At 67.4% G+C, this 57,671-nt stretch carries 35 protein-coding genes (2 of these 35 cut by a window edge); 22 read left to right on the top strand and 13 right to left on the bottom strand.

Going from position 1 to position 57,671, the window contains the following annotated elements; all coding sequences use genetic code 11:
- The 4 genes from LZC94_29615 to LZC94_29630 form a co-directional block, all read left to right on the top strand.
- Window positions 1–3,691, top strand: the 3' end of a protein-coding gene (locus tag LZC94_29615; GenBank protein ID WXB11999.1) for an SDR family NAD(P)-dependent oxidoreductase. It extends 9,833 nt beyond the left edge of the window; 3,691 of the gene's 13,524 nt are visible here — the last part of the coding sequence; its start codon lies off the left edge, out of view; its stop codon occupies window positions 3,689–3,691.
- Between the two features lie 3 nt (window positions 3,692–3,694).
- The gene (locus LZC94_29620) at window positions 3,695–22,066 is read left to right on the top strand and encodes an SDR family NAD(P)-dependent oxidoreductase (GenBank protein WXB12000.1); all 18,372 of its coding nucleotides are present in this window, start codon (window positions 3,695–3,697) and stop codon (window positions 22,064–22,066) included.
- Between the two features lie 245 nt (window positions 22,067–22,311).
- On the top strand, window positions 22,312–23,127 hold the full coding sequence (locus LZC94_29625; GenBank protein WXB12001.1) for a 1-acyl-sn-glycerol-3-phosphate acyltransferase: 816 nt from the start codon (window positions 22,312–22,314) through the stop codon (window positions 23,125–23,127).
- A gap of 70 nt (window positions 23,128–23,197) precedes the next feature.
- Window positions 23,198–24,193, top strand: coding sequence for an alpha/beta fold hydrolase (locus LZC94_29630; protein WXB12002.1), 996 nt, complete (start codon window positions 23,198–23,200; stop codon window positions 24,191–24,193).
- A 36-nt stretch (window positions 24,194–24,229) separates the two neighbouring features.
- On the opposite strand, the gene LZC94_29635 is transcribed toward LZC94_29630, so the two are convergent.
- The 3 genes from LZC94_29635 to LZC94_29645 are packed head-to-tail and all read right to left on the bottom strand — an operon-like array spanning window position 24,230 to window position 27,762.
- Window positions 24,230–25,408: an FHA domain-containing protein gene (locus tag LZC94_29635; GenBank protein WXB12003.1), complete on the bottom strand. Its 1,179-nt coding sequence runs from the start codon at window positions 25,406–25,408 to the stop codon at window positions 24,230–24,232.
- Between the two features lie 49 nt (window positions 25,409–25,457).
- Window positions 25,458–26,477, bottom strand: coding sequence for a sigma-70 family RNA polymerase sigma factor (locus LZC94_29640; protein ID WXB12004.1), 1,020 nt, complete (start codon window positions 26,475–26,477; stop codon window positions 25,458–25,460).
- Between the two features lie 10 nt (window positions 26,478–26,487).
- A complete protein-coding gene (locus tag LZC94_29645; protein ID WXB12005.1) occupies window positions 26,488–27,762 on the bottom strand; it encodes an FAD-dependent oxidoreductase in 1,275 nt (424 codons plus the stop codon).
- Between the two features lie 260 nt (window positions 27,763–28,022).
- Between LZC94_29645 and LZC94_29650 the strand changes: the two genes are divergently transcribed.
- The gene (locus LZC94_29650; protein ID WXB12006.1) at window positions 28,023–28,889 is read left to right on the top strand and encodes a transporter; all 867 of its coding nucleotides are present in this window, start codon (window positions 28,023–28,025) and stop codon (window positions 28,887–28,889) included.
- 78 nt (window positions 28,890–28,967) lie between these two features.
- Here LZC94_29650 and LZC94_29655 read toward each other — a convergent pair whose 3' ends face one another.
- On the bottom strand, window positions 28,968–29,471 hold the full coding sequence (locus LZC94_29655; GenBank protein WXB12007.1) for a DUF6194 family protein: 504 nt from the start codon (window positions 29,469–29,471) through the stop codon (window positions 28,968–28,970).
- 762 nt (window positions 29,472–30,233) lie between these two features.
- Window positions 30,234–31,466 carry a YbjQ family protein gene (locus LZC94_29660; protein ID WXB12008.1) on the bottom strand — a complete coding sequence of 411 codons (1,233 nt, stop codon included), beginning with the start codon at window positions 31,464–31,466 and terminating at the stop codon, window positions 30,234–30,236.
- A gap of 132 nt (window positions 31,467–31,598) precedes the next feature.
- Between LZC94_29660 and LZC94_29665 the strand changes: the two genes are divergently transcribed.
- The 3 genes from LZC94_29665 to LZC94_29675 are packed head-to-tail and all read left to right on the top strand — an operon-like array spanning window position 31,599 to window position 36,615.
- Window positions 31,599–32,195 (top strand): hypothetical protein, encoded by a 597-nt coding sequence (locus LZC94_29665; protein ID WXB12009.1) that lies wholly within the window; start codon window positions 31,599–31,601, stop codon window positions 32,193–32,195.
- Window positions 32,192–34,342, top strand: a complete 2,151-nt coding sequence (locus LZC94_29670) for a hypothetical protein (GenBank protein WXB12010.1) — start codon at window positions 32,192–32,194, stop codon at window positions 34,340–34,342. Before LZC94_29665 ends, LZC94_29670 begins: the two co-directional genes overlap by 4 nt.
- A complete protein-coding gene (locus LZC94_29675; protein ID WXB12011.1) occupies window positions 34,339–36,615 on the top strand; it encodes a DUF853 family protein in 2,277 nt (758 codons plus the stop codon). Before LZC94_29670 ends, LZC94_29675 begins: the two co-directional genes overlap by 4 nt.
- Here LZC94_29675 and LZC94_29680 read toward each other — a convergent pair.
- Window positions 36,606–37,523: a LysR family transcriptional regulator gene (locus LZC94_29680; GenBank protein WXB12012.1), complete on the bottom strand. Its 918-nt coding sequence runs from the start codon at window positions 37,521–37,523 to the stop codon at window positions 36,606–36,608. The genes LZC94_29675 and LZC94_29680 overlap by 10 nt on opposite strands.
- Window positions 37,524–37,598: 75 nt before the next feature.
- On the opposite strand from LZC94_29680, the gene LZC94_29685 reads away from it, so the two are divergent.
- Window positions 37,599–38,624, top strand: a complete 1,026-nt coding sequence (locus LZC94_29685) for an alcohol dehydrogenase catalytic domain-containing protein (protein ID WXB12013.1) — start codon at window positions 37,599–37,601, stop codon at window positions 38,622–38,624.
- 30 nt (window positions 38,625–38,654) lie between these two features.
- On the opposite strand, the gene LZC94_29690 is transcribed toward LZC94_29685, so the two are convergent.
- A complete protein-coding gene (locus LZC94_29690) occupies window positions 38,655–39,578 on the bottom strand; it encodes a hypothetical protein (GenBank protein ID WXB12014.1) in 924 nt (307 codons plus the stop codon).
- A gap of 164 nt (window positions 39,579–39,742) precedes the next feature.
- On the opposite strand from LZC94_29690, the gene LZC94_29695 reads away from it, so the two are divergent.
- Both LZC94_29695 and LZC94_29700 read left to right on the top strand, forming a co-directional pair.
- The gene (locus LZC94_29695) at window positions 39,743–40,390 is read left to right on the top strand and encodes an SRPBCC family protein (protein ID WXB12015.1); all 648 of its coding nucleotides are present in this window, start codon (window positions 39,743–39,745) and stop codon (window positions 40,388–40,390) included.
- On the top strand, window positions 40,390–40,722 hold the full coding sequence (locus tag LZC94_29700) for a metalloregulator ArsR/SmtB family transcription factor (GenBank protein WXB12016.1): 333 nt from the start codon (window positions 40,390–40,392) through the stop codon (window positions 40,720–40,722). Before LZC94_29695 ends, LZC94_29700 begins: the two co-directional genes overlap by 1 nt.
- Here the strand turns inward: LZC94_29700 and LZC94_29705 are convergent.
- Window positions 40,713–41,654 carry a LysR family transcriptional regulator gene (locus LZC94_29705; GenBank protein WXB12017.1) on the bottom strand — a complete coding sequence of 314 codons (942 nt, stop codon included), beginning with the start codon at window positions 41,652–41,654 and terminating at the stop codon, window positions 40,713–40,715. The two genes, LZC94_29700 and LZC94_29705, sit on opposite strands and share 10 nt — an antisense overlap.
- Before the next feature lie 114 nt (window positions 41,655–41,768).
- On the opposite strand from LZC94_29705, the gene LZC94_29710 reads away from it, so the two are divergent.
- The 5 genes from LZC94_29710 (at window position 41,769) to LZC94_29730 (ending at window position 44,705) form a co-directional block, all read left to right on the top strand.
- Complete coding sequence (locus tag LZC94_29710; GenBank protein WXB12018.1) at window positions 41,769–42,482, top strand: SDR family oxidoreductase; 714 nt, start codon at window positions 41,769–41,771, stop codon at window positions 42,480–42,482.
- A 99-nt stretch (window positions 42,483–42,581) separates the two neighbouring features.
- The gene (locus tag LZC94_29715) at window positions 42,582–43,106 is read left to right on the top strand and encodes a HutD family protein (protein WXB12019.1); all 525 of its coding nucleotides are present in this window, start codon (window positions 42,582–42,584) and stop codon (window positions 43,104–43,106) included.
- A 219-nt stretch (window positions 43,107–43,325) separates the two neighbouring features.
- Entirely contained in the window at window positions 43,326–44,144 is an 819-nt protein-coding gene (locus LZC94_29720) for a hypothetical protein (GenBank protein ID WXB12020.1), read from the top strand.
- A 23-nt stretch (window positions 44,145–44,167) separates the two neighbouring features.
- Window positions 44,168–44,425, top strand: a complete 258-nt coding sequence (locus tag LZC94_29725; GenBank protein ID WXB12021.1) for a hypothetical protein — start codon at window positions 44,168–44,170, stop codon at window positions 44,423–44,425.
- Between the two features lie 22 nt (window positions 44,426–44,447).
- On the top strand, window positions 44,448–44,705 hold the full coding sequence (locus tag LZC94_29730) for a hypothetical protein (GenBank protein WXB12022.1): 258 nt from the start codon (window positions 44,448–44,450) through the stop codon (window positions 44,703–44,705).
- Window positions 44,706–44,755: 50 nt separating this feature from the next.
- Here LZC94_29730 and LZC94_29735 read toward each other — a convergent pair whose 3' ends face one another.
- Both LZC94_29735 and LZC94_29740 read right to left on the bottom strand, forming a co-directional pair.
- Complete coding sequence (locus LZC94_29735; GenBank protein ID WXB12023.1) at window positions 44,756–46,600, bottom strand: alkaline phosphatase family protein; 1,845 nt, start codon at window positions 46,598–46,600, stop codon at window positions 44,756–44,758.
- Between the two features lie 132 nt (window positions 46,601–46,732).
- The gene (locus LZC94_29740; protein WXB12024.1) at window positions 46,733–47,242 is read right to left on the bottom strand and encodes a cupin domain-containing protein; all 510 of its coding nucleotides are present in this window, start codon (window positions 47,240–47,242) and stop codon (window positions 46,733–46,735) included.
- Window positions 47,243–47,303: 61 nt separating this feature from the next.
- On the opposite strand from LZC94_29740, the gene LZC94_29745 reads away from it, so the two are divergent.
- Window positions 47,304–48,203: a LysR family transcriptional regulator gene (locus LZC94_29745; protein WXB12025.1), complete on the top strand. Its 900-nt coding sequence runs from the start codon at window positions 47,304–47,306 to the stop codon at window positions 48,201–48,203.
- Here the strand turns inward: LZC94_29745 and LZC94_29750 are convergent.
- Complete coding sequence (locus LZC94_29750; GenBank protein ID WXB12026.1) at window positions 48,175–49,560, bottom strand: hypothetical protein; 1,386 nt, start codon at window positions 49,558–49,560, stop codon at window positions 48,175–48,177. The two genes, LZC94_29745 and LZC94_29750, sit on opposite strands and share 29 nt — an antisense overlap.
- 22 nt (window positions 49,561–49,582) lie before the next feature.
- On the opposite strand from LZC94_29750, the gene LZC94_29755 reads away from it, so the two are divergent.
- The 3 genes from LZC94_29755 to LZC94_29765 all read left to right on the top strand — a co-directional run bounded on the left by LZC94_29755 (window position 49,583) and on the right by LZC94_29765 (window position 52,564).
- Window positions 49,583–50,353, top strand: coding sequence for a glycosyltransferase family 2 protein (locus LZC94_29755; protein ID WXB12027.1), 771 nt, complete (start codon window positions 49,583–49,585; stop codon window positions 50,351–50,353).
- The gene (locus LZC94_29760; GenBank protein ID WXB12028.1) at window positions 50,350–50,742 is read left to right on the top strand and encodes a DUF2304 domain-containing protein; all 393 of its coding nucleotides are present in this window, start codon (window positions 50,350–50,352) and stop codon (window positions 50,740–50,742) included. The genes LZC94_29755 and LZC94_29760 overlap by 4 nt, the downstream gene beginning before the upstream one ends.
- 184 nt (window positions 50,743–50,926) lie before the next feature.
- Window positions 50,927–52,564: an adenosine deaminase gene (locus tag LZC94_29765; GenBank protein ID WXB12029.1), complete on the top strand. Its 1,638-nt coding sequence runs from the start codon at window positions 50,927–50,929 to the stop codon at window positions 52,562–52,564.
- On the opposite strand, the gene LZC94_29770 is transcribed toward LZC94_29765, so the two are convergent.
- A complete protein-coding gene (locus LZC94_29770; protein WXB12030.1) occupies window positions 52,565–53,512 on the bottom strand; it encodes a DMT family transporter in 948 nt (315 codons plus the stop codon). It abuts the gene before it with no gap.
- A 381-nt stretch (window positions 53,513–53,893) separates the two neighbouring features.
- Here LZC94_29770 and LZC94_29775 point away from each other — a divergent pair, with 381 nt between their 5' ends.
- Both LZC94_29775 and LZC94_29780 read left to right on the top strand, forming a co-directional pair.
- The gene (locus tag LZC94_29775; GenBank protein WXB12031.1) at window positions 53,894–54,970 is read left to right on the top strand and encodes a hypothetical protein; all 1,077 of its coding nucleotides are present in this window, start codon (window positions 53,894–53,896) and stop codon (window positions 54,968–54,970) included.
- Window positions 54,971–55,245: 275 nt separating this feature from the next.
- A complete protein-coding gene (locus LZC94_29780; GenBank protein WXB12032.1) occupies window positions 55,246–56,400 on the top strand; it encodes a hypothetical protein in 1,155 nt (384 codons plus the stop codon).
- 39 nt (window positions 56,401–56,439) lie between these two features.
- Here the strand turns inward: LZC94_29780 and LZC94_29785 are convergent, their stop codons facing one another.
- On the bottom strand, window positions 56,440–57,671 hold the 3' portion of the coding sequence (locus LZC94_29785; GenBank protein ID WXB12033.1) for a hypothetical protein. It continues 88 nt past the right edge of the window; the window shows 1,232 of its 1,320 coding nt (coding positions 89–1,320); its start codon lies beyond the right edge, outside the window — the gene reads right to left on this strand; it ends in the stop codon at window positions 56,440–56,442.

A 57,671-nucleotide genomic window follows, 5' to 3' on the forward strand; every position in this document is an offset into this window, starting at 1 on the left:
GACGGTCATCGTACCCGCCGCCGCCTTCGTCGAGCTCGCGCTGGTGGCCGCCCATCGCGTGGGCCTCGACCGGATCGAGGAGCTCACCTTGGAGGCGCCCCTGGCCTTGCCCGCCCACGGCGCCGTCCTGATCCAGCTCACGCTCGCGGCCCCCGATGAATCCGGACGCCGCGCCCTCACGCTCCACGGGCGCCCGAGCGAGGCTCCGCCCGGCGCACCATGGACCCGACACGCCACCGCCACCCTCGGGCGGCTCCCGGAGAGCGACGAGCCTGCGCGCTTCGAGCTGCGCGTTTGGCCGCCCGAAGGCGCCGTCCCGCTCTCGCTCGATGGGCTTTACGCGCGGCTCGCCCGCGCGGGGCTCGCCTATGGGCCCCACTTTCGAGGTCTGCGTGCGGCGTGGCGGCGCGAGGGCGAGCTCTTTGCCGAGGTGCGGCTCCCCGAGCCCGAAGAGGCGTCTCGATTTACGCTGCACCCGGCGCTGCTCGACGCGGCGCTGCACGCGCTGGCGCTCGATGACAACCCCGATGCAAATGCGATTCAGCTGCCATTCGCCTGGAGCGACGTCGCCGTGCGCGCGGTCGGGGCTTCGTCGCTGCGGGTCCGCTTTGGACGCGGTCCGGGGGCGAACACGGTCTCGCTCTTCATCGCCGATGCAGCCGGTGAGCCGCTGGCGACGGTGCAAGGGCTCTCCACCCGTCCCGCCTCGCCCGAGCAGCTTCGCGGTGCGCTGGCCGCGCGCCACGACGATCTCCTGCGCGTCGATTGGACGGAGCTCCCCGCGCCGGCGCCGGCGGCTTCCTCGCGTCGCTGGTCGCTGCTGGGGCTCGATCCGCAGGGTCTGACGTCCGAGCTCCCCGCCACGCCGCAGCGCTACCCCGATCTGGCGGCGCTCTGCCGTGCCCTCGAGCAAGGCGCGCCGTTGCCGGACGTCGTCGTCGCTCCCTTCGGTGCGCCAGCGAACCAAGGTGCCGCGGGGCTCGCGGAGGTCCACGAGGCCACGCTTCGTGCGCTCTCGTTGCTGCAAACGTGGATGGCCGATCCGCGCCTGGCGTCGTGCTCCCTGGTGCTCCTCACGCAGCGCGCCGTTGCCGCGCAACCCAACGAGGGCGTCTCGGATCTCGTCCATGCCCCGCTCTGGGGACTCCTTCGCTCCGCGCAGTCCGAGAACCCGCACCTCCGCATTCTTTTGGTCGACACCGACCATGCCGACGCCTCGCGGCTCGCCCTTCGCCCCATCGTCGACTCCGGCGATTCCTCCGATGGGCTCGGCCCTCAACGGGCGCTGCGCGAGGGGCGATGGCTCGTCCCCAGGCTCGCGCACCTTCGCTCGCGCGACGCGCTCCTCCCGCCCGCGGCGCCCTCGTGGCACCTCGATACCCCCGCCAAAGGGTCGCTCGACCGACTCACCTTGGTCCCATACCCCGATGCGCTCGCGCCCCTTGCCCAAGGCCAGCTGCGCATCGCCGTTCGGGCCGCGGGGCTCAACTTTCGCGATGTCCTCGATGCGCTCGGCATGTACCCCGGCGATCCGGGGCCCCTCGGCGCGGAAGGCGCCGGCATCGTCCTCGAGGTTGGACCCGGCGTTTCCTCCTTTGCGCCCGGCGACCGTGTCTTTGGTCTGTTCCCGGCCGCCTTTGGGCCCATCGCCATCGCCGACCAGCGCCTGGTGGCGCCCATGCCCTCCGCTTGGTCCTTCCTCCAGGCGGCCTCCGTTCCCACCGTTTTCCTCACCGCCTACTTTGCGCTCGTCGACCTCGCCCATCTCCAGCCGCGCCAGCGCCTTCTCATCCATGCCGCCGCGGGGGGCGTCGGCATCGCCGCCGTGCAGCTCGCCCGTCACCTCGGCGCCGAGATCTTTGCCACCGCCAGCCCTCCCAAGTGGCCAACCCTTCGCGCGCTCGGCATCGACGACGACCACATCGCCTCCTCTCGCTCCCTCGACTTCGAGCCCCAGTTCCTCGCCTCCACCCACAACCAGGGCTTCGACGCCGTCCTCGACTCCCTGGCCCGCGAGTTCGTCGACGCCTCCCTTCGCCTCCTCCCCCGCGGCGGGCGCTTCCTCGAAATGGGCAAAACCGATATTCGCGATCCCAACACCGTGGCCCAGCAGCACCCCGGTGTCGCCTACCGCGCCTTCGATCTCATCGACGCCGGACATGACCGCATTCAGCAGATGCTCGCCGAGCTGCTCGTGCTCTTCGAGCAAGGGGTGCTCCACCCTCCGCCCATCACGCCTTGGGATATCCGCGAGGCGCCCCTCGCCTTCCGCGCCCTCGCCCAAGCGCGGCACGTCGGCAAGCTCGTTCTTTCGCTCCCGCGCGCCCTCGCGCCGCATGGCTCCGTCCTCGTCACCGGCGGCACCGGAACGCTCGGTGCCCTGGTGGCGCGCCATCTCGTCCACGTCCACGGGGTTCGACGCCTCGTGCTCGCCTCCAGGCAAGGTCCCGCGGCGCCCGGCGCCGATGCGCTCCAGCGCGAGCTCGAAGCCTCCGGCGCGCACGTGACCATTGCGGCGTGCGATGCCGCCGATCGCTCCGCCCTCGAAGCGCTGCTGGCGGCCGTTCCGACCGAGCACCCGCTGACCGCCGTCGTTCATACGGCCGGGGTCCTCGACGACGGCGTCGTCTCGTCCCTTACGCCGGAACGGCTCCGCGCCGTCTTGCGCGCCAAGGTCGATGCGGCGCTCCACCTCCACGAGCTCACCCAAGCCCGCGCGCCCGATCTCGCCGCGTTCGTGCTTTTCTCGTCTGTCTCCGGCGTCGTGGGGAGCCCCGGCCAGGCCAACTACGCGGCCGCCAATGCCTTCCTCGACGCCCTCGCCCACCATCGCAGGGCGCGCGGCCTCCCCGCGCTCTCCCTCGACTGGGGTCTCTGGGCGCAGAAGTCCGGCATGACCGCCCACCTCGGGGACGCCGACCTCCGCCGAATGGCCCGCGCCGGTTTCCTGCCCCTGCCCTCGCGCGAAGGGCTGGCGCTGTTCGACGCGGCGCTCGCGCGACCCGAGGCGGCGCTCGTCCCGGCGCGCTTCGATGCGATCGGGCTCGCGAACCAAGGGGACGCTTTGCCGGCCGTACTTCGAGGGCTCGTCCGGGTGAACGCGCCGCGCCCCACGGCCGCCAACGATGGGGCGGCGTCTTCTCTTCATCAGCGGTTGCTCGAGATGCCGCCCTCGGATCGGGAGCGCGCCTTGCTCGACATCGTTCGCACGGACATCGCGTCCATCCTCGGGCTCGCGTCGGCCGGCGGGCTCGATGTTCATCGTCCCTTGCAGGAGCTCGGGCTGGACTCCCTCATGGCCGTCGAGCTTCGAAACCGGCTGGGCCGGAGGGTGGACGCGACCCTGCCCACGACATTGGCCTTCGATTATCCGACCCTCACGGATCTCACGCGATATCTTCTCACCGAAAAGCTGAAATTGCAGACGAACGGATCGCGCAACCCCGATCAAAGGGCCAATCGCGACGAAGACACGATTCGACATATCCTCACCTCGATTCCTATCGAGCGACTCCGGAGCAACGGGCTACTCGATGTCCTCTTGCGCCTCGCCCAACCGCAGGAGGACGCCGCCAAAGGCCCGCGAGAGAACGACGTGGAAGCCATATCGTCGATGGATAGCGACGAGCTGGTGAGGCTCGCGCTGGAGACGGCCATCGATGCCTACAAACTCGAAGACACGGCGGAGTAATTCATGAATAGCTCACACAAAGAGATCACCGAAGCGCTCCGCACGTCCCTGACGACCATCGAACGACTTCGTCAAGCCAATCGCGAGCTCGTCAAAGCATCGCGCGAGCCCATCGCCATCGTGGCCATGGCCTGCCGCTTCCCGGGCGGCGTTCGCACCCCCGACGATCTCTGGCAGCTGGTGCGCGACGGGCGCGATGCCATCTCCGAATTTCCCGACAACCGCGGCTGGAAGCTCGACTCCCTCTTCGATCCCGATCCCGACGCCCCAGGCAAGAGCTACGCGCGCGAGGGCGGCTTCCTCTACGACGCCGATCGGTTCGATCCCGCGTTCTTCGGCATCAGCCCGCGCGAGTCGCTCGCCATCGATCCGCAGCAAAGGCTCCTGCTCGAGACGTCGTGGGAGGCCTTCGAGCGCGCCGGCATCGACCCCGCCTCCCTGCGCGGCTCCCAGACCGGCGTTTTCGTCGGCATCGCCTACAACGATTACAACTTTCTGCACGTCCCCGACGATCTCGAAGGGTACGCCGGCATCGGCAGCGCGCCCAGCGTCGCCTCCGGGCGCATTGCGTACACCTTTGGCTTTCACGGCCCCACCCTCACCGTCGATACCGCGTGCAGCTCGTCCCTCGTCGCGCTGCACCTGGCCTCGCACGCCTTGCGGCAAGGCGAGTGCTCCCTTGCGCTCGCCGGCGGGGTCACCATCATGGCCACGCCGGGGACCTTCATCGCCTTCAGCCGGCAGCGCGGGCTCGCCGCCGATGGACGGTGCAGGGCCTTCTCCGCCGAGGCGCATGGCACGGGCTGGGGCGAGGGCGCGGGGATGCTCCTCTTGGAGCGCCTCTCGGATGCCAAGCGCCATGGGCACCCCATCCTGGCCGTCCTGCGTGGCTCGGCCGTCAATCAAGACGGCAAGAGCCAGGGCCTCACCGCCCCCAATGGGCCCGCGCAAGAACGGGTCATCCGCCAGGCGCTCGACTTCGCGCGACTCTCGCCCCAAGACATCGACGCCGTGGAGGCCCATGGCACCGGCACCTCTCTGGGCGATCCCATCGAGGCGCAGGCCCTTTTGGCCACCTACGGCCAGGCGCACGCCCCCGATCGTCCGCTGTGGCTCGGTAGTCTCAAATCCAATCTGGGACATACGCAAGCGGCTGCGGGGGTGGCCGGCGTCATCAAGATGGTCCTCGCCATGCAGCATGGGGTGCTGCCCAAGACCCTGCACGCGCAGAATCCTTCGCCGCACGTCGATTGGTCGCAGGGCGCCGTCCGGCTCTTGAACGATGCGGTTCCTTGGGTGGCCTCCGGGCGCCCGCGACGTGCGGGGGTTTCGTCGTTTGGCATGTCGGGGACCAATGCGCACGCCATCTTGGAAGAGGCGGCTGCGCCATCGGCCGACGCTCCGACCGAGACCGAGACCGAAGCGCCTTTGCCTCGGCCGCCCGTGGTGCCCGTGCTCCTCTCCGCCAAGTCGGAGGGTGCCCTCCGCGCCCAGGCGGAGCAGCTGCACCAGCACCTCCAAGACCACCCCGAGCTCGATCTGCTCGACGTCGCCTTTTCTCTCGCCACCACCCGCGCGCACTTCGAGCATCGCGCCGCCCTCGTGGTCCGCGATCGCCACGAGCTCTTGGGCTCCCTCGAGGCGCTCGCGCAAGGACGCACGATCCCCAACGCCCGGCTCGGCCGGCGAGCGTCCGCCGAGGGCAAGGTGGTCTTCGTCTTTCCAGGTCACGGTTGCCAGTGGGCGGCCATGGCGCAGGCCCTGCTCGCGACGTCACCGGTGTTTCGTGAGCAGATCGAGGCGTGCGACCGGGCGCTTGCACCCCACGTTCCTTGGTCGCTCCTCGCGGTGCTTCGCGGTGAGGCGTCGCCGCGGGATCCGGGTGCGCACCTGGATCGGCTCGATGTGGTGCAGCCGGTGATCTTTGCCGTGACCGTGGCGCTGGCCGCGCTCTGGCAGTCGGTGGGCGTTCGGCCCGACGCCGTGGTGGGGCATAGCCAAGGTGAGATCGCGGCGGCATATCTTGCGGGCGCGCTCTCGCTCGACGATGCGGCCAAGGTGGTGGCGCTGCGCGGGCGTGTGCTCACCAAGCTCGAAGGGCACGGCGCCATGGCCGCCATCGAGCTTGGCGTCGCGGAGCTCGCGGCGCACCTCCGGCCTTTTGGCGACCGGATTTCCATCGCCGGCATCAACAGCCCCCACGCGACCGTCGTCTCCGGTGAGACCGACGCCATCGAGGCGCTCCTCACCCGGCTCGAGGCCGCGCAGATCTTCGCCCGCAAGGTGCGCATCGCGTACGCGTCGCACGGCGCGCACATGGAAATCGTGCAGCAGGAGCTGGCAAAGCAATGGGGCGCCATCGCGTCCACGGCGCCGGCCATTCCGCTGTACTCCACGGTGACCGGCAAGAAGCTCGAGGGCATCGCGCTCGACGCGGCGTACTGGTACCAAAATCTTCGCCAGACGGTCCGCTTCCACGATGCCACCCAGGGCCTGGTGACCGATGGGCACCACTTCTTCGTGGAGGTGAGCCCGCATCCGGTGCTGACCGTGTCGCTCACCGAGAGCCTGGAGTCGGGCGCGTCGAACGGCGAGCGCGGCCCCGCGCGCGCACCGGGCGTCGTGGCGGGCACCCTGCGGCGGGAGGAAGGTGACTACGGGCGGTTTCTGCTCTCCTTGGTCGAGCTCTCCACGCAAGGTTTGGCGCTCGACTGGGCGGCGTTCTTCCAGCCTTGGCGGCCTCGCCGCGTGGACCTCCCCACGTACGCCTTTCAGCGCGATCGTTTCTGGCTCGAGGAGCCCAAATCCGGCCGCGCCGCCGACGTCGCCTCCGCGGGCTTGGCCTCCGCCGATCACCCGCTCCTCGGCGCCGCCGTGCCCCTGGCCGGCTCCGATGGGTTCCTCTTCACCGCGCGCATCGCCCTCTCCGAGCACCCCTGGCTGGCCGATCATCGCGTCTTCGGCGCCGTGGTGTTGCCGGGGACCGCCTTCATCGAGCTCGCGCTGGTGGCCGCCCACCGCGTGGGCCTCGACCGGGTCGAAGAGCTCACCTTGGAGGCGCCCCTGGCGCTGCCTGCGCGCGACGCCGTGCTGGTGCAGCTCTCCCTCGCGCCCCCGGATGAATTCGGACGCCGCGCCCTGGCGCTGCATGCTCGGCCGAGCGAGGCGCCCCACGATGCTCCATGGACGCGCCATGCGACGGCCACCCTTGGCCGGCAATCGGAGGGGCCGTCGGCTGGACGTGCGGAGGCCGAGGAGCACGCGCGCTTCGAGCTTCGCGTTTGGCCGCCGCCCGAGGCCGAGCCGCTCGCGATCGAGGGCCTGTACCCGCGGCTCGCCGGCGCGGGGCTCGCCTACGGGGCGGATTTTCAGGGGCTGAGGGCGGCTTGGAGGCGCGGCGACGAGCTGTTTGCCGAGGTCCGGCTCTCCGAGGCGGCGGCCCAGGATGCGGGGCATTTCTCCTTGCATCCCGCGCTGCTCGACGCAGCCTTGCACGCGCTCGCCCTCGATGGCGCGTACGGCTCGAACGACGTTCGGCTCCCCTTTGCGTGCAGCGAGATCGCGCTTCGCGCGGTGGGGGCTTCGTCGGCGCGCGTCCGCCTCGTCCGCGATGCGAGCGCGAACACCGTATCGATCTTTCTCGCCGACGCGGCGGGCGAGCCGATGGCCGTCCTTCGGGCGCTCTCCATGCGTCCGGTGGCGCAGGAGCAGCTCCGAAGCATCTTCGCGCCCCACCGCGATGCGATGCTGCGCGTCGATTGGACGGGCGCGGAGCTCGCGCGGCCGGATCCTTCGGCGCCGGCGCGCCAGTGGGCGCAGGTGGGCGCCGATCCCCTCGAGGTCGGGTCCGGGCTCCCCGGCACCGCGCGGGCGTACCCCGACATGGCCGCGCTCCAGCGCGCGATCGAGAACGGCGCGCCGCTGCCCGATGCCGTCCTCGTGCCCTGCTACGCCACGGCGACCTTGGAGCGGGCGGCGGATTGGGTCTCGGCGGTTCACCAAGCCACCCTTCGCACGCTCTCGTTGCTCCAAGCGTGGATGGCCGATCCGCGCCTTGCCTCGGCGGCGCTCGTGGTCCTTACGCGGGGTGCCATCGCGACCCGCCCCGATGGCGATGTTCCCGATCTGGTCCATGCGGCCGTTTGGGGGCTTCTTCGCTCGGCGCAGTCGGAGAACCCGCATTTGCGCATCGTGCTGGTCGATGCCGATGGCAGCGAGGCCTCCCGGCGCGCGCTCCCCGAGGTGGTCTCCTTGCGCGAGCCGCAGCTGGCGCTGCGTGAAGGGCTCGCGTTCGTGCCGCGCCTCGCGCGATGGACGTCCGCGGCGCAGGCGGACGCTCGGCCCCTCGATCCCGAGGGCACGGTGCTGATCACCGGTGGTGTGGGGGCGCTGGGCTCCTTGCTCGCGCGCCATTTGGTGGCATCGCACGGCGTAAAGCACCTGGTGCTCTCCTCCAGGCAGGGGCTGCACGCGGCGGGGGCCGAGGAGCTCGCGCGGGAGCTCGAACGCGCCGGGGCTCGGGTTTCGATCGTCGCGTGCGATGCGGCCGACCGCGGGGCGCTGGAGCGGCTTTTGGCGGCCATTCCGGCGGAGCATCCGCTCACGGCGGTGGTTCATGCGGCCGGGGTCCTCGACGATGGCATCGTCTCGTCGCTCACCCCCGAGCGCCTCCGCACCGTCTTGCGCGCCAAGGTCGACGCGGCGCTCCATCTCCATGAGCTCACGCGATCGCGCGCGGAGCTCTCCGCCTTCGTCCTTTTTTCGTCGCTCTCGGGGGTCCTCGGTGGCCCCGGCCAGGCGAACTACGCCGCCGCCAATGCCTTCCTCGACGCGCTCGCGCACCACCGCAAAGCGCGCGGTCTCCCTGCGCTCTCCCTCGACTGGGGCTATTGGTCGCTAAAATCCGGCTTGACCGCGCACCTCGGCGACCTCGATCTGCAGCGCATGGCGCGCACGGGCTATCTGCCCCTCGCCGCAGGCGAAGGGCTCGCGCTCTTCGACGCGGCGCTCGGCCGCTCCGAAGCGAGCCTGATCCCCGCGCGCTTCGATCCGATCGCGCTCGGCAAGCTCGCGGCGCAGACCAATACGCTTCACCCCTTGCTCCGCAACCTCGTTCGCGCGGGCGCCCCGCGCCCGACGGCCGCCAACACGGCCGCGGCCTCGTCCCTCCACGAGCGGCTGCTCGCGTTGTCGCCCTCCGAGCGCGAGCTGGTGCTGCTCGACGTCGTTCGTGCCGATATCGCCGCCGTGCTCGGGCTCGGGTCGCCCGCAGCCCTCGAGCCGCTGCGCCCCTTGCAGGAGCTCGGGCTCGATTCGCTCATGGCCGTCGAGCTTCGCAATCGGCTCGCCGTGACCTCGGGGTTGCGGCTCCATGCCACCCTTCTCTTCGATCACCCCACGCCCGCGGCCCTCGCGCAGTTTCTGTCGAACCAGCTGCTCGGCCCCGACGCGGATCACCCGGTGAGCGCGGGGCGCGCGGCGGCGGTGGCCGTTGCCCACGATGAGCCGATTGCCATCGTCGCCATGGCCTGCCGCTTCCCGGGCGGCGTGCACGATCCCGAGCAGCTCTGGCACCTCCTCGCCGATGGCCGCGACGCCATCTCTTCCTTCCCCGACAACCGCGGTTGGAAGCTCGACTCCCTCTTCGACCCCGATCCCGACGCCCCAGGCAAGAGCTACGCGCGCGAGGGCGGCTTCCTCTACGACGCCGATCGCTTCGACCCCGCCTTCTTTGGCATCAGTCCGCGCGAGTCCCTCGCCGTCGATCCGCAGCAAAGGCTCCTGCTCGAGATTTCCTGGGAAGCGTTCGAGCGCGCGGGCATCCACCCGGCGGCGCTGCATGGCTCGCAGACCGGTGTCTTCGTCGGCGTCATGTACAGCGATTACGGCCTTCGTCAGGCCCCCGTCGATCTCGAGGGCTATGTCGGCATTGGCAGCGCTCCCAGCGTTGCCTCCGGACGCATCGCCTACACCTTTGGCTTCCACGGCCCCACCCTCACCGTCGATACCGCCTGCAGCTCCTCCCTCGTCGCACTCCACCTTGCGGCACACGCGTTGCGGCAGGGGGAGTGCTCTCTAGCGCTCGCCGGTGGCGTCACCGTCATGGCCACACCGGCGACCTTCGTCGCCTTCAGCAGGCAGCGCGGGCTCGCACCCGATGGCCGCTGCAAGTCCTTCTCCGCCGACGCCAATGGCGTCGGCTGGGCCGAAGGCGCCGGCATGCTCCTCTTGGAGCGCCTCTCCGATGCCAAGCGTCTCGGGCACCCCATTTTGGCCGTTCTGCGCGGCTCCGCCGTCAACCAAGACGGCAAAAGCCAAGGCCTCACCGCACCCAATGGGCCCGCGCAAGAGCGCGTCATTCGTCAGGCTCTCGATGCTGCGCGCCTTTCACCTCACGACATCGACGCCGTCGAGGCCCATGGCACCGGCACCTCCCTCGGCGATCCCATCGAGGCGCAGGCCCTCTTGGCCACCTATGGTCCCGCGCACTCCAAGGAGCAGCCCCTTTGGCTCGGCAGCCTCAAGTCCAACCTCGGTCATACCCAGGCGGCGGCGGGGGTCGCCGGCATCATCAAGATGGTGCTCGCCATGCAGCACGGGGTGCTGCCCAAGACCCTGCACGCTCGGAATCCTTCGCCCCACATCGATTGGTCGCCCGGGTCCGTCCAGCTTTTGAACGAGCCCGTACCTTGGCTCCCCAATGGTCACCCCCGGCGCGCTGGGATTTCTTCGTTCGGCATCTCCGGAACCAACGCCCACGTCATCCTGGAGGAAGCTCCCGCCGCGCCGTCGGTCGTGTCGGTCGACGCTGCGACCGCGCGCGAAGCCTCGGCACCTCGGCCCGCTGGCTTGCCCGTGTTGCCCGTGCTGCTCTCGGCCAAGTCCGAGCCCGCGCTGCGCGCCCAAGCCGAGAACCTGCTCCAGCACCTCGTCGACCACCCCGAGCTCGAGGTCCTCGACGTCGCGCATTCGCTCGCCACCGGCCGCTCGCATTTCGATCAACGGGCCGCGCTCGTCGTCCGCGACCGCCGGGAGCTTTTGCGCTCCCTGGGGGAGGTGTCCGAGGGGAGCCTCCCAACATCGCGGGTGGAGCCCGGCGCACAGGGCAAGCTCGCCGTGCTCTTCACGGGCCAGGGGAGCCAGCGGCCCGCCATGGGTCGCGCGCTCTACCAGGTATTTCCGGTCTTTCGGGAGGCCATCGACGCCGTTTGCGCCCACCTCGATCGGGAGCTCGCCGGTCAGGGTCCGGCGTCGTCGCGCGATGGGCTCGCACCGGCGTCGCTGCGCGATGGGCTCGCGCCGGCGTCGCTGCGCGACGGGCTCGCACCGGCGTCGCTGCGCGATGTGCTCTTTGCAAACGAGGACTCGGAGACGTCGACGTTGCTCGATCAGACGGGCTTTACGCAGACGGCGCTTTTTGCGCTCGAGGTCGCGCTCTTCCGGCTCTTCGAGTCCTGGGGGCTCAAGCCGGATCTGCTCCTCGGGCACTCCATCGGCGAGCTATCGGCCGCGCACGTCGCGGGCGCGCTGTCCCTGCGCGATGCTTGCACCTTGGTCGGCGAACGTGCGCGGCTCATGCAAGCGCTGCCCGAGGGCGGGGTCATGCTCACCTTGCAGGCCTCGGAGGACGAGATCCTCCCGCTGCTGTCGGTGTGCGACAAGCGCGCGGCCATCGCGGCGCTCAATGGGCCGTTCTCCACGGTCCTCTCCGGCGATCAAGACGTGGTGATGCACATCGCGTCGCACTTCGAGGCCCTGGGGCGCAAAACATCGCGGCTGCGCGTGAGCCACGCCTTTCATTCGCACCATATGGACGGCATGCTCGACGCCTTCCGCCGGGTGGCGCAGAGCCTGACGTTCCACCCGCCGCGCATCCCCATCGTCTCGAACCTCACGGGCAAGCTCGCCTCCCACGCCGAGCTCTCCTCGCCGGATTACTGGGTCCACCATGTGCGGCACACCGTGCGCTTCCTCGACGGCGTGCGCGTCCTGCACGCCCAAGGTGCCTCCACCTTCCTCGAGCTCGGGCCGCACCCCGTGCTCTCCGCGCTCGCCCAAGAAGCGGTGGGCGGGGGCGCCCAGGAACGCGGTGTCTTCTTGCCCGCCTTGCGCAAAGGGCGCTCGGATCTCGAGACCCTCTTCGGCTCGCTCACCGCCCTGCACGCGCGCGGGCTCGCGCTCGATTGGGGCGCCTTCTTCCAACCCTTCCGCCCGCGGAGGGTCGACCTTCCCACCTATGCGTTCCAACGCGAACGTTTCTGGCTCGATGCCCCAAAGGGCCTGACCATGGTGTCGGATGCCCCCGCGGGCCGCTATGCGCTGTCCGGTGCGCGCCTCGATCTTCCGGATGGCTCCATCCTTCACTCCGTGGAGGTGGGCCCCACCGCGCAGCCTTATCTGGCGCACCACGCGGTCTATGGGCGCATCGTGGTTCCGGGCGCCTTTTACATTTCGGTTCTCCTGGCGGTGGCCGAATCGCATTGGCCGGATCGAGCCCTCGAGCTCGAGGACGTGGAGTTCGTGCGGGCGCTCGCGTTCGAGCAAGCTTCGGACGATGTGATCGCGCACATTCACCTGACGCCATCCGACGATGGCGGCAGCAGCTTCGTGGCAACGTTGGCGACGCAGCGCGAGGGCGGTTGGGTCGTCCATGCGCGGGCGCGGCTTCGTCCGCGCGCCGCGAACGAGCTCGCGTCGCCCGAGCCGCTCCCGCCGTATCCGGGCGACGCGCGGTCGCTCTCGCTCGATGCGTTGCTCGCGTACTTCCGGGCGCACCAGCTGCATTGGGGGCCGCAATGGGGTTGGCTTCGCAAGGCCGCGCGCGCGGGGGAGCGAGGGGCGGCGCTCGGTCGTCTGGAGGCGCCGGACGGTGTCGTGACGCGGGATGCACCCGTTCCGGCGGGGTTGATTGACAATGCGTTCGCCATGGGGGCCGTCTTCGCGTGGCCGTTCGGCGAGGTGGCGGAGGGGTCCGTTCCACGGCTTCCCTTCGCGGTGGATCGCGTGATCTGGCATGGCGGGAGGGCCCTGGCGTCGTGGGGGAAGTTCGTCGTTCGCGAGGACTCCGAGCCGAGCACCACGGGCGATATCGTGCTTTGGGACGAGGGCGGAGCCCCGGTGGTGACCATCGAAGGGCTCTCGCTGCGCCGCGCGCCGGCGGAGCGATTTTTGCCCGATGCGAGCACCAATCTTTATGCGGTCCGCTGGCTCGAGGACGCGGTTTCGGACGCGCGCACGAACGGCGTGTCGCGCGGATCGCGTGGTTCGTGGGCTCTGCTCGGCGAGGGTCTTCCGAATGCGGCGGCTGCGTCCGAGGCCGGCGGGATCTCCGTCGCGCGCTACGCCGATCTGGCCGCCCTCCGAGCCGCCCTCGATCGAGGCGCCGCCATGCCGGCCGCGGTGCTGGTTCCATCGATGGGCGTGCCAAAGGCGCAGGGCGTGGACGCCGTCGCTGCGGCGCACCAGGCCGCGGGCGAGGGGCTCGCGCTGCTCCAGGCTTGGCTGGCCGATCCGCGCCTGGCCTCGTGCAGGTTGGTCGTGCTCACGCAAGGTGCCGTGGCCGCGCAGGCCGACGAGGATGTGGCGGATCTCGTTCACGCGCCGCTTTGGGGGTTGATCCGCTCGGCGCAATCCGAGAACCCCGGTCTTCCCATAGCCCTGGTGGACCTCGACGATCGCGACGCATCGCTTCGCGCGCTGCATCGCGCGCTCGACTCCGGCGAGCCGCAGGTCGCGGTGCGCGACGGTCGCCTTCGGGTGCCGCGGCTCGTGCGCGCGGAGTCGGTGGCGCGGGCGCCGGCTCGGCCCCTCAATCCGCAAGGGACGGTGCTCGTCACGGGCGGTACGGGGACGCTCGGGGCCATGGTGGCGTACCACCTCGTTCAGTCCCATGGCGTTCGGTACCTCCTGCTCGCCTCCCGGCAAGGGATCGCGGCGCCCGGCGCGGTGGCGCTTCAGCACGAGCTCGAGGAGGCCGGTGCGCACGTCACGATCGCCGCGTGCGATGCCGCCGATCGCTCCGCCCTCGAGGCGCTCGTGGCGGCCATCCCCTCCGAGCATCCGCTGACCGCGGTGGTCCACACGGCGGGCACCCTCGACGATGGGATCGTCGCTTCCCTTACGCCGGAGCGACTCCACCCGGTCTTGCGCGCCAAGGTCGATGCGGCGTTTCATCTCCACGAGCTCACCGCGTCGCTCGACCTCTCCGCCTTCGTCCTCTTCTCATCGCTCTCCGGCATCCTCGGGGGCCCCGGTCAAGCCAACTACGCGGCCGCCAATGCCTTCCTCGATGCGCTCGCCCACCATCGAAGGGCGCGAGGCCTTGCCGCCCTCTCCCTCGACTGGGGCTACTGGGCCCAGAAGTCCACGCTGACGGCGCACCTCGGGGACGCCGATCTTCAGCGCATGGCGCGCGCCGGATTCCTCCCGCTCGACTCCGACGAGGCGCTCTCGCTCTTCGACATGACCCTCGCGCGCCCCGAGGCCGCCCTCGTCCCGGCTCGCTTCGACACGATGGCCTTTGCGCGGCAAGGCGATGGCTTGCCCCCTTTGCTCCGCGGCCTCGTCCGCGCCAAGCCCTCGCGCTCGTCCGAGCGAGCTTCGGCGGCGTCGATCCATGCGCGTCTGCTCGCGCTCTCGCCGGCCGACCGCGAGCGGGCGTTGCTCGACATCGTCCGCACCGATGTGGCCTCCGTGCTCGGGCTCGGATCGTCTGCCGCGCTCGAGCCGCAGCGCCCCTTGCAGGAGCTCGGGCTCGACTCGCTCATGGCCGTCGAGCTTCGCAATCGGCTGGCGGCCACCTCGGGGTTGCGGCTTCCTCCGACGCTGCTCTTCGATCACCCCACCCCCGCGGCCCTCGCCCGCTTTCTCGCCGAGCAGCTCTCCATCCAGCTCGGCCATGTGGAGCCACCAATCCGCGCGCCGCGCCCCGCGACGGTGGCCGCTGCCCACGATGAGCCGATTGCCATCGTCGCCATGGCCTGCCGCTTCCCGGGCGGCGTGCACGATCCCGAGCAGCTCTGGCACCTCCTCGCCGATGGCCGCGACGCCATCTCCGCCTTCCCCGACAACCGCGGCTGGAAGCTCGACTCCCTCTTCGATCCCGATCCCGACGCCCCAGGCAAGAGCTACGCGCGCGAGGGCGGCTTCCTCTACGACGCCGATCGCTTCGACCCCGCCTTCTTTGGCATCAGCCCCCGCGAGTCCCTCGCCGTCGATCCGCAACAGCGGCTCCTGCTCGAAACGTCGTGGGAGACGTTCGAGCGCGCGGGCATCCACCCGACGGCGCTGCATGGCTCGCAGACCGGTGTCTTCGTCGGCGTCATGTACAACGATTACGGCCTTCGTCAGGCTCCCGTCGATCTCGAGGGCTATGTCGGCATTGGCAGCGCTCCCAGCGTTGCCTCCGGGCGCATTGCCTACACCTTTGGCTTGCACGGTCCCACCCTCACCGTCGATACCGCCTGCAGCTCCTCCCTCGTCGCCCTTCACCTCGCCTCTCAGGCGCTCCGGCAAGGGGAGTGCTCCCTGGCGCTCGCCGGTGGCGTCACCGTCATGGCCACACCGGGAACCTTCATCGCCTTCAGCAGGCAGCGCGGGCTCGCACCCGATGGCCGCTGCAAGTCCTTCTCCGCCGACGCCAATGGCGTCGGCTGGGCCGAAGGGGCCGGCATGCTCCTCTTGGAGCGCCTCTCCGATGCCAAGCGTCTCGGGCACCCCATTTTGGCCGTGCTGCGCGGCTCCGCCGTCAACCAAGACGGCAAGAGCCAAGGCCTCACCGCACCCAATGGCCCCGCGCAAGAGCGCGTCATTCGACAGGCTCTCGATGCTGCGCGCCTTTCACCTCACGACATCGACGCTGTCGAGGCCCATGGCACCGGCACCTCCCTCGGCGATCCCATCGAGGCGCAGGCCCTCTTGGCCACCTATGGTTCCGCGCACTCCAAGGAGCAGCCCCTTTGGCTCGGCAGCCTCAAGTCCAACCTTGGTCATACCCAGGCCGCGGCGGGGGTCGCCAGCGTCATCAAGATGGTCCTCGCCATGCAGCATGGGGTGCTGCCCAGGACCTTGCACGCTCGGAATCCTTCGCCCCACATCGATTGGTCGCCCGGGTCCGTCCAGCTTTTGAACGAGCCCGTACCTTGGCTCCCCAATGGCCACCCCCGGCGCGCTGGGATTTCTTCGTTCGGCATCTCCGGAACCAATGCTCACGTCATCCTGGAGGAAGCTCCCGCCGCGCCAGTGGACGAATCGGAGGACCACCCGCCCGGCAGCGCGGTGCGCGCGCATCCGCTCCTCGAGCGACCCGGGGAGTCGGTGGAACGTGCCGAGCCTGCCGCAACATCGGCCGAGGCTACGCCCGAGTCCTCGGTGCGGCGGCCCGCGGTCTTGCCCCCGGCGCTGCCCGTGGTGCTGTCCGCCAAGTCGGAACCTGCCCTGCGCGCGCAAGCCGAGCAGCTGCGCCAGCACCTCGAAGGCCACCCGGAGCTCGAGCTCCTCGACATCGCGTGCTCCCTCGCCACCACCCGCTCGCACTTCGAGCACCGCGCCACCCTGGTGGTCCGCGACCGCGAGGAGCTACGGACCTCCCTCGAAGCGCTCGCCCAAGGGCGCGCGACCCCGAGCACCCGGCTCGCCAAGAAGGCGTTTGCCGAGGGCAAGGTCGTCTTCGTCTTTCCGGGTCAAGGTTCGCAGTGGGCGGCCATGGCCCTCTCCCTCCTGGAGACGTCCGGCGTCTTCCGCGAGACGATCGAGGCGTGCGATCGGGCGCTGGCTCCCCATGTACGTTGGTCGCTCCGTGCCGTGTTGCGCGGTGAGACGTCGCCGGACGATCCCGGCGCCTCGCTCGATCGGGTCGATGTCGTGCAGCCGACGCTGTTTGCGGTCATGGTGTCGTTGGCCGCGCTCTGGCGCTCGGCGGGCATCACGCCCGATGCCGTGGTGGGGCATAGCCAAGGTGAGATCGCGGCCGCCTATGTTGCGGGTGCGCTCTCCTTGGAGGACGCGGCCAAGGTCGTCGCGCTGCGCAGCCGCGCCATCATCGCGCTCGCGGGGCAAGGGGCCATGGCCGCCATCGAGCTCGGCGTCGCCGATCTCGCTCCGCACCTCGAGCCGTTTGGCGATCGCATCTCCGTTGCGGCCATCAATAGCCCACACGCCACCGTCGTGTCGGGCGATCCCGACGCCATCCAAACGTTGCTCGCCCAGCTCGATGCCGCCAAGGTCTTTGCCCGGAAGATCCGCGTCGACTACGCGTCCCATTGTGCGCGCATCGAGTCCGTTCGGCACGAGCTCGCGCGGCAGCTCGAGGGCGTCGCGCCCCGGGCGCCGAGCATTCCGCTCTACTCCACGGTCACCGGCAAAAAGCTCGATGGCGCCGCGCTCGACGCGGCCTACTGGTATCGCAATCTACGCCAGACGGTTCGCTTCCACGATGCCACCCAGGACCTCTTGGCCGACGGTCATTGCTTCTTCATCGAGGTGAGCCCTCACCCGGTCCTCACCGTCGCCCTGAACGAGTCCGTCGAGTCCTCCGGCGCCGTCGCGGGCACCCTTCGGCGCGAGGAGGGCGACTTTGCGCGGTTCCTGCTTTCGCTCGCCGAGCTGCACACGCAAGGGCTCGAGCTCGATTGGGCCGCCTTCTTCCGGCCGTGGCGACCGCGCCGTGTGGAGCTTCCCACCTACGCCTTCCAGCGCGAACGTTTCTGGCTCGACGAGCCCGACACGCGACGTGCCGATGTCACCTCGGCGGGGCTGGCCTCCGCCGATCACCCGCTCCTCGGCGCCGCCGTGCCCCTGGCCGACTCCGATGGGTTCCTCTTCACCGCGCGCATCGCCCTCTCCGAGCATCCTTGGCTCGCCGAGCACCGCGTGTTCGAGACGGTCATCGTGCCCGCCGCCGCCTTCGTCGAGCTCGCGCTGGTGGCCGCCCATCGCGTGGGCCTCGATCGGATCGACGAGCTCACCTTGGAGGCGCCCCTGGCCTTGCCCGCCCACGGCGCCGTCCTGATCCAGCTCGCGCTCGCGGCCCCCGATGAATCCGGACGCCGCGCCCTCGCGCTCCATGCGCGCCCGGAGGAATCGCCGCACGATACGCCTTGGACCCGTCACGCCACCGGCACCCTCGGCCACCTCGCGAGCGCCGACGAGGCGGCCTTCGAGCTTCGGGATTGGCCGCCGCCCGAGGCCGCGTCCGTCCCGCTCGATGGGCTCTATCCCCATCTCGCCCGCGCGGGGCTCGCCTACGGCGCCCCCTTCCAGGGGCTGCGCGCCGTGTGGAAGCGCGAGGACGAGCTCTTCGCCGAGGTTCACCTCCCGGAGAACGCGACCGACGCGGCCCGCTTCTCCCTCCACCCCGCCTTGCTCGACGCCGCGCTGCACGCGCTGGCGCTCGATGGGATTCAAAGCGCACACGAGGTGCAGCTCCCCTTCGCATGGAGCGATGTCGCGTTGCGCGCGGTGGGGGCTTCGACGCTGCGCGTTCGCTTCGTTCGCGCGCGCTCGAGCGCCCACGAGAGCACCGTGGCGCTCTTCATCGCCGACACCGCGGGCGAGCCCATCGCCACCGTTCGAGCGCTCGCCACGCGAGCGGTCTCCCCCGAGCAGCTCCGCAGCACGCTCGCCGCGCGCCATGACGACCTTCTACGGGTCGAGTGGGTCCACGCCGAATCCTCCGCGAAGGCGGCCGCATCCGACCCCGAACGGCCGCCTCGCTGGGCGCTGCTCGGTGCGGATCCCCTTGCCCTCGCGTCCGCGCTCGCGACCCTCCCCTCGCCCCCCGTGCCGTACGCCGACCTCGCCGCGCTTCGCGAGGCCCTCGCAGACGGCGCACCGGTGCCCGACGTCGTCCTCGTCCCCTGCTACGCAGAGCCTCCCTCGGGCCCGACGGCCGACTTGGTCCCCGCCGTCCACCAGGCCACGCTTCGTGGGCTTTCCCTCGTCCAAGATTGGATGGCCGATCCGCGCCTCGCCGGGTCCAGGCTGGTGGTGCTCACCCGGCGCGCCGTGGCCACCGATTCCAACGAGGACGTCTTCGATCTGGTCCACGCCCCGCTGTGGGGTCTGCTCCGCTCCGCGCAATCGGAGAACCCGCACCTGTCCATCGTGCTGGTCGACCTCGATGACCTCGACGCCTCGCACGCTGCGCTTCGACATGCCGTGGAGGCGCGCGGGCAGCAGCTCGCGGTGCGCGACGGCCAGCTCCTCGCACCGCGCCTCGTGCAGGCTCGTGCCCGGGATGCGCTGGTCGCGCCCTCCGCACCTGCCTGGCGGCTCGACACGCCCGCCAAAGGCTCCTTGGATCGACTCACCTTGGCGCCCTACCCCGACGCGCTCGCGCCTCTCTCCGAAGGCCAGGTGCGCATCGCGGTCCATGCTGCGGGCCTCAACTTCCGCGACGTCCTCGACGCGCTGGGCATGTACCCCGGCGATCCGGGCCCGCTCGGCGGCGAGGGCGCGGGCGTCGTCCTCGAGGTGGGCCCTGGCGTCTCCTCGTTTGCGCCGGGCGATCGCGTGATGGGGCTCCTCCGCGCCTCCTTTGGCCCCGTCGCCATCACCGATCATCGTGTGATCGCGCGCGTGCCCGCGGGTTGGTCGTTCCTCGAGGCCGCCGTCGTTCCCATCGTCTACCTGACGGCCTACTACGGCCTGGTCGATCTGGCGCACCTCCAGCCCGGCGAGCGCCTCCTCCTTCACGCGGCCGCCGGCGGGGTGGGCATCGCCGCCGTGCAGCTCGCGCGACACATGGGCGCCGAGGTCTTTGCCACGGCCAGCCCGCCCAAGTGGCCCACCTTGCGCGCGCTGGGCTTCGACGACGCGCACCTCGCGTCCTCCCGCTCCCTCGACTTCGAGGCGCACTTCCTTGCCTCGACCCAGGGCCAGGGCTTCGACGTCATCCTCGACTCCTTGGCGCGCGAGTTCGTCGACGCGTCCCTCCGGCTCCTCCCTCGCGGCGGGCGCTTCATCGAAATGGGCAAGACCGACATTCGCGACGCGGGCGCCATCGCGCAGCAGTACCCCGGCGTCTTCTATTGCGCCTACGACGTGGTGAACGCTGGACCCGAGCGCATTCAGCAGATGTTCGCCGAGCTCCTCCCGCTGTTCGAAGGGGGCGTTCTTCGGCCACCGCCCATCAGCGTGCGGGATATCCGTCAGGCCCCCGCCACCTTCCGCTCCTTTGCCCAGGCGCGGCACGTCGGCAAGCTGGCCTTCACATTCCCGCGCCCCATCGCCCCCGAAGGTACGGTTCTCATCACCGGCGGCACGGGAACGCTGGGCGCGTTGGTGGCGCGCCATTTGGTGCAGTCGCACGGCGTTCGGCACCTCGTGCTCTCCTCCCGGCAAGGGGCCGCCGCGCCGGGCGCCGCCGCCCTTCAGCGCGAGCTCGAGGAGGCCGGCGCGCACGTCACGATCGCCGCGTGCGATGCCGCCGATCGCTCCGCCCTCGAGCGGCTCCTGGCGGCCATCGCCCCCGCGCACCCGCTGACGGCCGTCATCCACACCGCAGGGGTCCTCGATGACGGTGTCATCGCCTCCCTGACCCCGGAGCGACTCCGTACGGTCTTGCGCGCCAAGGTCGATGCGGCGCTCCATCTCCACGAGCTCACCGCGTCGCTCGACCTCTCCGCCTTCGTCCTCTTCGCCTCCCTCTCCGGTGTCCTCGGCAGCCCCGGTCAGGCCAACTACGCGGCCGCCAACGCCTTCCTCGACGCGCTCGCCCACCACCGAAGGGCACGAGGTCTCCCCGCCATCTCGCTCGACTGGGGCTACTGGGCGCAGAGGTCCAACATGACCGCTCACCTCACCGATCTCGATCTTCAGCGCATGGCCCGCGCCGGATTCCTCGCGCTCTCCGAGGGCGAGGCGCTCGCCCTGCTCGACGCGGCGCTCGCTCGACCCGACGCCGCCCTGGTCCCCGCGCGCTTCGATCGGCCCGCCCTCGGCAAGCTGGCCGCGCACGCCGAGGCGGTGCCCTTCTTGCTCCGGGATCTCGTCCGCACCAAGCCCGCTCGGCCCATGGCCACCGCCGCCCACGGCGCCGCGACGTCCTCGCTCCATCAGCGTCTGCTCGCGCAGTCATCCTCCGAGCGCGAACGCACCTTGCTCGAGCTGGTGCGCAGCGAGGCCGCGGCGGTTCTGGGCATGGCCTCACCGAGCTCGTTGGAGCTCGAACGGCGGCTTCAAGAGGCCGGACTGGACTCGCTCATGGCGGTGGAGCTCCGAAACCGGCTGTCGGCCGCCACCGGGCTGCGCTTGCCCGCCGCGCTCCTCTTCGAGGCCCCCACCGTTCGCCAGGCGGCCGGCGCGCTCTTGCAAAAGCTCGCCCTCGAGCCCAAATCCAACGGGGGGGCCCACCTCGAAGCGCCGACGTCCGCGCCGGCTTCGTCCAATGGATTTCCGCCGGCGGCTCCATCCGCACCACGCGCCGTGGTCTCGGGCGCCTCCGAGCCCGGCGACGGCGACGAAGCGGGCGAGAGCTCGCTGGTCGCCACCGCCAAACGACTTTGGAAGCGCGACGAGATCGAGCTCGCGCAAGAGCTCTTGCTGCTCTCCGCGCGCATCCGCAGCGCGCGCGAAGCGAAGAGCCGGGCGGTCCGCGAAGCGCATGCTTCGGCCCCCAAGCAGCTCACGCGCGGCGGCGCCTCGACGTCCTTGTTTTGCTTATCCTCGTTCGCGGCCAACTCGAGCGTCGTGGAGTACACGCGGCTGGCTTCGGCCATGAATGGTCCCCGGCGCATCTGGGCGCTTCAGCACCCGGGTTATGCGCGCGGCGAGCCCCTGCCGGCCGACCGTGCCGATCTGATTCGAGCCCACGCGGAGACCATTCTGCATGCGGCCGATGCTCCCTTTGCGCTCGTGGGTTACTCCGCGGGCGGATGGGTCGCGCACGCCCTCGCCGCCCACCTCGAGAGCATGGGCATCTTCCCTGCTGCGCTGGTGCTGGTCGATACCTATCCACGACATGCGATTACCCCAACCATGCAATCGGCCATCTGGCGCACATTGTTGAAGAGCGTTTCCCTTTTATCGTGGACGGACGAAGAGCTCACGGCGGTGGCGTGGGGGCTGGAGCATCTCTTCACCGGCTGGACCCCCGGGGCGATCGTCACCCCCACCTTGTTCGTCCGCGCCGCCGAGCCCATGCCCGGGATCGAGGCCGAGATCATCCCCGGCAGCGACGATTGGCGCGCGCCCCCTTGGAAACAGCCTCATACGCTGGTCGAAGTGCCCGGTCATCACTCCACGTTGTTGGCCGAGCACGCACACTCCACGGCCCATGCGATCGACCATTGGCTCGCCACCATTATCGAACTACGCAATACCCACTCGTCCGTTTCCACCGCTTCCGTCATCCAACGAGTCACGTCCACATCGTGAAAATTTCATTCGAATCAAGGGTTCGTCGCGAGGTTGGCCGAGGATTCGGAGGCATCTCGAGGTCATTTCCCTTGCAACAGGAGGACCACCGGCGTAGAGCTCGAATACCGATCGGCCGGGTACAACCCATCGATTCGACGACCTATTTCGTGCAGCTGGAGGGGATTGATATGGGAAATGTCCTATCGAGCACGGAGGTTCGTCCGCCGAGCCTCGCTCCGAATTTGCAAAAGCCACTTGGACCGTTGCCCGAACGCAACCTCCAAGCGTTCGACAGGCGCATCCTCGCGCCGCTGCGTGCGCTGATCCGCGCCAAGTATTTCTCGTTCAGCGTTCAGGGCGCCGAGCACGTTCCGCGCAATGGGAATGCCATTTACGTGTGCAACCACTCCGGGTGGATCGCGCTCGACACGCTCTTCGCGGGGCTGGCCGTCGCCGATCATGTCGGGCTCGAGCGGTTCCCTTGGTGCGCCGCCCACGACTCGTGGTACGAGACCCGCCTGTTTCATGGCTTCTTCGAGACGGCGGGAGGGTTCCCGGCGTCCTGGCTTCGAACGCCGGAGCGGCTGCCCTCCAAGATGCAGGTGCTGGCCGTCTTCCCGGAGGGGACCGAGGGCAATTGCAAATCGTTCGTCCACGCCTACCAAATGCGGGAGTGGCGCACGGGGTTCATCCGGCTGGCCCTGGCGCGCAACGCCGCCGTCGTTCCCATCGCCATCATCGGCGGCGAAGAGAGCCTCCCGTCGCTGTGCACCATTCGATTCGTCAAGTCCGCTTTTGGAACCGTCGTGCCGCTCCCGCTCACGCCCCTTCCCTTGCCGACACGCTGGAAAGTGGTATTCCACAAGCCATTCCACATCGGCAAATCCGATCTAAACGGCTACGAAGCCAGCACCGAGGCGCGCAACGAAGTCTTCCGCCGCATCGCAGCCCGCACGCGCGCCGACCTGCAGCGGACCATCGACCGGGAGACGGCGGACCGCAGCCTGGCGCGATTCTCGCGATTCCTATCGCGGCAGCTGGTCGATCGCATCCCCCGGCTCGGCAAATCGACCTCGTGAGCCGCGGCGCTCGAAGCGCTCCCCATGCTGGCCCGCCACCCCAAGAACCTCGAACCCGAGGAGACGGCACATGCTCCCCAATTTACCGAAAAATCCGCTGGAAAATATCTCCAATCCCCCGGAAAACATCCCCAACCCGATGCTGTCTCTGGAAAAAGGGCTCTCGCCCCTCATGAAATTCCAGCAGGCGTTCATCGAGTCCTGTTTCACGCCCGATCGCCTCCCGCCCGGCGCGCAAGATCCCTTCGCGGAGACGCGCGAGAGCATGCGCAAGCCCCCGAACGGCACCAACCCCGTGGTGCTCGTCCACGGCACGTGGGCCAACCGCTACAACACATGGAAGACGCTCGCGCCCGAGCTCAAAAACGCCGGGTTCTCCGTGTCGGCGCTGAACTATGGCGAAAAGGGCAATCTGCCGAAGGTGTGCAAAGGGTATACGGACATTCGCGAGTCCGCCAAGGAGCTGGCGAAGTTCGTGGACGAGGTGCTGCAGAAGACGGGCGCCAGCAAGGTCGACATGATCGGCCACTCGCAGGGCGGCGGTATCCTGCCCCGCTGGTATCTCAAGTACGAAGGTGGAAAAGAGAAGGTCGACAAGTTGATCGGTCTGGCGCCGAGCAACCACGGCCTCACGGCGACCGGCCTGGGAACGCTCGCCAACATGATCGCGACCCTTCTCCGCATTCAAGCGCTGGCGAACGAGGCCGTCATCCTCAGCGCGGGCATCGCGTGCCTCCAGCAATCGCTCGAGTCGACCGAGAACCTCAATCCAAAGTTGGACGATGGCGGCGATACGTTCGGCGGGGTCAAATACATCGCCTTGTCGACCTGGCGGGACGAGGTCGTCACGCCATGGCAGAACGGCCATTTGAAGGGCGCGGACGGGCACACCTTCACCAACCTGACGCTCCAAGAGTACCAGGGGTTCAAATACGACTTGACCGAGCACAATGGCATGCCGAACCACCCCGTCTCCATCGAGGTCGTCAAGCGCGCGCTGGTCGGAAAGCCGGTCGATCCTCAGAACCTGATCGTCCAGCGGCCGCCCTTCATGCTCACGCCGTGATGTGTGTCGTGCGATGGCGGTCGGGCGAAATACGGATCACGCGCCATCGTCGTCCAAGCATGCGTCGAGATCGAGCTCGGTGTCGGGCTCGCGCAGCTTGTTGCGGGCATCCTCGAGCAGGCGCTCGTACTTGGGATCGATGAGCTTCGAAAGCAGGAGCGGCTCGAGCGCGCCCTCCATTTCCTGCAGCAAACGCCGGCCCGCGAGATCCTTGATGGGATCGTGCGGGGCGCCGTTGTTGAAGCGCAAGAGCCAGTCGAACAGCACCAGGGCTTCGCTCTGCGGGAGCTCGATGGTGACGGTTCCAGGCAGGAGCGAGGAGAGGAGGGCGAGCGGCTTGCGGGACGATTTCGATGCTTCGGTGTCGGGCTCGGGGAGATCGGCCCATCGTGGAACATAGATATCGGAGTCGGGGCGAACCCCCGCCGACGCGCGCTTGACCTCACTCAACGCCGAGACGATGGGATCGTACAGGCCGAAGACAATCGGTCCGACCTCCAACATTTCGCTCCAGTGCCAGAGCGCATGGCCGCCCGGCTCGAGGATGCGGCTCCCCAGACGGAGCCCACGCCCGTGCGTATTCGTCACACGCACGCCGTCTTGCTCCACGGTGAGCGCGACGTGCTCGCCGGCCACGCCGTCCGCGTCCACGTGGATCTCGCAAATGCGACTTCGTCCCACCCGATACGGTTTGGGCGGTGTGCGCGGTTTGAGCTCGGTCGGGCGCAAAAAGGTTTGCCTCGTACGAATCACGTCAGGCGGTGCTTCCACTGCGATGAGGCGCACGTATCCCCACCTCGCCCGATCGCGACGCTCCCCTTCGATGGCGGCTTGCGCCAGATCGCGCTCGTCGTACGCGAGGTATTTCTGGATGGGCGAGACGCCCGGCAATCCGCCGGATTGCGTGGCGACGATGCGGATCCCCGCCACCTCGATGATGGACTCCGGCAGAAGCGTCCGGGTGATGCCGGGGGTGAGCGGTACGCCGCCCACGGAGAGATTGTCGGTGTTGTCGAGGCCCGTAATGACGTAGTCCGTCTCGTCCCAGGAGATGTCGGCGTGATATCCGTCCACGCTCAGCTCCGGGAGCGCGATATCGCTTACCCCGAGGTGTTCTCCTTTGCCGAGAAAGAAGCTGCGTTGTTCGCGCGTATACACCACCTTACCGGTGGCGCGAAAGATGGATAACTCGATGGATCGGGAAGGACGAAGCATGGCCGCGTGCACTGGGTCTACGAACTGTAGCCCGCTCCACACGCGATGATCACGCTTTCGACAATTCCGGCTCTGCTCGCGCGACACCGGCGCCATCGGGCGCGGGGCCTCCAAAGAGGCGCAAAAGCTTGCGCGAGGCCAGGATCGTGTGGATCTCCCGTACGAGCCCCTGCGCATCGAGCCGCATGGTGATCACGGACCGCGGCGCCGAGCGCCCGGAGTACCCCGCGGGCAGGGCGAAGGTGAGCATCACGGCGGGCAGCCCGTTGAGCATGCGCACGTCCATCTCCGAGGCGATTTTTCCAGCGCTGGCCTTCGCCCAGAACGTCGCGACCTTCTTGCGCCCCACGACGGGCACGCGCGCCGCGAGGTGCTCGCCCGCCGAGTCGCTCAAGGTGCGCACGCCGTCGGCCAGGATGCGCTCGATGCCGGCGACATCCTGCGCCGCCAAATGCGCCATCAAGGTGGCCAGCACGCTGCGCGTTCGCTCCTGCAGCTCGCGCGTGGGAACGCACCGGTCCGCCTCGTAGGTGGCCATGATCCGGCGCGCGCGATGGTGCGTGACCTTCACGTGGGTCTCGCTCATGGCCAGCGTCTCCGCCACCTCGCGCACGGAATAGTCGAACACGTCGCGCAAGAGGAGGACCGCACGCGCGCGCGGGGCGAGCGCCTCCAGGGCCACGAGAAAGGCGAACGATGCGCTCTCGAGCAGATCGTAGCGGCAATCCGCGCCCGGCTCGGGGGGTGTGGAGCTCTCGTCCTCCGTGTCGAAGGGCTCCGGCAGCCAGGGTCCGATGTACGCAGAGCGCCGGCGCTGGCGAAGGAGATCGATGCCCGCGTTGATCGCGATGCGCGTGAGCCACGGCCGGAGATCCGTCGCCTGCGGCGCGCGCGCTTCGACCTCGCGCTGCCCCGACGTGGCGGAGGGATCGCGTACCATGGCGCGCACGAACGCGTCCTGGACCACGTCGTCGGCGTCCTGCGCGCTGCCGGTCATGCGATACACGATGGCCCACACGTGCTTGGCGTGCTCGCGATACGCGGTGTCGTAGGACGGGTGAATCTTCAAGGTGGCAACATCATGCCACGTCGCGAAGCGCGATGCTTCGAAGCGCGAGCTCGGCCGCCCGGCGCGCGCTCGCGAGGGCGGCGTCGAGGAGCATGCCCTCGTCGCCCACCCAATCGCCGGCCACGAACAACCGGGGGACGTCGGGGACGGCCACTGGCATGCGCGCGCCGCCCTCGGAGGCCAGGGGCAAGGCGTGCGCGACGGTCATTTTGGGGAGGAAGCGCGTGTACACGGCGTGCGGCCGCCACCCCGGCTGCGATCGGTCGAGGAGCGCTTCGAGCTCGGCCCGCACTTGGGCGGGATCGTGCGCGTCGCCCACCAGGTAGCGCGCCACGTGCACGACCGCGCCGCCCTCGGGCGCGAGCCGCGCAAACGCGCTGTGCACCGACAGATAATCGGGGCTGTCAACTCCCAACGTGAAGTGATGGCGCGCGTTTGGCAGCTGGTTCAAGGCCACGTCCAAGCACGCCGCGCGCACCGGGACGGCTTGCGCCGCCGCGTTGGCCAGCGAAGCGCTCTCGGGAACGAGCGCGGCGCACGTGCGCGGTCCGGCGGCGAGCACCACCGAATCGGCCAGCAGCGGGCCTACATCCGGCACGTGTACGCACAGCCGCGGACCCTCCGGAGCAATGCAAACCGGTGAGGTCCTCGTGTGGATCGCGACCCCGGCATCCAGCGCGCGGAGGGTGAGCCGATCGACGAGGCTCTGCCAACCACCATCGAGGTACGCCACACCGCGGTCGAGGCCCATGTGAAGCTGCCGCATCGCGGCGGCGGCGGAGAGCTTATCGTGGTCGGCCGAGTACGTGGTCACGCGAAAGAGCGCGGCGAGCAGCGCGCGCGCCCGTGGGTCGGTCACCCGCGCGAGCCACTCGGACAAGGGCATGGACTCGAAGCCTTGGTTGGAGGTCAGCTTCCCGAATGCACTTGCAAACTGCATCTTTCCGCCGAAGCCGAGCACGCTGCTCGTGAGCAGCGCGAGCACGCCCGACGGAAGCGGTTGGAACGCTCCGTCCCGTTCGACGAAAAAGTAGGGCGACTTGGCCCTGGAGCCCTCCCATGCGATGCCGAGCTCGTCGAGCTCGCGCGCGGCGGCCCCGCCCAAGTAGAGCGCGTGCGGTCCTTGATTGAACGTATGCTCGCCCTCCGTTTGCGACGCTGCGCGGCCACCGAGCTGGTGCGAGCGCTCCAGCAAGGTCACCGAGGCCCCGGCGCTTGCCGCACGCACCGCCGCACAGAGACCCGCCAAGCCACCACCCACGACCACCACATTGCTCGAACCCATGATTCACCTCCGCTCGGAAAAAGCGCTCTTCGAAGGGATCACGTTTGAGGCGCCCGAAAGGTTACACCCTACACGCGAGCTCGGGATGCGATCGCCTGCTTGAGCAGCGCGAGGCCGCGCCATGAGGCGTCATGCACACGAAAGGTCTTGCAAACATCGACCGCATACGGAAGTAACCCTCGCGCGACAAAACATCCAAACACGACACGACGCTCGCGGGGGGTTCCATGACGATCAGGAAGCGGTGTGTGCTCGCCACGATGGTGACAGGGCTGTTCTTCCCCTCTCTCGGCCGCGCCGAGACGGATCCGCGCGATTACGCGCTAGGGCTAGCGCCCAATCACACGAACGTCTTCATCATGTACGCGCGCCACCAGACGTCGGCCGACTCTCAAAATTACGTACGAAACACGGCCATTTTCCGCTACCTGCACCTGCTGAAGTTCGGCAACCTGGCCATTGTCCCGCTGGACGTGCTTGTGCCGGTGGTCGACGCTCAGGTGTACCTTCCGGGACAAGGGGGACAAGGCACGACCACCCTCCACGGCTCCGGCATGGGCGATCTGTCGTATCTGCCGACCATCGGCTATGCGATCAAATGGTCCGAAAAGGACTTCACCTACTTCGTATTCAGCTCGTACCTCCGCGCGCCGACTGGCAACTACGACCCTCGCCGGCCCGTCAACGTCGGCACCAATCGTTGGACGTTCGACGAGCAAGCGGGGATCGGCCACCGGTTCTTGGGAATGTTCCTGGTCGAAGCGGTGGGGGCGGCCATCTTCTATACGAAGAACGACGACTACATCCTTCCCGGAACGTCGCGGCGTGTGTCACTGCAGCAGCGGCCTACGTTCAATGGAACGGTGCACGCGTCGATGGACATCAGCAAAGAGATCTGGCTCGGCGCCTCCTACCACTATTTCCGCAATGGGCGTGTGGCGGCATCCGGCCCAGAGGGCGAGCTGACGGCCACCGATCGGCAAAGCATCCAGAGCATCCGCGCCACGGTGGGCCTCCGGCCCGTCGAGCCGCTGCAGGTGCTGCTGCAATACCAGACCGACATCGTGGCTACCCGCGGTGCTACGATTAGCCGCTTCGTGGGGCTTCGGCTGTCGTATCGCTTTTAGCGCCGATACGGTTGCCTCGAATGGAGAGGGCGCATTCCGAGTGCGGGGTAGAAGGCCGTGGCCGAGCGAGGTCAGCGCCTACGCTTTGGGCGCTCGTTCGGGCGGGGATGCGCTCTCTTGCAGCGTTGGCGGTGCGTCGGCATCGGCAGGCGTTTGGGCCGTGATGGTCGCGCGGGCGTGCATGCGGACAGCGCGATCGTAGGCCTCGGCGAGCAAAGGCTGCACGGTTCGAAATGTGGTCTCGGAGGGATTGAGGACGCAAACCCAATGCATGGCACCGTACACGGGATGAGGCATCACCCGGTCCAACGCCGTAAAGTCGTAAGGGCTCTCGCCGCCGCCCGCGCGACGCGGGCCGAAGAACGAACGAAACGTTTCGCGGCCGATGCCGACGTTCAGGCCGAAGACGTCGGGTCGATCGAGGTGGGAGGCATGGTCGAAGTCCGTGTCGTGCGTCACCAGGGTTGCGAACGGGAGCTTGCGATAGGAACTGTAGAAGAAGAACGTATCTGCCGTGGATGTGTCCGTATGAACCTGGGCGAACGCTTCGACGATGTACCGTGTGATTGAGGCTTGGTCCATGTGAGGAAGTCTGGTGTCTCCCGTAACGGGAGGGTCAAGGGCAAGGGGGAGAGCGGGTGTCTAGGACACCAGGATTTTGTCTTGGGACAGGGGGCGGGGCGGATCGACCGCTTCGTTTTCTCGATGAAAGCGTGTGATGCGGAGTTGGCGTCGAACTCGCAGTGGGGCTGACTAGGTCGGATGCGCGGTGCGCCGGACATCGCGTGGAAGACCGCAGACGATGGGTCGCTAATCGGTAAGAGTGGGAGGCGACAGCCTGCGCATGCCTCGTGAGCTTCTTAGCCAGAGTCTCCACAGCGGAGGGCGGAATAAGCGAGGAGTTTCATGCGACGGGTGACGGGAAGCGCAGCGGGCGCGGACCGGTGGCCGAATTCCTCGTTGGGGCAGCTGCGTCACGAACAGCTCGTATCCACCGGACCTATTCTCTCCACCTTTTTCGTCTGGTTCGAAAGAAGCCAGCAGCAGAATGTGTGCGATTGCGCGGAGCGCTTCGTTCGCGCCGTCGTTTTGTCTCGCCACGTGCCGCGCTCCGGAGCGCTTCGCTCGCACCATCGTTTCGTCACGGGCGCCGGAAACCTCGCGACCGTAGCTCAGGTACACCGGCTGTGAAGGTGACAGTCCTAGAGAGGCGGACGTCGCGTCGTCCTTCGATAACCGCTCGCGATCGTCCGACCCCTCTTCCCGCATGCCCAAGTAGGCCGCAAACGACAGGGTCATCCGAATGCCGGGCGGCGCCGGAAGGAGCTCGAGCGACGGTCCTCGTCAGTTCCCCGACAGCAACCCGATGAAGACTGCGACGATGGCGCCCACGATGATCATCACCAACACGATGAGGCAACCGATGGCCCTCGGGGCGCCGCGGGCGCGGGCGCCGATGACGAGGGGGAGCGCGCCTCCCAGGTTCATCATGTCGCGGTCTTGAATGACCGCTTGGGGAATGAGATGCGGCGTCTCCGGGGCCGAGTTGGGGTGCGGCCGGATCGCGGTGCCTACTGCGATGATTTCGATGAGCCCGGGGCCGAGCTCGCGGATGATGAGCTTATTGCCGATGACCCGCTCGGCGCCGATGGCTTGCGCCTCCCGGCGAATGAGGTCGAGGCAGTTCTCGCGCGCCTTGTAGACCAAGTGCGTGACCTCGGGGAGCTCGCCGCGCGACATGCTCTTGAACATGGTGCCGATGCCGGCCGCGATGCCAAGCGAATAGACCGAGGTGGCCATGACCAACCTTTGAGGTACGAACCCGAGCTTGGCGAGGTTCCAGAGCTCTTCGCCCGTGAGCTCGGAGGTGACGACTTGGTCGGGCGCGACAGGCCCCTGGGACAGCCGCGGGTTGTACGATGCGGTGCCCGTCATCAAAAGCTCGATGGTGCCCGCCGGCCCAAAGGGGAGCATATCGAGACGAATGTCGACCACGGAGTTGGCCCCCAGCGCCGCGGCCTCGGCCTGCAGCCGCTGCAGCGCAAGATGCCGTATCCCGTTGTAGAGCTGCGAATATTCGGTGACCTCCCCTTGCGCCATCGTGCGAAGGGACCCCATGATCCCCCCGCCGATGCCGAGCGCATAGGCCACGTTCCCCATGACGAATTTGACGGGCTGATAGCCCGCGTCGATGTGGCAATACAGCTCGGTCCCCGATGCCGACGTGGAAAAGAACGGCTGCCCTGGCTGAACGGATTGCACGTGCACCCCCGTCCCTTGCGAGAGAAATTCCGTGTATCCTGCAAGTGTCGTCAGCTCGCTGATCACCCCCGTGACACCGATGGCGCCGCGCCGCTTGGCCTCGTCCTCCATGCGCGATATGGCAGCATGGCGCCCTTCGGAGATGAGCTGGGTAATGGCGCCGATCTCTCCCGTCGCCATACTTTGAAATGATGCGCCGATGGAGCCACCGACCCCCATGGACCGGACGCTGTTGCCGACGGCGATCTCGCCCGGGAAAAGCCCCTTTTGTGCGAGACAGAAGATTTCGTTCCCCGACATTCCCGAGATGAGCATGAAGGCGACTGTAGTACGACATTCGCCCATTGCGCGAGTGGCGCAAGCGTATCTGGAGTGATTGTGACAACGAATCTATCCCCCATCATGTCAGACACGACATTGCCGCCGCGGTGATACGCTCCAACCATCATGGGGGCACGAAAGTCGGCGAGCGCCGAAGCACGCAGCAAATCCACGAAGAAGATCGTCGCCAAAGGCGGCACGAAGCGCGCGGTCAAAACAGGGACCGGGGGGAAGCCTGGACGGAAACCCGACGTCCAGGACGCAAGCGCCAAATCACCGAGACGCGGGCCCCGACCGCCGCCGAAATCCCCGCGCCCGCCCCGTCCAACGATCGCGAGCGTATCGGAACAAATCAAAGCATTGGCCGGCCAGGTCGAAGCGCTCACGCAAATCATCGCGCGCGCATTCACGGCCACCTCGGAGCCGGATGCGGGCCCGCGCTCCGCCAGCGATGGCGCCGGCTTCGACTCCGACCTGCTCACCATCCTCGCGCAGCTCGATCGCGGCGGCCGCTATGCCGGCATGGTCCCCATCCCCGAGGTTCGCGACGCGTTTCTCCGCCGCGGATGGACCCGGCGAAACTTCGACCACAGACTCCTGCAGGCCGAGCGCGACTTCGTCGTCGACTTGAAGACGGCCGACGATCCATCGCGCCTGGCCGACCCCGAGCTCGCCATCGAGGAGCCAGGCCGTGGCCACCTGCAGTACGTGGTGCTTCGATGAGCGTCCGGCCATCGTCTACCGAGACGGACCGCTTGGAGGACCTGCTCGCCGCCTCGCCCAGCCCCTTCTCCGATGCCGTGCTCCCCAACGCCTTCCGCGAAACGCCGGATGTCCCGAGCATCCACGCGGGAGCGCGCCAGCAATGCTTGGCGCTCGTCCGCGACGCGCGCGAAACGGCGCGCACGTCGCTTCAAGTCATCACGGGCGACGCGGGCGAAGGCAAAACGCATCTCCTCGCGTGGCTGCGGCGCCAATCCGAAGAGGGGTGGCGCAAAGGAACCGCGACCGGGCGCTTTGCGCTCACCGTCATCCCCCCGCTGCGATCGCTCGCGCGTGCTCGGCATCACGTCTTGCAAGAGCTCGTGCGACAGCTCTCGGTCCGGCTCGCCGGCGACCGTCACATCGACGAGGCCACCGACACGCCCATCGAGATCCTGCTCTGGCGAGCGCTCCTCGCGATCGCCAAAGTCCTCGTCGCCAACAAGTCGACCCCCGCGGAGCTCCGCGCCCGGCTCGAAGAGGCCACCAGCGCCAACCCCGATCGATACCTCTCCTCCTGTGTGGAGCAATTGAAGCACGGCTGGCCCCTGGTGGAGCGCGCGTTCGTCGATACCGCGCTCCGTCTCCCGGAGCTCGCGGCCGTCGATCGCGAAGTCTTCCGGATCGTCGCCCGATTCCCCGAGGGCGGCGAGGCAGAGCGCACGGCCATCGTCGATTGGCTAGGCGGATCCAGTCTCTCCTCGGAGCGCCTCGACGCGCTCGGGACCTCCCTCGTGCTCGACGAGGAGGCGGAGGCCGTGCGCGCGCTCAAGACCCTGCTGGCCTTGGCGCGCTTCGCCGGCACCCCGGTGCTCCTCGCCTTCGACCAGATCGAGGGGACCGTACGGCTCGGCCCCGACGCTGTCATGACCTTCCTCGAGACCATTGCCGAGCTTTACAACGATGCCCCCAGCACCGTGATCCTGGTCCTCTGCCAAACGCAGCTCTGGCCAAGTCTCCGTGAGCAAGCGCCGGGGTACGTCAAGGATCGATTCGACGACACGCCTGCCGTCCATCTCAAAGGGCTCACCCCAAACGAAGCGCTCCTCCTCGTCGAGACGCGCATGAAGCACTTCTGGGAAGGCCTCGACGAGCACCCGAGCGATCCGCTCTTTCCACTCTCCCGCGAGCAGGTACTCGACGTTGTCACGCGCGAAAAGCTGCGAACACCGCGCGCCGTCGTTCGCTACTTCCAAGCGCTCCTGCGCGAGCCGCGCGGGCAACGCAACACCGACGTATTCAAGCCCCCGCCACCACCTCAACCCCTCGATATCGTCCGACGCAAGCTGGACACCTTGATCGACGAAGAACCACGCACCGCGCGGCAACCGGACGCCCGCGCCGCGCTCGCGCAAGCCGTCGCGTACGACATCTTCCGGCAAGCGCAGGGCGCCAAGCGACCGATCCAAGGCACCTTGGTGGAGGAGATCGCACCGCACCGCGCCCGCAGGACGAGCATCGAAGGCATGCGCGTCGTTCTGCAGCGCAACGGCGAGCGCAAACGCGTTTACATCGAGAGCTCGAACAGCCAAAACGGCAAATCCGCCGCGTCCACGGTGAGGCGCCTCGCAGACGTCGTCGCCGCCAATCAAGCCGACATGGCCATGCTCCTGCGCGAAGAATCGTTTCCGCTCCCGTCGGCCGCGCACAAAACGCTCTTGGAGATGACGTCGCGCGGAGTGGTCCTCCGCATCGCGGAGGGTGAAATCGTCCCCCTGGCCGCCATCGAAGCGCTCCTCAACGCCGCCGCCGCCGGCGACGTCCCCGTCGACCGCAAGACGGCGCTCGACATCGCCGTCGAGCACCTCGCATCGCTCCTGGCCATCCCGGCGCGGGTCGTCGGCAAGGTCTTCCCCGTCGAGCAGCCGAGACCGCGCGCCCCCGAAGGCGCCAAAGCCAGCGACACCCAGGTGACCGCGATCCTCCGGCACCTGCAGACCGAACGCGCCTTCGAGCCCGCCGCCCGTCTCGCCGCGACCCTCGGCTTGAGCGTCGAAACGGTGGACGCCGCGCTCCACGTGCTCGCAGGGCGCGGCGCCGTCGACGTGGTCGCCGATCGCAACCGCTCCCCCGTGGTCCTCCTTCGTCCGGGAGCCTCGCCGTCATGAGCCCCACGTTCTCGGTCACCGAAGTCGTCACCGCCACGCGCTGCCCGAGGCAGCTCGTCCTCGCCCGCGAAGGACATCGCGTGGTGCCCTATGGCCCCGATGCCTTCGGACAGGCCGCGCACGAAGCCCTCCACGCCATCGCCACCGGCGCCGCCGAAGATCCGAAATTGCACGCGCTCCTCGGACGCCAAAGACCCGATCCGGCCGCGGTGGAGCACGCGCTCTTTCAATTGGCTTTGAGCGGAGCGCACGCGCACGCCAAGAAGGTCGCCAGCCACGTCGACGGCGCCGACCTCGCGCGATTCGCCGATACCGTGCGCCATATCGCCAAGCTCCTGACCCCACCGATGGTGCAAGCATCCGCCGGAGCCGCCAATGCGCGCTCCGCCGTCGACAAGGCGTTCCCCGCGTCCGAAGAGACCATCGAGCTCGAGCTCGACGGCGCCACCATCCGCGGCCGGATCGATCTATTGTGCCGCCACGCCGAGCAAACGTGGCTCTGGGATCTCAAGACGTACGCGGGGACCGATCTGGCCCAGCTCGAACAGGTGCGCCTCTACGCCATGGCGTACGCCGCGAAGGGCACCCACGCGCACCCCGCGCTCGTCCACGTGGTGCGCGACCGCATCCAAATCGACGCCGCCGATCCACCGCGTGAAGGCGACGCGGAAAAGCTGCTCACGCTCGTGCACCATATGCGCTCCTGGCTCGGAGGCGCCCCCCCGCCGCGCGCGCCCGATCTCGAGACGTGCCGCACATGCGCAGCCCAGGCACCCTGCTGGCGCCTCTGGGGACGAACCCTCCCCGATGAAATCGACGTCCCCAAGCCGCTCACCACGCCACCGCCTTCAATGGTCGACGTCCCCGCCCCCAATACGGAGCGCAACGGTGCTCCGCCGGCCATGGACAGCAGCGACCCCGCTTTACCTCACGAAAAAAGCCGCGAAACCACCCCACCGCGCGGAAAAATGGTCGACCCCCCACCGCCCGGGAAGCCGAGCGCCAGCCCGGCACGCGATCCTGCACGCACCCCGGAACCCTTATGGATCGGCGCCGATCCCAAAAAGGAGCTCGTCCGACTCCAACCCCCCGAGCTCATGAGACATATCGCCGTCTTCGGCGCCTCGGGCTCCGGCAAAACCTATTTGGCGAAAGCCATCGCCGAAGAAGCCATCCTCGCCGGTGTCCCCGTCCTTGCCTTCGACGTGCAAGGCGACATCCTGACCCTCGCCGAGCCGCTCGACGACACACACCTCGAACCCGCGCTCCGCGCCCGGCGCGACGCCTACCGCGACCGGGCCGATATCCGACTTTTGACGCCGATGAGCGAAGCCGGATTGCGCATTTCGCTCAACCCACTTCGCTTTCCGTCCCGCGACATGGGCATCGAGCAAAGCACCGCCTACTCCGAGGCCGTCGCCGAGAACCTCCTCGCGCACGTGAAGATCGCCCAATGGCGCGATCACGCGCGCGCATACCTGGCGGAGCGCATCCGCGAGGCCATGAAGAAGGTCTCGTCGCTGTTGATCGAAGACCTCATCGCCGGCATCGCCAACGACGAAGATCTCGACGATCCGCTCCTCGACCGCAACCAGCGCGAAAAGCTGGTCAAACAACTCCGGCTCCTCACGATTGGCTCCAAGAGCCTCCTCTTCCGCCTCGGGCGCCCGCTCGATCTCGACGCCCTCCTCACGTCGCCCGATCCGTCGAAGACACCGCTCAACGTCCTTTGGCTGAACGGCCTCGGCGATCAACAAAACAAAGAGAGCTTCGTCGCCATGGTCCTGGCGGACCTCTACGGATGGATGCTGCGCCAGCGCGGCGGCGCGCCGCGCGTTCTGCTCTATTTCGACGAAATTGGTCCGTATATGCCGCCCCATGGCGAGCCGGCGTCGAAGAAGCTCTTGAAGCGAATCTTCAAAGAAGGGCGCAAGTATGGCGTGTGCGGGCTCTTTTGCACTCAAAACTTCACGGACGTCGATTACAAAGTCGTCGCCCAGGCCAACACCGTCGCCATCGGCCGCATCAACGCGTCCCAAGAGAAGAAGAAGGCCGCCGACGCCCTCGGCGCCCCCCCGAACTTCGATGTCGCCTCCGCGATCGATCGCCTGGTGGGGGCCCCCGCCGGCCGCTTCGTCATGAAGCGCGCCGACCAGCCCCCCCACTGGCTCCAGAGCCGCAAGCTCATGACCCTGCACGGCCCCACCTGGGGCGAAGAGGAAATCCGCGACCGCACGTCACCCGATGCACGCGCGGCGTGGAATCAACCGTGACCGCGCTTGCGCCGCTTCTCCCTCGGCTTGGATAGAAAGTCGATGAACGCCCGCAGCTTGAGCGGCACGTAGCTCCGGCTCGGATAATAAAGAAAGAACCCCGGAAACGGCGAACAGAAATCGTGCAGCACCCGCAAAAGATCGCCGCGCTCGATGTACGGGCGCGCGATCTCCTCCAGAACGTAAACGAGCCCGAGCCCGCCTTTGGCCGCGCGTAATCCCAAGAACGGATCGTCGACGACGATGCGGCCGTCCACGGCGATCTGGAAGTCCTTCCCGCGCTCGTCGAACTCCCATTCGTAGATATCGCCGCCGCTGATGCGCCGGTAGCCGATGCAATCGTGCCGGTGCAGATCGCGCGGGTGCTTCGGCTTGCCGCGCGCGGCGAAATACGCCGGCGCGCCCACGACGGCCGCGCGCTGCGCGCCGGAGATGCGCACGGCGATCATCTCCTTGTCGAGCGTCTCGCCCAGACGAACGCCGGCGTCGAACCCGCGCGCCGCGATGTCCACGAGCCCATCGTCGACCGAGACGTCGAGCCGGATCTCGGGGTGCTCGCGCAGGAACGCCACCAGCATGGGCTCGAGCACGATCGACGAGGCCACGCGCGAAATGGTGAGCCGGAGGGTGCCCGCGGGCCGATCGCGCAGCTCGTCCAGCGACTCCACCGCCGAGAGCATGTCGGTGAACGCCGGCCGAACGCGCTCCCAGAGGCGCTGCCCCGCCTCGGTGAGGCCGACGCTCCGGGTCGTTCGCTGAAAGAGCCGGACGCCGAGCCGATCCTCGAGCTTCTGGATCGTCTGGCTCACGGCCGACGCGGTCACCCCCAGCTCGGTCGCGGCGGCCGTGAAGCTTCGCTTCTCTGCGACCACGACGAAGGTGGTCAGGCCGGCGAGCTCGTCCCTCATTATTTAGACAGGCTAATAAATGCTTCAACCTTTCGCTACTTTTTCTTGATTCCGCGCCGGCCTAGCTTCCTGCCCATGACGACTGTCGAAACGATGAAGGCCGCCGTGGTGACCGCTCTCGATGCGCCTTGGGAGGTGAAGGCGGTGCCGCGCCCGCGTCCGGGGCCGGCGCAAGTGCTCATTCGGGTTCGGGCCAGCGGCCTTTGCTACACCGATGTGCACCTGTCGCAGGGAGGGCTCCTCCCGCTGGAGTTACCGGCGGTGCTCGGTCACGAGCCCGTCGGTGAAATCGTCGAAATCGGCTCCGCCGTGCGCACGCGCAAGGTCGGCGATCGGGTGGGCACCAGCGCCTTGCAAGCGGGGTGCGGCCGCTGCGAGTGGTGCAGCCGCGGCGATATCATCGATTGCGCCGACCAGAAGCTCCTCATGATTCATCGATTCGGAGGGCACGCGGAGTACCTGGTGGCGGAAGAAGCGGCGACCATGCTGCTGCCCGATGGCCTCTCCTTCGAGCAGGCGGCCCCCATCTTCTGCGCCGGCAACACCGTGTGGAGCGGCCTGCGCGCCGCCGAGCCCCTCCCCGGCGCGCGCGTCGCCGTGGTCGGCATCGGGGGGCTCGGACACCTCGCGCTGCAATATGCCAAAGCCGCCGGCTTCCGCGCCATCGCCATCACGCGCTCCAAGGACAAGCACGCCCTCAGCCGCGAGCTGGGCGCCGACGAGGTGGTGGAAGACGGCGAAGCGCTCGCCCGCATCGGCGGCGCCGACGTCATCCTCTCCACGGCCAACTCGTACCGAACGGCGAGCGACGCCCTTCGCGGACTGCGCCCCCGGGGCAGCCTGGTGGTCATGGGCGCGGCCGGCCCCGAGGAGGATCTCGTGATCCCGAACCGCACCGTCTTTCCGCAGATGATGGTCAATCGGCAGAAGATCCTCTTCTCCCAACAGAACGGGCGCGAGTTCGTGCACGAGGCCGTGCAGCTGGCGGCGAGCGGCAAAATCCGGGTGCTCACCGAGACCTATTCGTTGGACGACGCGCGCAAAGCGTACGACCGCGTCTCCGCCGGCGCCGTTCGATTTCGCGCCGTCCTCGTCCCGTGAGCGAGCGTCCGCCGAGCCGCGGGGCGGCGATCACCGAAACGGCGAGCCGCCTTCGTCGATCACGCGAAGGATCACGGGCTCCATTCCATCGTCGGTGAGCAACGTCGACGTCACCCCTTCGCTCCCGGGCGGCCGCGGCAGCCGGACCTTGCCCTTCAAGGTGATGTCCCCCATGCTCGGGATCCGCTTTGCGATCGGCGCGGCCACTTCGATGCGCACCCCATCGCGCACCAAGGCGATCCACCCGGATCGATCGCCGATGTCGTCCGATAGAACGCGCGCCGCGTCGCTCTGCGCGCCCTGCGCGGTCTCGGTCCACGCGGCCTTGCGGGCGAGGACGAGCGGCGCCGTCCGGCACCGGACCACGAAGAGCTCACCGCCCACCAGGATGGCGAACGGCGCACATTGCACGATCCGCGCGCGGCCTTGGTGCTCCCACCAATCGAGGATCAACGGCGCATCCGAATCGACCAACGCGCGCACCGTTCCGGCGACGTCGATCGAGCGCTCCCAGGTGAGCCCCCAAGGCTCGGGGAAGCGCGACGCGGGAGCCTCCCTCTCGATCCATAGCTCGTATCGATCGCGCACGTTGACATAGACGAACCAAAGCGCGATGCCCGCGAGGAGCCACCAAGGCGTCTTCACACAAGCCAGCGCACACGTCCCCGCCGTCAGCGCGAGCGTGACATAAAAGCCCGCGCGGATCCGCGCATGATGGCGCTCGCGGCGGTCCTGCGCGCTACCCCGATCGTAACCGGGCCCGCGCAGATCCGCACGCCAGCGCCGCGCGGACGGGTTGCGCCAACCTCCGGGCACGTACATGTCCATCCCCGGGGGCGGACGGCTCAATTTTCCGCGCACGAGCTCGTAAAAGGAACCATCGCACCGCGGCTCCTGTTGAACGAAGCGCACCACGTGCTTCGGAAAATCGGCCGGAGGTGAGCTCGCGGACATCGGCCCATCGTAGCTCGTTCCGAGCGCGAGAGGAGCAGCCGTCGTGCCACCCGTTGGCCCCTGGGGCGCGAGCCGCCCTTGCCTTATTTAAGGTATGACTTATATTAGCTCGCGCTACATCAACGAACCGTTTCTCACCCTCGTTCGCCATCCGGAGGAGCCTCATGAAGATCGACGTCGTCCGCTACATTGGAGCCGTAACCCGCGAAGTCCGCGAAAGCGAGCAAAACGGCCGCCCCGCCCGGGTCGTCGTCGCCAGCCGCACCTACGACACGTCGATCGAGGATCTCTGGGACGCGATCACCAACCCCGAGCGCATTCCGCGCTGGTTTTTGCCCGTCACCGGTGATTTACGCGCGGGCGGGCGGTACCAGCTACAGGGAAATGCGGGTGGCGAGATCACGGAGTGCGCGCCGCCGCGCCGCTTCTCGCTCACGTGGGTATACGCCGAGACCACCAGCTGGGTCGCCGTCACGCTCAAGGAGGTCTCGAAGGGCACGCGCCTCGAGCTCGAGCACACCACCTATGTCGACGATCACTGGAACCAATTCGGCCCCGGCGCCACGGGCGTCGGCTGGGATCTCGCCATCACGGGCCTCGGCCACCATTTGGCGACCGGCGCGGCCGTCGATCCCAAAGATGCCGCCGAGTGGCCGCTCTCCGAAGAAGGCAAAGACTTCGCGCGCAGGAGCAGCGACGATTGGTGCCGCGCCGCCATCGCCTCCGGCACCGATCCCGCCGTGGCCAAAGCATCCGCGGCGCGCACCACCGCCTTCTACACGGGTGAGGGCGAGCCTCCCGCGCACACCTGATGCACGCATTCGACGTCCTGGGCGATCCGGTACGACGCCGCATCCTGGAGCTCCTCGCCGGCGGCGAGCTCTCGTCCGGTGACATCGTATCCGCCGTCCAGCGCGAATTTGCCATTACGCAATCCGCCGTATCCCAACACCTCAAAGTCCTCCGCGAAAACGGATTTGCCACCGTCCGCGTCGACGGCCCGCGCCGCCTGTACACCGTCGACGCCGCGCCGCTTCGACAGGTCGACTCCTGGCTCGATCGATTCCGCCAATTCTGGGAGCCGCGCTTCGACGCCCTGGCCACCGAGATCGCACGAGGGAAGCGGAAACGGCGTCAGGAGTGAGAGGGATGAAGGCGCCGTTCACCCCTCTCCCAAGGCGCTATCGGCAAGAACCGTTCGACCAACGCGTCGACCACCACCCGCGTCTTGAGCGGCAAGGGAGCCCTCCCCAACCAGAGCACGTGAATGGGAAATACCTCGATCGAATGACCGGGGAGCACCTCCTCGAGCGCGCCCGACGCGAGGTGCTCGGCGACGAGCCACGATGGCAGGCGCGCCACCCCCTGGCCGGCGAGGGCCGCGTCCGCGACGGCGTCCACGCGATCGAAGCACAAACGGCTTCGTAAGTTGACCGATTGCACCTTGCCGTCGGGCGTGGTCAGGCACCACGCCCGCGTGCCGCGCCGATCCAGAATGGAGTCGTGGGATTGGACATCCGCGACCCGATGCGGGCGCCCATGGCGGTCGAGGTACGCGGGGGCGGCGCAGAGGACTCGCTTTTGCACACCGAGGTAGCGCGCCACCGTCGTACCGTCGTCGCCCAAGGTGCCGATTCGGATCTTGAGGTCGGCGCCCTCGCGGACGAAATCCGTTCTCCGATTCGAGAACGAAATGTCGAACCGAAGCGCCGCATGGCGCTCTGCGAGCTCGAGCAAGATCGGCACGACCCACCTTTGCCCGAACGACACCGGAAGATCGATCCTGACCCGGCCCGACGGCGCACCTTTGCGCGCGGCGAGCGCCGTTTCGCCCTTCTCCAACTCGGCCAGCGCCCGGACGCAGCTCGCATGGAACGTGCGGCCCTCGTCGGTCAGGCGGAGGCTTCGCGTGGTTCGATGAAAGAGCCGCGTGCCCAATCGTCGTTCGAGCTTGGCGATGCTCTTTCCAACCGCCGAACGCGACAGCGACAACCGCTCCCCCGCGACGGTGAAGCTCCCAGCCTCCGCGACGGCGACGAACGCCTGAAGTCCGTTGAACCGATCGTCCGAAAGCATGCCCGACACCATGATGGTGCAATTGGGGAATTTCGTTCCCCAGTCAAGCAGCTACATGGCACTACACGGGAACGGGAATCGCGCTACACCCCTTTTTCGAAAGGGAAATGGCCGATGGAAAATCGAACGGTCGTCATCGTGGGTGGGAGCTCGGGGATGGGATTGCGCGTGGCCGAGCGGGTCGTGGAGCTCGGGGGCCAGGTGGTCCTCGGCGCGCGCTCGCGCGAGCGGCTCGAGGCCGCGGTGGATCGTCTCGGCCCGCGGGCGCGCGGTGTTTCCATCGACACGAGCGACAAGGAGAGCATCGCGGCCTTCTTCGAGCAGATCCCCTCGCTCGATCATTTGTTTACGCCCGGCTCGTCCCACCTCGGCGCCGGCCCCATCGACACGATTTCGGACGAGGTGGCCGAGAGCCCGTTCCGTTCGAAGTTCTGGGGCCAATATTGGTCGGTGAAGCACGCGCGGCCGCGCATGGCGCCGGGCGGCTCCATCGTGCTCATGGGCGGCGCATACGGCGCGCATCCGCCGAGAGCCGCAGCGGCGTATGCCGCGTGCAACTCCGCCGTCGAGAGCTTGGGCCGCGCGCTGGCCGTGGAGCTCGCCCCCTTGCGCGTCAATGTGGTATCGCCGGGTCTCATCGACAGCGCTCTTTGGCAAAGGCGCCCCGAGCCCCAACGCACCCAAGCGTATTCGGCCTACGCCGAAGCATCGCTGCTCGGGCGCGTAGGAACCGTCGACGAGGTCGCCGGCGCGGTGCTCTTCTTGATGCAGAACACCTACACGACGGGCTCCGTGCTCTATCCCGATGGCGGCTACGTCTTGCGCTAGGCGTCGTCTTTCGTCCGAGCGTAAGCTCCTTTCGCACGCTCGCCCGTCGCGATACGCTCGCGCGCGATGAAGGTCATTCGCTCTTCCGACAATCGCCGCATGCCTTGGCGCAATGGAGGTGGGACCACCACCGAGATCGCCATCGACCCCGAGGGCGCCGCCCTTTCCGGAGAGCGTTTCATCTACCGTATAAGCGTCGCCGACGTCGCGTCGGATGGTCCATTCTCACGTTTCGAGGGCTACGACCGACACATCATGCTCCTCGAGGGCGCAGGCATGACCCTGGACTGCGGAGCCCACGGCCGCGTCGAGCTCGCGCGCCCTCTCGAGCCGCGCACCTTCTCCGGCGATTGGGATGTTCACGGAACGCTTCTCGATGGGCCAGTCCGTGACTTCAATGTCATCGTCGACCGCGCGCGAGCCTCGGCGACCCTCACCCCGAGCCTCGTCTCCGTCCCCTCCAGGGTCGCCATCGAGGCAGGCGAGACCTGCTTGATTCACGTGCTCTCCGGAGAGCTCGCGCAAGCTCCGGCAGGCGACACGCTCGTCGCCCAAACGTCATTCGATCTCGAACCACGAACGCCATCGCGGATCGCGCTCATTCGAATCGTCGTTCACAGCTAAGACGCGATGTCGATTGTCCGCAATCTTCACGACACTTCGGCCGATTAGCAATGAGCGAGCGACTCGCGAAGTTGAGAAACAGCTCTCCAACAGGCGTTTCTTCTGGCACGCGCATCCGGGGCTCGGTAGGGTTTGCTCACCATGCCGTCGTTCACGCATGAGGGATTGGTTCTTCTCTTTCGAAATGCGCCCACGCTCGCTGCAGAGTTATTGCGCGATGTGCTGCGTACCCCCATCCCGGATTTCGACTCCGCGCACATCGGCGAGGCCGATGGGACGGATCCCGTTCCCGTAACCTTCACGGCCGACCTGGTGATCGTGCTCGAGCAGGCAGGAAGAAACGTCTGCGCCCTCATTCTCGAACCACAACTCACACCCAAGGCCAACAAGCGCCGGGTATGGCCCCATTACCTCACGGGCGCGCACGCAAAGCTCGGCTGCGACGTGATCCTCTTGGTGGTGGCGGTCGACGAAGGCGTTGCGCGTTGGGCCCGCGAGCCCATTCCTCTCGGACATCCCGGTTTTTGCCTAACCCCGCTGGTGTTGGGCCCCAACGACATTCCCCAAATCCTGGACCCCGCCGAGGCGCGCAAAACGCCTGAGCTCGCCATTCTCAGCGTCATGGCTCATGGGCAAAAGGAGCAACCCGAGCGCGCCGTCGAGATGGCAAAGGCGGCGCTTGCCGCTTGCCATGAGCTCGACGCCGATCGTGCGCTACCCTATTCGGAGCTCGTCTTTCTGTCGCTCAACCAGGTCGCCAAAGCCGCACTGGAGAACCTCATGGCAACCCGCCCATTCGAATACCAAAGCGATTTCGCCCTCAAACACCGCGGCGAAGGCCGCACCGAAGGCCGCACCGAGGGCATCGCCGAAGGCCGCATTCACGCCATCCTCACCGTGCTCGAGGTTCGCGGCCTCCCCATCCCCAACACGGCACGCGCACGCATCCTCGCTTGCACCGACCTCGACGTGCTCAACCGCTGGATCCGCCAAGCCGTCACCGCAACCTCCGTCGACGAGCTCCTTCGCGACAGCTAAAAAACGCTTCGCAGAAGAACCTCATGGCAACCCGCCCATTCGAATACCAAAGCGACTTCGCCCTCAAACACCGCGGCGAAGGCCACATCGAAGGCCGCACCGAGGGCATCGCCGAAGGCCGCATGCACGACGTCCTCACCGTACTCGAGGTTCGCGGCCTCCCCATCCCCGACACGGCACGCGCACGCATCCTCGCGTGCACCGACCTCGACGTGCTCAACCGCTGGATCCGCCAAGCCGTCACCGCAACCTCCGTCGACGAGCTCCTTCGCGACCGCTAAAAACGCATCGCAAAAGAACCTCATGGCAACCCGCCCATTCGAATACCAAAGCGACTTCGCCCTCAAACACCGCGGCGAAGGCCGCATCGAAGGCCGCACCGAGGGCATCGCCGAAGGCCGCATGCACGACGTCCTCACCGTGCTCGAGGTTCGCGGCCTCCCCATCCCCGACACAGCACGCGCACGCATCCTCGCTTGCACCGACCTCGACGTGCTCAATCGCTGGATCCGCCAAGCCGTCACCGCAACATCCGTCGACGAGCTCCTTCGCGACAGCTAAGCAAAAACGACGCAGGGCGCCGCGCCAACGCGACGCCCCCTATCGTCCCTTCAACGCCAAATATCGTTGAGCGGTGTTGCGTATTGATCGTTCTGCGTCAGATTCGGCAACCCCAACGCACTTTCCATGGCCCGCGCCATGCTGTAGTGCGTATAGCGCACACTCGACTGGTACCCGGTTTTCGCCATTCCAGACGACGCCGCGACGATGGTCGGGATGGCTTGCCCGCTGACGTTGTCGTCTTCGTCGAAGGTGATGATCAGCAAGGAGCGCTTTTGGGTCCACGCGGGAGACGTGAGAATTTTCGGAAGATTCTCTTTGAACCAATCGTCGCTCGTGCGGACATCGCAGTCGTGCATGGTGTTGCAGCTGTTGGGCTCGAACCACACGAAGTTGGGCGTGGTCGACGCCGCGCGAAGATCGGCCCACAATTGCGTGATGGGGTGGAGGTGCTCCTTGCAGCGCGTTCGGTCGGCGCCGCCGATGCTCTCGAAGAAGAGGAACGGTAGGTTGTCGGGATCGTAGTGACCGTTTTTGACGAGGTTGCACGGTGTACCCATGTCCTCGATGTACCCGCGCCACGACTTTCCCGCTCTCTCGACCAGATCGCCGAGGTGCGGGGCCGCAATGGTCCCGATGCCGCCCGGCATGGGATTGTCTTGATGGCCAAATGTCGAGCCGCCGGCGACGGCCATGTAATTCGGATCGCTCGGGTGGATGAGACCGTACGACTGCGCCAATGCAACATTGCCGGCGGCCAACGCATTCAAATAAGGCGCCTTCGAACGAGATCCGATGATTTCGTCGTAGCGCTTGTTCTCGAGGATGACGAAGAAGACGTGATCGAACGACGGCACGGTGGAGGGCGCCGGGTCGGGAACGGCCGGTGCCGGCAGCGGGGCCGAGAGGGTCAGCGAGAGGTTTTCGGCGTAGGCGTCGTTGTATTGGTTGAGGAGATTTCGCATCGCCTCGCCCACGAACTCCACCACCACGGAGATGCTCCGCGCCCCGGCCGGAACTTTGCCGTGCGCCGTCCGCTCGTGCAAGGCGGTGGTGTTTCGACGATCGGCTGCGCTGACGGGGCCGATTTTCCCGGTCCCAATCGCGGACTTGCCCGCGTTCAGAAAGGTGATGGTGACGATGGTCCACGACGTTTCGTTGGCGTATCCGCCCAACCACCCCGACAAATCGTAGGTGACGGCGCCGCCGTCGATCGCGGATGATGCCGTCGATATGTCGATGGTCTGCGAAAGTGTGGAGTTGCCAATGGGCCCTCCGGAGAAAAATTGATCGCCGCGCAGCGCCGGACCCGACGTGCCCCGCGAGGGGAAACCTTTACCGACATCGTAGCCTACCACGCTGGTGAGCCCCGAGACCTGCCACCCCGGGACGATGGCGCCGTCGTACCCGCTCGCGGAGCCATTCCCACACTCGGCGTCGCCGTTCACGATGAGGTTCGGGCTCCCCGTCGCCGGCCCGGAGCTGATATCGAACTTCACGGGGGCCGAGAGCGACGTGTAGGCGTTTTGGTAAAGGTAGTATGCCACATAGTGGCCTGGCGCGAGCGACTGCGTCGATAAGCTCACCGAGCCCGTTGCGTTCGGAGCATAAGCCCATACGAGCGACGGAACGCTGCCCGGCGCGCGCCCGTCGTCGGCATAGATGCCCACCCAGTTCGTGGAGGATACGCGCGTGCTGGCATACGAGATCCGAACGGGCTGCCCTTGTGCGTACTGCGTCTGGCCCGCGCAAAGCATGCTGTTTGGCGCCGTGGTGGGCGCCGCGGCCGGGGCGGCGGCCGCCGGCGCGCCCTGGGCGAATGTCGATATGGCCCCTGCCCCCACGAGAAGCCATGGAAACGCGCGTCGTACTCGAAAACACCCCAATCGAGACATGGAATTTTCCTCCCTGCGTGTGCGGCGCGCGATGGTGGACCGCACCCGTGGAGAGTAGGTGTCATCTTCGCAAAGGTCAGGAGATGAATTCGAGGATGAGATCTCGAAATCGCATGACCGTACGATCGGGAGTCAAACGAAGTAGCTGTCGTGGCGTTCGCAAAACGCCTTCCACTCGTCCTCGGTGAACGACCGGCCCGTGGCCCTTTCGGCCAGCGCCTCGAAGTAGGCTTCGCGCGGCGGGCCGGGGGTGAAGAGCATCAACAGCGACGCCGGATCGTCGGATTCGTTTCCGAACCCGTGGAGGCCACCCTCGGGGACGTAGAGAAATTCGCCGGCCTTTGCGTCGACCCAACGCGCGCCGTCGAAGAGCCTCATCGTTCCGGAGAGGATGAAGAACGATTCGGACATCGTCCGATGAAAATGGGTCGCCGCGCCGCGCGTCTGCGGCGCCATATCGACTCTGTACAAGCCGAAATCGCCCCGGGTGCTCGCCCCGGTGGCCAGATAATGCATCACGGTGTGCGTACCGATGGTGAGATCCGGCTTTTGATGGATCGGACGGTAAATGGCACTGACCTCGCCATCCTTCGCCAGGTAACGGGGATCGGGATAGGACATCCCATCGAAATACGCCGCCACCGCACCCCCAGCAATGCATGGATCCGTTGCGTCACCATGCATTCGTGTATAGGTAACCTACATGGATCTCGACTGGGACGATCTGCGCCTCGTGCTCGCCATCGCGCGGGAAGGCGCCTTGACGGGCGCCGCGCGGCGGCTCGGTGTGAGCCAGCCCACGGCGGGGCGCCGCCTGGCCGCGTTCGAAGCGAGGCTCGGATTTTCACCGTTCGAGCGGACGACGCAGGGCTTTCGGCTCACCCCCCTCGGCCGCGAGCTCGTCGAGAGCCTCGAGCGCATGGATGAGGGCGCCCTCGCCTTCGGCCGGAAGGCGGCAGGGCGGGAGAGCCAGGCCTCCGAAGCGCTGACCGTCTCCTGCGTGGAGTGGGTCGCCACGTGGATCCTCGCGCCGGGCGCGGGCGCCTTCATCGAATCGCACCCCACGATTCGCCTGGAGATCACGGCGGAGTTGCGGAAGGTCAGCCTCAGCCGCCACGAGGCCGACGTGGCCATTCGCCATGTTCGCTTCGAACAATTGGACCTGGTTCAAAAGAAGATGGCCGACTTGCCGAGCGCCCTCTATGCGTCCGACGCGTATCTTCGGGCGTACGGCAAGCCGCGGCTCGACGATGGCTGCGCCGGCCACCACGTGCTCAACGTCACCGACTCGTTCGCGCACATCGCCGATCAGCGCTGGCTGCGCGATCGGGCCTTCGCCGCCCGCATCACCTTTCGCAGCAACAACTTCGACGCCATTTTGCGCGCAGCCCAATCCGGCGCCGGGCTCGCCGTGCTCCCCTGCATCCTGGGCGACGGCGCAAAGCTGGTGCGGCTCGGGCACGAGAGCGCGATCCCCACGCGCGAGCTCTGGGCCGGCTACCACAAAGATCTCCGGCGCACCCAGCGCATCGCCGCCTTCTTGCGTTACGTGAAGGAGCGCCTTTCGGTGCTGCTCACCGCGCGCACGCCGCCTCGCTCGTAGCCTCCTGCACCGTGTAGCGCGCGAGGTGCGGGTGAAACGTGCGCGCATAGAGGAAGGTCCAGGGCTCGCGCGCCACGCAAATGCGCTCGCCGTCGGCGGCGCGCTCCACGATGCTCCGATCCACGCGGCGCGCGAGGAGCGCGGCGAACGAATCGCCCGAGGGATGCACGTAGCGCGCGGACGTGCCCCAGAGCACGATGGCGCAAGCCCCCGCGGCGATCAGCCCCGTCAGCCGTGGAGCGCTCCCCGCCCAGAGGGCGAGGTTGACGCTGACCAAGAGCAACATCCAATAAAGGTAATAACGGAGCTCGTGCGATTGCGGCAAAGCACATGTCACCAGGGTCACGGCGCCCACCCCCAAGAGCGCCATCGTGGCCTCGCGCGATCGCCGTCTCGACGCGGCGCCGATGAGCGCGGCCAGATGCAGGCCGACATAGGCGCCGAAATAGCCCCCCATGCGGTATCCCGGCTCGCTCGGCGGCGTGTATTGGTCGATGGACCATCGCCTCTGGCTCGCGATGGGGGGAAGACCGACCTCGAACAACGACCACGCGAAGCGCCTCGGACGCGACGCGTGCTCGAGGTACGCCGGGCTCGAAGCGTACGCCTCTTCGAGGTGCGGAAAGTCGACGCCGAGGACGTGAACCTCCTCGGGCCACACCGGATTGTGGTAACGCACCACGTTCTTGATCGGCGTCGCAAAGACGATGGGGAGCGCCGCCGCAAAGACGAGGAGCGTGCGCTTGGTTCCCATCGCCCCGGGCCCCCGGCGCAGCACCGCGCACGCGAAGAGGGCCCCCAGCCCGAGGACGACGGCGGGGAGCATTTGAAACTTCATGTTCGCCGCCAGGGCGGCGAAGAGTGCAGCCTGTAGGACGAGGCGTAGGGGTACGGGGTCGCGGCGCACGAGCGCTTGGTATGTCGTAAGGAGAAGGAGCGCCGCGCACACGTTGGCCGGCAGATCGATGTAGCCCGCGGCGGCGTGCGTTTGGACCAATGGAATGGCCACCAGCGCCAAGAGGCCCACGGCGGGCGGCACGGCATGAACGCGAAACAAATAGGTGACGAGCCCGAACAAAGAGAGCAACGCCACGAAGTTCGCCGACTCGGGCCTCCCCGAGACGCGCCAGAGGACGCCTTGAAGGGCCTCCGCCACGAGCGGGAAGCCCGCGAAACGCGCCTCGTTGTCGGCACTGAATGCGTATGTGCTCGGATCGGACATGCCCACGATGCGGGCGGCGAACGGCAGGTGGTACGACCAGACGTCCCAAGCTTGCGACACATCGAGGGCCGCCCCAAGCGTGAGACCGGCTGCGAGGGCCAGGGCCAAAACCGCGAGCACGATCTTGATGGTCATGGCGTGTTATCGTCGCCCTGCCGTGAACCGATTGGCGATCTTGATGCCGGCATACAATGAAGGCGAACGGCTCGCGCGTACGCTCGAGGAGCTCTCCGGGATCGCTGACCGTGCATCCATCACCGTCATTTTGGTCGATGACGGCAGTCATACCCCGATCGACTCCGCCGCCGCAGCGAAAACGTTGCGAGGCGCAAAGCTCGTCCACGCTCGGCACGCGATCAATTTGGGCCAGGGTGCCGCCCTCGAAACCGCGCGGCGCATCGCGCTCTCGCTCACGCGCGGGAAACGAGCGAACCAAGCCAACCTAGACCCGCGCTTCGACGCGTTCATCACCATGGACGCCGACGGGCAGCACGCGGCCGGGAGCGTGCTCGCGCTCGCCGACGCCATCGTCCGAGGCGCCGACGTCGCGCTGGGCGATCGCTTTGGCGGCGCGTCGAACGTACCGAAATCGCGGCGGGTGCTGCTCGGCATGGCGCGAACATTCGAGCGCTGGACCACGGGGCTGCGGCTCTCGGACGCGCACAATGGCCTGCGCGCGTTCAGCCCGCGCGCCATCGAGCAGATGCGCCTGCGGCAAAATCGCATGGCCCACGCCACCGAGATCACGCACTGGATCGCGCGGCACCCGTCGCGAAGGAGCGCCGCACCGAAGCTCGTGGTCGTCGAGGTGCCCGTCTCGGTTCGATACACCGAGGAGTCCCTCGCCAAGGGCCAAGGTATGACCTCGGCGCTCGCGATCATCGCCGATCTCGTTCGAAGCTTCTTCTTTGGAGACGAGGCCCGATGAAACCCGAAATCACCCCCGCCGCCGTGGCGCTCCTCTTTTTTCTCGTGGCGCTGCTGGTGCACGACGCGTCCGAACGCCGGCGAAACCGGCGGCTGCTCGCGGTGGAGGCCACCGTGTTCGCCATCGGCGGAGCGCTCATCGTCTTCCCCGAGATCGCGCGGCGGCTCGCGCACTCGGTCGGCATCGGGCGCGGCGTCGACTTCATCCTCTATCCACTGGTCATTTGGCTGGTACGCGAATCCCTCCTATCGCGCCACCGGCGCTTCGAGGACGATCAGCGGCTGACCGAGTTGGTCCGCGCGCTCGCCATTCATCAGGCGACCAGCCCCCGAACCGAGGAAGAACGCGCACTTGGCGCAGACGCACCCCCTCGGGATATTGCAACTTGAATGACGGTTAAAATTGCAAATATCCAATGGTCGAGAGCGGTACAGCCCAGGCGATCGCGGCCATGTCAATGACGCACGTGCGCAGTACGATCACGAGATCGCATTGCGACCCCGCGGAGATCGCGGCGGTTGGGAGTTTCTCTGCTCCCAAGGGGTGCGCTGTTGGACTATGTACACCCATGCGATGATGAAAGAATTGCGTTTCGGGTTTGCCTCCTTACCCTTGATTCTGGCCTGCGCCTCGGCCTCCTGCGCCTCCAATCCCTCCGCCGAAAACCCGCAGCCCTCGCCCGACGCGGCAGCCCGCGCGGCGGCCGAGGCCCGCGTCCAGCGGCGCCTCGATGCCTTGCAGTCCGACGAGTCCTCCCTGCGCAAGCTCGTGCAGCAGATGCCCAAAGGCGCGGATCTGCACCATCACACCTCCGGCGGCATCGCCGTGGAGAAGTTGATCGAGTGGGCGGCGCAAGACGGATCCTGCGTCGAGGAGCCCAAGTTGATCGCCACGCCCGGTCCGTGCACCGGCCAGCAAGTGCCCATTGCCAATGCGCGCACCGACAAAGCGCTCCACGCCAAGCTGCTCGCGTCCTGGTCGATGGAAGGGCACAAGGGCGACGCGCTCCTGGATCGGCACAATCACTTCTTCGCCACCTTCGAAAAGTTCGACGCCGTGCTCGACAACCACTTCGCGGATGGCATCGCCGACATTCTGGCCACGGCTGGGAAAAACCATCAAACGTACATCGAGTTGATGCGCAGCTTGGGCTCGTGGGGCACGGGGGTCGAGGCGGCCACGCTCGTGGCCGATAACGATCCGTGGACGGAGTCGTATCTGCTCCAGAAGCGCAAACAGTTCCTCGACAACAAAGTCTTCAAAGACACGCTCGACAACAACGCCAATACGTTCAAAAACGACATCGCAAAAGCCAGGACCCTGCTTCGCTGCGACCGCGCCGACGCCGATCCGGGTTGCCAAGTCGATGTGCGGTTCATGATGGAAGCGTATCGCGACCAGAGCCGCGGGTTCGTGTTCGGGCAATGGGTTTACGGGTTCGAGCTCGCGCAGAAGGAGCCCCTGGTGGTGGCGATGAATTTGGTCTCGCCCGAGGAGCACCCGAACTCGTTGAAGAACTACGATGACGAGATGTTCGCCATCAGCGTGCTTCGAAAGATGAACGAGGCCGACGCCTCGCGCAGACCGGTGCACGTGGCATTGCACGCCGGGGAGCTCATTCCCGAGGTGTTGCCGCAGGATGCCGCCGGGCAACGGCATTTGAATTATCATGTGCGCCGCGCGGTCGAAGTGGGGGCCGCGGAGCGCATCGGTCACGGCACCGATATCCTCGGCGAGGTCGCGGCCGATAAGTCGATCGATCTGCTCGGGAAGATGCGCGAGAAGGACGTTTTGTTCGAGATCTGCCTCAGCTCGAGCAGCTTGCTCCTCGGGTACGAGGGCGAGCGCCACCCGCTCAACACATTGATTGAAAAGAACGTGCCCGTGGCGCTGGCGACCGATGATCAGGGGCTGTTCCGAACGAACATCACGGACGATTGGATGCTGGCGGTCCAGCGCAACCACCTGAACTACCGCACCCTGAAGAAGCTCGCGCGCGCCAGCGTGGAGCACAGCTTCTTGCCGGGCAAGACCCTCTGGGCCGAGCCCAATCGCCACGAGCGCGTGGTGGCGCAGTGCGCCCGCGACAAGTGGGGTGATGCCAACGCATCCAAAGACTGCAAAGATTATTTGAACGCGAACGAGCGCGCCGCCCTGCAGTGGAAGCTGGAACGCGAGCTCGAGGCGTTCGAAGCCTCCGTTACGGAGTGATCATCGCGGGTCCGCCTCGCTGCACGAGCCCAGCGCTCGCGCCGGCGGGGCGGCCCTCGATCCCATTTGGGCGAGCACCACGCCGGCGAAGAGCACCGCGGCGCCGGCCAGCTGCATCCCGCTGAGGGTCTCGCCCAAGAGCCACCAGGCGGTGGCCGCCGCCACCACCACCTCGAACGTGCTCAACACGCCCGCCACCGGCGAGGGCAAATCGTTCAGCGCCGATATATCGGAAACGTACGCACCCACCGTGCCGATTAGTACGACATACGACAGCGCCATCCAGGCCGGCACGGCCAGCGGCCCCAAATGCGCGATGTCGCGCAGGCGCGCGAACGGCAATCGCCAGGGCGGCGCAATTCCATCGGCGGCGATGGCCCCGATCGAGGAGCCCAGCGCCGCCAGCGAAATGGGATCGCGCCCGCCAATCCCGTGCTCGCTCAACAAGAAATATGCGGCGAGGCAAATGGCCGATGCGATCCCGGCGGCGGCGCCCACCCCGTCGAGCATGGCTCCGCGCCACACCTGCTCGCTCATGGCGAGGCCCGCGACCGCGCACGCGATGCCGGCCCACGTCATGGGCGCGAGCACCCGCCCTTGGACGAACCTTGCCCAGAGCGCCACGAACACGATGGCCAGGTACTCGAGGAGCAGCGCCACCCCCACCGGCAGACGCGAAAGGGCGACGAAGGAGAACTCCTGGATCCCCAGAAATGCGAACAAGCCATATGCGAGCAAGAGTGGAAGCTCGCGCGGTGCGACGCGCAAGGATTTCGGATCCCGCACGAAAGCCATCGCGAGCAGCACCAACGCCGCACCATTGCCCCGCAGCTGGACCACCTCGCCAGGCGAGAGGCCCACATCCATCACGGCCTTGATCGCGGGCTCCGCCGTGCCAAAGCACACGGTCGCCAGAAAGAGAAAAGCCAACCCGCGTGAAGGACGCACGGTCGTTGTCTCCAAAGCGGGGAACACGAGCGATTACCTCCGGAACGACATCGCTATTCCTGTCTTTGCGCCATCGCGTCTCGTTCGTTCCGTTTTGTTTTATCGCAGCTCGTCGAACTCGCATTTTAAATGCATTTCAACTCGCCGGGCCCGAACGGGCTCGCCGTACACTCGCTCGGTCGTCCGCGTGGCTCATGTTGTTCATGTCGCGCACGTTGCGCCGATAGCGCACTTCGCCCGCGTCGGTGGCGGAGCCCTCGGACCGCTCGATTCCGGCGCTTCGAACGTTGCAACTTTGCAGATGCCCCGTGCAAACATGCGGCTTGAGTTGCACACATGCACGCAGCACACTGCACCTCGTTCATGCGCCGAGAGACCTCGATGAGCCTTCCGTCCCCGACGATCCTGCGAACCGCCGCCTTCCCTTCCCTTGCCATCCTCGGCCCCGTTCTCGGCGCGCTCGCGTTTGCCGGATGCAAGGGCGATGCGCTGCGACCGATCGCTCCACCGGGATCGGCCACACCGGTCGAAAGGCTCTCCCAGCTCGGTATTTTCGAGGGAAACCCCGCGGACCAAATACCGCGTCCGGGCTTTACCGCCTACGACGTCAACGCATCGCTTTACGCCGATGATCTCCGAAAGCAACGCTTCGTTCATGTGCCCAAGGGCGCGCGCATCCGCGTGAGCGCCGACCCATGGGATATTCCGGTGGGCACCTATTTGGTCAAAACCTTTTACGTCCCGCTCGATGCGCGCGATCCCGCGCGCGGCAAACGTCTGGTGGAGACGCGCTTCCTGGTCAAGACGGAAAACGGTTTCACGGCCTCGACGTATGTATGGAACGATCTGCAAACCGACGCCATCGTTTCGCGCGGCGATGTGGATGTTCCCATCTCGTGGATCGACGAGAAGGGAGCACGGCGCAACGATCGGTTTCACGTGCCCGGCACATCCGAGTGCGCGTCTTGCCATGAAGGGCGGGCTCTCGCGTGGCGCTCGCGTCAGCTCGATCGACCGGGCACGTACCCGGACGGAACGCACGATCAAGTGGCGCATTTTCTGGCGCTGGGGATCATCGACCGACCGTTACCTGAGCATGCGCTCCTGAGCGATCCATTCGGCCCTGCATCGCTCGACGTGCGCGCCCGCAGCTACCTCGATGCCAATTGCGGTCATTGCCATGGGCCCGGTGGCACGGCCGAGAACACGGGCGTCTTTTGGGATTTCGAGAGCACCGATCCGCGCCATCGCCCGGCGTGCCGTTCCACGGCGCCGGTCGACGGACGCGAGCACGTCCTCGTGCCCGGTCATCCGGAGCAATCCGAGTTTTTGGCGCGCATGCTCGGGTCGGATTCGGAGGTGCAAATGCCGCGCGGCCCGACCCGCCTGCCAGACCGTGCAGGAATTGCGCTTCTCTCCCAATGGATCTCCGCCATGCCGCCTTTGCGGTGTCGCTGATCGCGTTGGTTAAACGATGAATTGAAGTGGGACCGAGGTGGGATTGAGATGGGATTGAGACTGGATCGCGCACGTCTTTGCGCTGGATCGTCTACTCCACGGTCGACCTGCTGAGATCGAAATGGGAATTCGACCTTTCCCTCGGGCGGCGCAAGGCCGCGCCGGAGGATGGGCGTCGAATCGATGCGGAAAGCGAGGTGCTCTGCGCGCGGGGTGGGTGCCTTGGCGAAGAGCAGCGCCATTGGCACACAGCGCGCAAAGGCGACGGGGCTCCGATGAATCGTCCGAGCTCGTTGATGCTCTCCATTCGGACGATAGCGTTCGCCGCCTCGATCCTGGCGTGGGTGCTCGCCGCGATCCCCGGGCGCGCCGAGAACGCGATCGCCCGACCCTCGGCCCGGCGGGCCGCACCAAAACGCACGCCCTATCGGCAAAAGCCGCCCCGGCGAAAGAAGCCTGCCGAGGAGCCGAGCCCCAAACGCGAGACGGCCGAGGAGGACACCCCGGCGCCGGGCGGCAGCGACGACACCTCGGATTTGGATCCGTCCGAGATCCCGCTGGTGCCGGATCCCGATCCTTCGCCCGAGAAGCCGGCCGCGTCGCCATCGGCCGCATCGCCATCGGCCGCGTCGCCGGCCGCGACCAAGGCCCCCGGGCCGGAACGAAAAGAGCTAGACAAGCACGACGAGGCGCACGAGACGTCCGCCGAGGAAGCATCCGACGACGAGGATGCCTGGACCACCGCCTTTGGCGCGGAGCTGGGCCTCGACTCGCGCCTGGTGTGGCGCGGGCTCTCGGAGACCCGCGGCGCCGTCGTGCGGCCCGAGGCCAATGTGGGTTTCTACGGGGTGACCCTCTCGGCGTGGGGCGGATTTTTGCTCAATACGGAGGGCGAGCACCACGCGCTCCACATGGCCGCGGGCGACGTGGCCGTCGACTACCCCGTCCACCTCACCAAGCAACTACGGTTCGAGCCCGCCGTGACCCTCTTGTACTCCCCCGAGCGCTTCGATTCCGGGATGACCGCCGAAATCGCCATCGATCTGTCTTATCGACTCGGCGATTTCCGGTTGGTGAACGGCAACGGCATCGATATCAAAGACCGCCCGGGCGCCTATTTTGGCACCCTCGGCGCGGCCTTTGCCCACGACACGGGGAAGCGCTGGACGGTCGACGCCTTCGCCAATGTGGGGGTGGCCAATGCCACCTTCAACGATGAATACATCCGAAGAAACGTGACGGCCATCGACGTCGCGCAAGCGGGTGTCTCGGCGCGATACCATATCAGCAGCCTTTTCTATTTCGACCTGCACGCGCAAATCAGCACCCTGGTGGCCCCTTCCCTCCGCGAGAACGTGCGCGAGCCCACCTTGCTCATCGGGGGCGCGGCGTTCGGTCTGGACTACACGGCAGGGCGGCGAGAGCGATGAACCCCCGCCGGGCCCGCGTGGGATGAAGCGCCGAGACGATCAGCGAAGTTGAACGATGGCCATGGTGCTGCCGACCGTGGTCGCGTTCACCCGATCCGTTCCGACGACGCCGTTGTTGGTCACCTCGTAGAGGTGCGGGGCCGAATCGAAGGTCGCGGTGACCTTGAGGCCATCCTTCAAGGTGACCGGCAGCACGCTGGCGGACGTGAGGGGCCCGCCGAGGAGCTCGAGCGAAGGCGCATCGCCGATGGTGAGGCGGGCGGTCTTCCAGAGGGCCGCGTTCGAGAGGACGCGCGGGTTGGAGATGGCGCCCTGGGCGATCTGCGGATCGGCGGTCGCCTTGTCGAGGACATGGACCAGCGCGGTCCCGCCGGGCGATACGACCATGGAGCCGACCGGCGCGCCGCCCGCGAGCCCGTTCAAATCGACCTTGAAGGCGGGGTCGAACGTCTTGGTCTTCACGTTGAACCGACGAAGGCACGGCGCCGGGCTATTGGCCGCGTTCAGATAATGGACCGAGGCGGCGGCTCCCTCGGTGGCGACATACAGCCAATCGCCGACCAGCACCCCGTCGCGCGCGAAGCCGCAGACGCCCTCGTCCACGATCACCTCGGCGGTGTCCGCGGCGGTGTCGACCACCACCACGGCGGACGCCGCCGGCACCTTGATGGTCGTTCCTGCGCGCGTGTCCCATGACACGAACGAGTAGAGCTTGTCGCCGCTGCGGATGGGGGCCCCGGTGAAGGTCGTCGTGTAGCTGGTGGCCGGGTTGGCGGGGTCCTTGCGAACGATCGCCGGGAGCGGAATCGAGCCGGTGATGATGAGCTGCTCGGGATCCCAGATGACGATCTTCGCGGCGTTTGCCGCGAAGAAGTAGGCTTTGTTCGGCTGGATGAACTGGAAGTACGCGCTGTACGCGGTGAAGTTCGGCACCTGCTGCGCCTCGAAGTTCACGGTGCCGTTCGCGCTCAGCTTTCCGCCTTCGCCGAGGGTATAGCGCGTGAGCTTGCCGCTCGTGTTCGTGCCGACGAACAAGGTGCGGCTGCCGTTCGGTCCCGCGGCGATGGCGCGGCCCGGGATCTCCAGGGCCGCGCTCTCCAGCTTCAAGTTGGCCTTCAAGGTGTCGGTCAACATGACATAGCTCGTCTGCGGTGCTCCGCCCGATGTCTCGGGCAGGGTCACGACGGCGTAGAGCGGAGCTTCGGACGGGGCGGTGCCGTCGGGTCCGGGCTGCTTTCCGGGATCGTTCGACTGCGGTTTGCTGTCGTCGC

This window comes from Sorangiineae bacterium MSr11954 (assembly GCA_037157815.1).
Classification (GTDB): Bacteria; Myxococcota_A; Polyangia; order Polyangiales; family Polyangiaceae; genus Pendulispora; species Pendulispora albinea.

What these genes read in the sequence shown, in the direction of transcription:
- LZC94_29620 (WXB12000.1), top strand. Translation starts at nt 3,695, where the DNA reads ATGAATAGCTCACACAAAGAGATCACCGAAGCGCTCCGCACGTCCCTG.
- LZC94_29630 (WXB12002.1), top strand. Translation starts at nt 23,198, where the DNA reads ATGCTCCCCAATTTACCGAAAAATCCGCTGGAAAATATCTCCAATCCC.
- LZC94_29635 (WXB12003.1), bottom strand. Translation starts at nt 25,408, where the DNA reads ATGCTTCGTCCTTCCCGATCCATCGAGTTATCCATCTTTCGCGCCACC.
- LZC94_29645 (WXB12005.1), bottom strand. Translation starts at nt 27,762, where the DNA reads ATGGGTTCGAGCAATGTGGTGGTCGTGGGTGGTGGCTTGGCGGGTCTC.
- LZC94_29650 (WXB12006.1), top strand. Translation starts at nt 28,023, where the DNA reads ATGGTGACAGGGCTGTTCTTCCCCTCTCTCGGCCGCGCCGAGACGGAT.
- LZC94_29655 (WXB12007.1), bottom strand. Translation starts at nt 29,471, where the DNA reads ATGGACCAAGCCTCAATCACACGGTACATCGTCGAAGCGTTCGCCCAG.
- LZC94_29660 (WXB12008.1), bottom strand. Translation starts at nt 31,466, where the DNA reads ATGCTCATCTCGGGAATGTCGGGGAACGAAATCTTCTGTCTCGCACAA.
- LZC94_29665 (WXB12009.1), top strand. Translation starts at nt 31,599, where the DNA reads ATGGGGGCACGAAAGTCGGCGAGCGCCGAAGCACGCAGCAAATCCACG.
- LZC94_29670 (WXB12010.1), top strand. Translation starts at nt 32,192, where the DNA reads ATGAGCGTCCGGCCATCGTCTACCGAGACGGACCGCTTGGAGGACCTG.
- LZC94_29675 (WXB12011.1), top strand. Translation starts at nt 34,339, where the DNA reads ATGAGCCCCACGTTCTCGGTCACCGAAGTCGTCACCGCCACGCGCTGC.
- LZC94_29680 (WXB12012.1), bottom strand. Translation starts at nt 37,523, where the DNA reads ATGAGGGACGAGCTCGCCGGCCTGACCACCTTCGTCGTGGTCGCAGAG.
- LZC94_29685 (WXB12013.1), top strand. Translation starts at nt 37,599, where the DNA reads ATGACGACTGTCGAAACGATGAAGGCCGCCGTGGTGACCGCTCTCGAT.
- LZC94_29690 (WXB12014.1), bottom strand. Translation starts at nt 39,578, where the DNA reads ATGTCCGCGAGCTCACCTCCGGCCGATTTTCCGAAGCACGTGGTGCGC.
- LZC94_29695 (WXB12015.1), top strand. Translation starts at nt 39,743, where the DNA reads ATGAAGATCGACGTCGTCCGCTACATTGGAGCCGTAACCCGCGAAGTC.
- LZC94_29700 (WXB12016.1), top strand. Translation starts at nt 40,390, where the DNA reads ATGCACGCATTCGACGTCCTGGGCGATCCGGTACGACGCCGCATCCTG.
- LZC94_29705 (WXB12017.1), bottom strand. Translation starts at nt 41,654, where the DNA reads ATGCTTTCGGACGATCGGTTCAACGGACTTCAGGCGTTCGTCGCCGTC.
- LZC94_29710 (WXB12018.1), top strand. Translation starts at nt 41,769, where the DNA reads ATGGAAAATCGAACGGTCGTCATCGTGGGTGGGAGCTCGGGGATGGGA.
- LZC94_29715 (WXB12019.1), top strand. Translation starts at nt 42,582, where the DNA reads ATGCCTTGGCGCAATGGAGGTGGGACCACCACCGAGATCGCCATCGAC.
- LZC94_29725 (WXB12021.1), top strand. Translation starts at nt 44,168, where the DNA reads ATGGCAACCCGCCCATTCGAATACCAAAGCGACTTCGCCCTCAAACAC.
- LZC94_29730 (WXB12022.1), top strand. Translation starts at nt 44,448, where the DNA reads ATGGCAACCCGCCCATTCGAATACCAAAGCGACTTCGCCCTCAAACAC.
- LZC94_29735 (WXB12023.1), bottom strand. Translation starts at nt 46,600, where the DNA reads ATGTCTCGATTGGGGTGTTTTCGAGTACGACGCGCGTTTCCATGGCTT.
- LZC94_29745 (WXB12025.1), top strand. Translation starts at nt 47,304, where the DNA reads ATGGATCTCGACTGGGACGATCTGCGCCTCGTGCTCGCCATCGCGCGG.
- LZC94_29750 (WXB12026.1), bottom strand. Translation starts at nt 49,560, where the DNA reads ATGACCATCAAGATCGTGCTCGCGGTTTTGGCCCTGGCCCTCGCAGCC.
- LZC94_29760 (WXB12028.1), top strand. Translation starts at nt 50,350, where the DNA reads ATGAAACCCGAAATCACCCCCGCCGCCGTGGCGCTCCTCTTTTTTCTC.
- LZC94_29765 (WXB12029.1), top strand. Translation starts at nt 50,927, where the DNA reads ATGATGAAAGAATTGCGTTTCGGGTTTGCCTCCTTACCCTTGATTCTG.
- LZC94_29775 (WXB12031.1), top strand. Translation starts at nt 53,894, where the DNA reads ATGAGCCTTCCGTCCCCGACGATCCTGCGAACCGCCGCCTTCCCTTCC.
- LZC94_29780 (WXB12032.1), top strand. Translation starts at nt 55,246, where the DNA reads ATGAATCGTCCGAGCTCGTTGATGCTCTCCATTCGGACGATAGCGTTC.